Origin of the sequence: Companilactobacillus hulinensis (genome assembly GCF_003946555.1) — a bacterium.
GTDB classification, from domain to species: Bacteria; Bacillota; Bacilli; order Lactobacillales; family Lactobacillaceae; genus Companilactobacillus; species Companilactobacillus hulinensis.
Genome location: NZ_RHOO01000017.1, coordinates 1 through 55,548 on the forward strand (window position 1 = coordinate 1; position 55,548 = coordinate 55,548).

Below are 55,548 nucleotides of genomic sequence, written 5' to 3' on the forward strand. Positions count from 1 at the left end.
GTTTTAGGCTGGAATACTGCCATTGATTCATTTCGTGGATATTTAACAAAGTGTTCGGATTAAACTTGCAATCTCTCCAATTCTTTCTCGTTCATTTTGTTTAATGATTGTTTCCAATCGTTTGTTGTTTTGCTTCAAGCGATACATTTTACGATAACTATTTCCAAGTGATCTTGCGGCAAATGGTGAACCAATTGCAAATAATGCAGTAATGATAATTCCGTAAACACCATATGACTTGAAATTTACCATTATATTTCCTGCGATACAAAGAATACTGAAGATTAAATAAATAATCGTATACTTGTAAAATTGTTTATTCTTAAACGGTAGCGAGCCAATTTCCCAAGCAGTAAAAATAAATAATGTTCCTAAGCTATATTTATATACTAAATAAGTGGTGATAATTAATTGACCAACTATCTGTATCGGTAATAGACGATTGATCTCATATCCGTCTCGATATAATTTGAGAAAAATTATTAATAGTAAAAACAAAATCCAGTCGACACCATTACTTCCAAATAATGGTTGACTGGATAGAGCAATTAAGGCGAATGTCCAAAAGTACGGCATGATACCAAATCTTTTGGGGAAAAGAATATGATTCTCTAAGAATTTCATTCTATGTTGAGCTCCTTGTATTTTTGATACGTAGTTATGAGTATGGCTGCTATTCCAATTGTTGCTAGCCAAAGAATGATTCCTATAACGTATTGATTATTTATGATTTTACCATGAAGAATTGATTGATCTATGTTGGAAAGCTCAAAAGTTGGCATTAATTTACCAATTGATTGCAGCCATTTTGGCATCATAGTTATTGGCCACCATAATCCACTGATCATTGCTAGTGGGAAAACAATAAGATTGTTTAACATATTAACGGTGGCAGGATTATTGGCAAGTGAAATCAATATTCCGATAAATATTAGCGGAACAGTACCGACAATGGTTGTTAATATTATTAGAGACCAAGTTGCAATTGACAATGTTAAGTTATTTACGAGAATCCCGACTAAACAGATACCGATTGATGAAATTAAATTTAATAATAAGAAAATCAGAATTCGTGACAAATAGTATTGCCATCTTGGTAGGGGAGTTAATTGTGATAAAATATCAAAATGACTAGTTTTGTCTTCGAGTAATGTATTAGCTACGGTGATGATTGAGCCTAATAAGCAACTATAAATTATCATGCTGATCAAATAGTTCATTTGCCAAGTTTTCAGATCTGCTTGAGGGATGCCGGTAACTAATATTTTTGAGTAAAGTAGATAAAATACAATGGGTAACATCATATCGAATAGGAAGAAGCGCTTGTTTCGGAGAATAATCCTTTTGAAATTAATATTGATCTGATAAATAAAACTATTCATAGTTGGCATCTCCTTTACTGAAATTAACAAATAATGAATCTAATGAGTTTTGTTGAACTTTTAAGTTACTGATAGCATTGAGATATGGAGTCATTTGTCTCACTAATGATTCGGCATTTTTTGTTGTAAATTGGTAGTGATTACCAACGTTTTTGAAGTCAGTGATATCAGGAATGGATTTGAATAGGTCTGGCAAGAGTGCACTGTCAAATTCAACCAGACTCTCTCCCTCTAGGGTACGAAGTTCAGCAATTGACCCATCAAATTCAATCGATTTATTTTGAAGAATCATGATTCTGTCTGCGATTGCTTCTAGTTCTTCTAGGTAGTGGCTTGTAACGAAAATGGTTTTGTGCTGAGATTTCAAGGTAGAAATAGTTTGCCAAAACTTTGTGCGGCTTTGACTGTCCATACCAGAAGTAGGTTCGTCTAGAAAAAGTAAGTCAGGATTACCAGCAATTGATAGCGCAAATGAAAGGTGCCTTTTTTGCCCACCGGATAATTCATTCATTTTTGAACTTTCCAAATCTTTTAAATGTGCTAATTCAATTAAATCTTCATATGGAAGTGGATTCTTATAATAGCTTTGAGTTAACCTCAATATTTCTTTGACGGTAATACGCGTGATGGAAATATTTGATTGCATCATTACGCCAATGTGTTCTTTAAAGTGCTTTGTATTATCTAGAATATTAATGGTTCCTGAATTGGATGAAATTAAATTCAACATAATATTTATTAGTGTTGTTTTTCCGGCACCATTTTCTCCAATCAAGGCAATTATTTGATTATGATCGACCTCGAAATTTAAATCTTTCAAGATTTCTTTTTTTCTATAACTTTTATTAAGGTGTTCAACTTTGATGATTGTATTCATGATTGATTGTCTCCTTTACTTGATAATTAAAGTTTAACTTCTTAGAATGTCAGTAAATAGTAAGCAATGTCATGAATAACTATGACATTTGTCATGTTAATACGACAAAAAGAGGGTCCAATCAAGTGATTGGACCCTCGAACAATATTTAATTATGCTTCTGGTTTGTAATCTTTATCAATAATCAAAATTGGTTTGATAGTCTTACCACTGACAGAGTCAGCATCGGCTTCATTGATTTGATCAAAGTCATAGAACTTTTCAGTAAGGTCAAATGGAAATACACCCATCTTATAGAATTCAATTAGGCGAGGGATGTCAACTTGAGGAATTGAATCACCCATGTTTACACCAACGACTTTTTTATCGTCGACACATAGATCATTCCATGTACTAATGTCGATATTGTGTGGTGTAACAGCGATTGTAGCAGTTGTACCACCTTGTGTTAAAGCAGCAATTGAATCTGTCATAACTTTGGCAACACCAGTTGTATCAACGGCCCAGTCGACACCTAGACCATTTGTGATTTTCTTGATTGCTTCAACAGCATCTTCATCAGCACTGTTTACGATATCAGTAGCGCCCAACTTCTTAGCGAGTTCAAGACGTGATGGAACGATATCAACAGCGATAACGTGTGTGCATCCAGAAATCTTACCAGCCATCATAGCAGCAAGACCAACGGCACCTGTACCAAAGACGGCGATTGTGTCACCAGGTCTTGGTTTCAAGGTATTGAAGACTGTACCACTACCAGTTACATATCCGCAGCCTAGAGGTCCAAGTTTTCTCAAATCTAAGTCTTTAGAAACCTTAACGGCATTTCTCTTATTAATTACAGTATGTGTTGTGAATGATGATTGGTTGAACATATCACTAATATGTTTGCCATTTTCTGTGAAGTGATCACTACCATCAGGGCGTGTACCACTCAAGTTTGAAGCAGCATATTTACGACATTGTGTTGGAATACCTTTGAGACAATTATCACATTCTCCACATGAGTAGAATGACATGATGATATGATCACCAACTTCAAAGTTGTGAACGTTCTTACCAACTTTTTCAACGATACCTGATCCCTCATGTCCCAAAATAGCAGGTAGGTCGAAGCCAGCATCACCCTTACGTAGTGCTTCATCAGAGTGACAAATACCTGATGCTACAACTTTTACTTGTAGTCCATCGTCTTGCATGTCAGCAAGTTCAATGTCATCTTTGATTACAAATGGATCGTTTACTTTATCAACAACAGCAGCTTTAATCTTCATAAATTAAAATCTTCTTTCTGTATTTAATATAATTTGGAAACGCTTTCCACAAAGAAAATTATTTCACAATCGAAATTGAAATTCAATCTTGAATTTGAAAAAAGTTGTGACTTTTTCAATAAAAGTATATACATTCATTAATTGTGTGTAAGCGTAAGTCATGCTATATAAGGGCTGGGGCAACTTATGACCGCTAGAAAAATATATATAAAAACTTTTGATAAACATGTTACAATATTTCGACAAGAATAATTATGTAACTCTGACTATAACTGTTAAAATAGTAATAGTAAAAAATGAGTATATTAAGAAGAGTATGGTGAAATTATGGAATTGAAAGATTTGTATGGTCAAGTTGTAGCCGGAACGGTTACGGATTTGAATAAAGACGAAGCCTTCGTACAAATTGAAGGTTATACATTTGCATTGGATTTGAGTGAATTGGGGGATGTACCTGAACTTGGTGACGAGCTGACAGGATTCGTATATGAGAACCAAGCTCATAAGAACAGAATGACTGTTAACTTGCCAACTGTTTCTCAAGGTGTTTGGGGCTATGCAGAAGTAACTGACTCAAGATCTGATTTAGGTGTGTTTATTGACGTTGGATTGAAGGATAAGGATATTGTTGTTTCACTAGATGACCTGCCTTTGGAGCATTCAGAATGGCCTAAGAAGGGTGACCGTGTTATGGTCAAGCTAGATGTTGATCATAAAGGTCGTCTTTGGGGCAAACTTGCTGATTTGAATTTGTATATGCAATTGGTACGTAGTGCTAATGATTCAATGAAGAACAAAGATGAAGAATCAACTGTTATTGCTATCAGAGAAACCGGAACATTTGTTATCACTGAAGATTACTATCTAGGATTCATTCATGTTAATGAACAATCAGGACCAATGCACATTGGCCAACATGTTAAGGCTCGTGCTATTGGATCAAGTCACAGACGTTTGAACTTGTCCATGAAACCACGTGCTTATGAGGAAATAACTCCAGATGCACAGATGATCATTGCGGTTTTGGAGCATTCACAGGATGGCAAAATGCCATATACAGACAAAAGTGATCCTGATGATATTAAAGAATACTTTGGTATCAGCAAGGGTAGTTTTAAACGTGCATTAGGTAACTTAATGAAACAGAGAAAAATTGAGCAAAAAGATGGTTTTACATATCTTAAGTAGAGGTGGAACTATTTGAATGAAAAGCTGACAGTTCATAATCAGGCTATGAATGATACGATTTCTGATTATGGTCGTTATTTGAGGCTTGATAGAGGACTCTCGAAAAATACAATTACTTCGTATCAACAGGATTTACTGGAATTCAGTTATTATTTAGAAAATAACCAAAAGGATACATATCCTGAGGATCACTTTGTGATTACGAATTTCTTTGCGGATCAAGATAAGCAAGGGAAGTCTAAAACCACTCAAATGCGGATGTTCTCTTCTTTGAGACGCTTCTATCAATGGCTGGAGTTGATCAACAAGATTAACGTTAATCCAATGAATGAACTTGATGCACCTAAGAAGGGACAACATTTGCCTGTAGTTTTGTCGATGCAAGAGGTGGATTCGTTGATAGAATCACCTGATATTTCAACACCACTTGGTATTAGAGACAGAGCTATTTTTGAGACAATGTACGCTACCGGACTACGTGTCAGTGAATTGGTTAATCTGTCGATGAATGACCTTCATTTGGATCTGGGGTTGATCAAGACCTTAGGTAAAGGTGATAAGGAGCGGTTATTACCGATTGGAGATACTGCTATTAAGTGGATTCAGAAGTACTTTGCTGAAACCAGAAATCAATTAGTTGAGAGATATGGCGAACAAAAGGAAGTCTTTTTGAATTTTAGAGGCAATAAATTAACTCGCCAGTCAATTTGGCGAATGATCAAGAAGTATATTGCTCAAGTTGGTATAAAAAAAGACGTTACACCACATACATTGAGGCATTCGTTTGCCACCAATTTGTTGGAAAACGGTGCTGATTTGCGTGTTGTACAGGAACTTTTGGGTCATTCAGATATTTCAACAACTCAGATTTATACTCATATTAATAAAACAAGGATGAAACAAGTGTATGAAAACTCGCATCCTCGTGCATAGGAGATAAATATAAAAGTATGCTCAATAAATATAGTGATGAAAACAAAAAGATTGCGATGGGATTCTTGTCATATATCCCTGATTTGAAAGATATGTCTAATTTGGATCAAGAACTCAACTTGTACAAGGAAGATGAAAATCGACAATTGTATCTGTGGAAGAGCAATATTGAAGATTATTCTGGAATTGTTGCACTCTCCTTTTCTGAACATACAGTGTTTATTGAATATATCTCCTTAAGTCCTTCCTATCGCTCACAAAGCAATATTTTTAAGATTTTTGATGATATTCAAAGAAAGTTTTCTGACTATACAGTTTTAGGAAACTTCAATCTGGGAGAATTACTTAAGGCGTGGCGTGAAAGTAGGGCGAAGGAAGAACGTGAGTCGTCTGCAAAAGCGGATAATGACACATCAAAAGAATAAATAATGGAAAAATTAAATTTAGTTTTAACAGATTTTGAAGGTCCAATTGATTTATTATTGCATCTTATTAAAGAATCTAAGATCGATATTTATGATATTCCGATTGCACAAATCACACAGCAATATATTGACTATCTTAATAGTATGAAAGTCTTGGAATTGGATATTGCTGGAGATTATTTGGTAATGGCATCCACATTGATGTCTATTAAAAGCAAAATGTTGTTGCCTCAAGCTCCTGATGAGATAGATGATGATTTTGAGGCTGAAGATCCACGTGATGAATTGGTTTCACAATTATTGACGTATCAAACTTTTAAGCATGTATCTGAATATTTTGGTGAAAAAGAACAGATTCGTAAACTTTCGTTCGATAAAGATATGAGTGTTCCAGCGGTTCAATTGGAACAGTTTTTGAAACCAGATTCAATTGCACTGGACGATTTAGCAACGACATATACCGAAATATTACGTCAACAAAGAAATAGACAGCCTCAAACTGAAATAATTCAAAATGAGGCTCTGTCTATTGAAGATGCTACCGAGAATATCTTGAATAAACTATCTAGTATCAAACGAACGACGTTTAAGTCACTTTTGAAGTTACAAAACGATATTGAAGAGGTTGTTACTGATTTCATGGCTATTCTAGAAATGGTCAGTAAGCAACAGATAACCGCCACTCAAGATGGTTTTAACGGTGAATTAATAATTGAATTGAGGAATTAATAGTGTATCAAGCAAAAATTATGGCGTTGCTCTTTGTAGCTGGAGATCAAGGTATTAAAGAACATGATTTAGCCGAGTTATTAGAAATAGATACTGCAGCATTAAGACAAAATATTGAACAACTTGAGATTAAATTGGCTAGTGATGCTGATTCAGGAATTAGATTAGCCAATTTTAATTCAAGATATAAGTTGATAACCAAATCAGAATATAGTGATTTGTTAACGAAGTACTTCAAATCAGGACTTGGCACTAAGCTTAGTCAGGCAGCTTTGGAAGTTTTATCGATTGTTGCATACAGACAACCAATTACTAGAATTGAAATAGATGAAATTCGTGGTGTGCAGAGTTCTGGTAGTATCAACACACTTCTTGCTAGAAGCTTGATCAAAGAAAATGGGAAGAAAAATGTCCCTGGACATCCTAATCTGTATGTTGTCACAGATGATTTCTTTGATTATTTTGGGATCAAGAGCTTGAAAGAATTGCCTGCGATAGAGAATTTTGAGAATGATGAAAATGAAAATTTAGGAGATTTTGATGGAGAAAGTTAGATTACAAAAATTTATGGCTGATGCCGGTGTTGCTTCACGTAGAAAGTCAGAACAACTGATTGCTGAAGGACACGTTGTTGTTAATGGCAAGACGGTAAGAGAGATGGGTATTAAAGTAGACCATCACGATAAGATTGAAGTTGACGGAATGCCACTTCATAGTGAAAAGAAACGTTATATTTTGTTGTATAAGCCGCGTGGCGTTATTTCAGCGGTTAAAGATGACAAGGGTAGAAAAGTGGTCACAGATCTGTTGGAAGACGATGTTGAGGAACGTGTCTACCCAATTGGAAGATTGGATTATGATACTTCCGGCCTATTATTGTTGACTAATGATGGGGAATTCGCTAACCAATTGATGCATCCAAGATATCATGTCGATAAGACCTATGTTGCCAAGGTTCAAGGATTTCTTAGTATTGAAGAAATCCAGAAGCTTGAACATGGAATGAAGTTAAAGGATTATAAAACTTCACCTGCAAAGGTTCACATAATGTCAAAGGATACTAAGAAGAATACTTCGTTAGTTAAAATTGTTATTCATGAAGGACATAACCATCAAGTTAAGAATATGTTCGCTGCAGTTGGACATCCAGTTGAAAAACTAGCTCGTGAGAAGTATGGCTTCTTGACATTGGACGGTTTAGTTTCTGGTAAATATAGAAATTTGACAAGACTTGAAGTAGCACAGTTGAAAGAAAGACGTTAGTCTGATATATTTAAAGTGAAAAATTTAATAAGTTGGTTTTCAGGGCAGGGTGAAATTCCCGACCGGCGGTATAGTCCGCGACCCAGCGTTGCTGGTTGACTTGGTTAGATTCCAAGACCGGAATCTTGACCTTAAACCTGCTTTATACTCAAATAAATACAAAAACACCCGAATGCTTTTAATTAAGCATTAAAGTGCTTCATAATTGTTAGACAAGAAATCTGCGATAATCCCTTTATGGTTGTCAAATGAAATAATATAATTTCATTTGACTTTCATGGAGGGATTTTTCTATGCCCAGATCTAAATTCAATCTTCTAGAAAAGCTCAATATAATTGAGAGATTTAATAGTTCAAGTAATTCAGGTAGATCATTTGCCAAGAAAAATGGTATATCTCCAAGGACTTTAAGACGGTGGCTCATGCTCTTTGAGCGCGACGGAGTCGACGGTCTAAAGGAAAAGCGTAAAAATAATATTTATCCTAAAGAACTAAAACTAAGAGTCATCCATGATTTTCTAGATGGAAAAGATACAATAGATGGTTTAACACGAAAATACAATCTTAGAAGTAATAGTCAAGTTCATGATTGGATATTCAAGTATAATAATGGAAAAACATTGACTGAACATAACTCGTCAGGAAAGCGTAATTCCACTATGACAAGAAAGACAACTTTTGAGGAACGTATTGAAATCGTTGAATATATAGTTAAATATAACCATTCTTATGCGAAAGCCGCCAAAATTTTTTCTGTATCGTATCAACAGGCACGTTCATGGGTTCTGAAATCTAAAAACGGTGGGTATGAGGCTTTGCTTGATGGCCGAGGCTATCGCAAAGCCAAAGAAAGTTTAACTGAATTAGATAAAGCTAATTTGCGAATCAAACAATTAGAATCAGAACTTAAGGACCAAAAAATAATCGAGGAATTCTCAAAAAAACTATGGGAAATTCAGCACAGGGGGTGAAACAACAACGTAGACTGGCTTACCGGGCAATAAAGGAAGTTAGTCAAAATAATCACGGTGCTATAACACTTCTACTAGGCATTGTCGGCGTTAGCCGACAGGCCTATAACAAGTATTGGAAACGTGAAGAAACTCCTAAGGAAACTAAGGATAAGTTACTGAAGAAACGCATAATGTATTGGTATGAATTGAATACTAAAACTATTGGTGCTGGAGTCATACTGACTAATTTAAATATGGATACGAAGATTACATTATCGAGAATTTTATGTAAAGAATCCTAATCAAGTATGGTTATCAGATTCCACAGAACTTTCTTATGGAATAAACGGTGAACATAAGGTACGTCTAAGAGGTGTATTGGACCTTTATGGACGATGCCTACTCTCTAGTCATTTAAGTCCAACTGGAACTACCGAGGCAGAGAAAACTGTATTTGAAAAGGCTTTTGAAATAGCTGGAGATGTCCATCCACTGGTCCATACGGACCGTGGATCAGCATACACATCTAAATCATTTAATAATTTTCTAAATGGCCATAAAGTAACCAGAAGTATGTCAAGACCGGGAACACCATACGACAACGCTCCAATGGAGCGTTGGTGGAGTGAATTTAAACTTCGTTGGATGAATCGTCATCCTGTACCTAAAACATACGAAGAACTTGTTAGACTAGTTGAAAGCGGAATTAATTATTTTAATTACACTAGCAGGTCAGATACGAGAAATGGCCATACCCCGGCGGAATTCCGGAATATGGCCATCTAAAAGATTATTCAATTTTATATTATTTCAAATGATAACTTGACAGGTACTAGCGCACGTGATTACAGTCGTGAAAAGGTTGTTACTGGTCTTGGTTCGGATTACAATAATATTAAATTAACGGATAGCCAGAAATATACTAATTTGAAGATTAAAAGTGGTGACTGGGGAACGAAGATAAATGAGGATAAACAATTGCCTCATATGGAATCTTCTCATGCCCCAGGTAAAAGAGCTACTTATTTGATAGTGAAGATCCACAAAAGTTATTAGATGACTATTCTGGTAAAGGTAAACTTGAGTTTACTAAGCATAGCGAATATAGTAATAAAGAAATGGTCGAGACTGATCATATTATTGGAATAGACTATAGCAGTGGTGAGGAAACTAACTGGATAAAGATTCATCATTCTAAGTCGAGAACACATATAGTCCCATTAAGACATGAATAGGAGGGAAATTATGAGTATAATTGACTATTTTGGTAAGGATGTAGTAGTAAAAACTGATGATGGTCAGGTTTTTATTGGACATGTTACTTCAATAGAGACTATTGCAGATTCGGATGATGGTGTTGCAAGTATTGATGTTGATGGTACAAAACAATTTCCTAATGATTCTGTTAATTTAAGAGATGATGAAATTATAGATATTAAAGAGCAAACGTCTAATTAAATTGATTAGGCGTTTTTATTTGTCCTGAGCATGACAAAAAAAGGCTTATTTTTTATGCAATCAATTAAGCAATGTCGTTACATCGTTAAAAAACGTAAAGGAGATTTAGCATGAAAAGAGATTTCTTAAAAGACTTAGGTTTAGCAGATGATTCAATCGATAAGATCATGTCAGAGTATGGCAGGGATATTCAGGGGGTTAACTCCAAGCTCGCAAGTGCAGAAGAGCAGCGAGACAGTTTTAAGTCTCAAATAGATGACCGTGATAGTCAAATCAAAGAGTTAGGCAGCAAAGTTGGTAATAGTGATGGGATGAAGGAACAAATTGAAAGTCTCAAATCTACTATCAGCGATAACGATAAAAAGGCTGCTAGTGATTTGCTTCAGGTCAGACAAGATAATGCGGTTCAAAACTATCTTAAGGATGCCGGTGTTAGGGATGCTAAGGCAGTTATGCCATTCATCGATACTGATACAGTTAAATTTGACGCTGATAAATCTGAATTGACTGGATTACAGGAACAAGTTGATAACATCAAGGCTGATCATGATTACTTATTTCAACCCGATGATAAGAGTCAAAATAAACCAGCCATCAATGCAATCTCTGGCGGTAATCCTTCAGGAGCACCTGCACCTGATGATGAATTTGCTAAAGCACTGGGTCTACACAATATTAAGGAGGACTAAATAAATGGCTACATTTAACTACGCCGAGCAATACGGCGACCAACTAGATCAAAAGATTACTGAAGGACTTGTTACAGCTACCCTAGGCGTACCACAAGTAAATTGGTAACATTCAAGTTACGCAATATCAGCATTTCGGGATTGAAGAATCACACACGTACTAAAGGATATAATGAAGGTTCTGTTACAGATGATAAAGACACATACACAATGGGTCAAGATCGTGATATTGAATTCTTCATCGATAGACAAGATGTGGATGAAACACATCAAGAATTAGCAATGGCTAATATTTCCACCTCATTCATTACTGAACACGTTCAACCAGAATTGGATTCTTACAGATTTTCAAAGATGGTTAAAAATACCGCATTAATGGAACGCTTTCAACAGATACTTTTGAGATCACAATACTTGATTAGGAACACGTCATATTTTGCTAATACATATTTTTGAAATATGAACGGTCCAACCAATACGTCATCACTAAGTCTGGTTAAGCATAATTTTTATAAAAATACGTCATCAAATATGTTACTTCTAAGAAATAGCGATACAAAAGAAGTTACCCTTTCTCCTGATGCCATTGATGTTATATCCGGGGCTACATATACTGTTCAGTTTGATGGTTTCAACAATTCTAATTTAGTGGATGCAGATTTATGGTTCATAGGACATGATTACGGGAATAAAACAAATACTAATTTTCTTATTGCTGAAAAATTTAAGTTAAGTAGTTTAAAATGTGATCATGTATCATATACATTTAAGATTCCGAATAATGTCGATGCTGGTAATTTAAGATTTGATAATAATGGATCTATTACTCAAGGGTTTGACGCCGATTTATATTTAACAAATATAAAGATGGCTCAAGAAAATAAGCCCGGTCCATATTCAAAATCACTATTAGACTTTACATTGGGTACAGATACTTCTAAATGGCAGAAGCAAGAAATCTTTAAGAGTGGTTCTTGGTCCTATGCAACTTGTCCTAATGGAACAGACTTCGGAAACTTTTTGAAATCAGATACTGTTCCAGTAGGCTTTTCTATAATTAGAGATGAGAATTCGGGGCATATAGCTGACTGGAACATAATTAAAGAATCTAGTCAGTTTATTTATGGAATGACTAGCAAATCAATTGCATCAGGGGTTGATTATGTTCAAGTGTACAATGGGACATTTTCAGGCTATCAATCGACTGGCAATGATATAAAAGTAACTGGTGCAGTAGTAAATGGAACAGATTCTCCAATCGTGAATAAGAAGCTTCAAATCAAGTTACCATCACCAGAGTCACTATCAAGAATGGTCCATCAACAGGAATCGCAGGATGGAACAATAAAGGTCATATAATTGCAGGTTCCAATTCAGTACTTGTAAATGGCAGTTCGTGGAAGTCATTGACCGTTAAGAATATTAATGGGTTAGCCATGTATAGAATTACTACCGATGAGTACATTCCCAAGAGGTACACTGATTAAGCAAATATCGTTACAATTAATGGTGCTGGTGGAATCAGCTCGGTTAATCATGCCGGTGAAAAGGATATCGGTACTGAAACAAAATTTAAGGATTTATCTCGATGGAAGACAAGTGACAGGTTATATCACATTGCTGGGCGTGATTATTTCAAGGTCGCAACCGATGAGTATATAGATGCTTTCTATACAATTGGCGGTGGAAACAAGTAACTTAATAGGAAGGTATTTTTAAAACTGCACATTTTTTGCACACTTTCTATAAATCATCATTATTTATGATTGAATTATGAAGCTATTTTGCTGAACTGGTATACCATATGTTTTTGTTCTGACGGGTCCATGATATTAAGTTGCCATTCGAAATGCGTCAAATATTAAACAATATTGAGCTAGCAAAAAGCAAATTAAGTATTTTAGTATTTCATATTCTGATGGCTGTAAAGATTGATAAATAGGTATTTACAAATACTCTTGGTAAGAATATGCCTTTTGTAAACAATAGTATGTTGTTTTTTAACGATATATGATATATTTAAAGTGAAAAATTTAATAAGTTGGTTTTCAGGGCAGGGTGAAATTCCCGACCGGCGGTATAGTCCGCGACCCAGCGTTGCTGGTTGACTTGGTTAGATTCCAAGACCGATAGTAAAGTCTAGATGAAAGAAAACAGAGAGGTCTGTTTGCGTATGCCCTATTTAGGTGTATTCAAATGGACCTCTTTTCTTTTGGAGATCAGCGGGAAGGTTGATTTTATGGGAAGAAGTACGTACAAATTTCACGCAATGATAGGAGTAGCTATTTTTTCAGCGTTAGCTGCTATCATTATGTTTTTCGAGTTTCCAGTTTTGTTTTGGTTACCATTTTTGAAGGTGGATCTTAGTGATGTGGTAACTATAATTGGGACTTTTGCTTACGGTCCAATTGGAGGCAGTTTGATTGCTGTAATCAAAGCAGTTTGTCATTGGTTGATTACCGGATCAGGTGTCGCTGGAGTAATTGGCAATGGGGCAAATATTGTTGGGGGTATCTCATTGTTGCTACCATTCAATTATTTTTGGCAAAAAGGCAATAAGCCTATGGCAGTAATCGCTGGAACTTTATCAATGACAGTTGTCATGTCTGTCTTGAATTACTTTGTTGTCATGCCACTTTACATGAATGTAGTGGGGATGCAACTTAATATGAGCTTGGCAAAATATGTTGTTACAGCAGTTATTCCTTTTAATATTATTAAGGCTTTGATAATTTCTGCAGGTGTATTTGTAGTTTATCCAAGACTTAAGGGTCACTTTTTTATAAAATAATCGACAAACTGACATATTTAAGGTCATTTTATAAATCTTTAAAGAAAAATTTTAAACTTTTATGATATGCTTTAAGGGATAGAAATTAGGAGGTTGGTTTTTAATGGCCGAGAATAACGAAAACAATACTTCTGGTGGTGTTCGCATCCCTCAAACGACTGACGGTATGCAAGGTTCCGTTAGTCCTGAAGATTTAAAAAAATATAATTTAGTTCCATCTGATGGTCAAGATATTCCTGTCAATAATAGTACAAATAACGTAGAGGAAACTCCTGGTGAAAATGGCTATTCTGAACCGCAACCAGTAGAACAACCTACTAGTACTCAAGATGACATTCAGGATACTCCTGAACCAGCTGATGACATTGATCAAAGTTATGATCATTTGCAAGCTAGCAAGAATGATGGAGATCATTTAAGTCAATCTGAGTCTACTGAATCAAGTGATAATTCTAGTTCAGTTCCTCCAATCGCACCTGGTATCGTGAATAATAGTCAAAATGATTATTCACATCCAGCTGATGATACAACAAGTGAACAATCACAAGTTGAACCAGATACTGAACCTCAAGAATCTCACAAACGGGTCGAAGATGATACTGAAGAAGAAAAGCCTTGGGAAAAGAGCTTTGATTCTGATGAAGATGAAGATGGACATGTTTCACGTGCAGTAAGTAAGGGTAAGCAACGTGGTAATCATACATTGGTTGCTACATTGGTTATTGCATTAATAGTAATAATGTTTATGCCTGTTATTATTCAAGCTGTTCGTGGAAGCGGCAGTGGTAGTGATTTGGATAGTGCTCAAACTGAGAAGTCTTCGGAGAGCAAAGATAAAGCCGCCGCTAAGAAGAAAGCTGCTGAAAAGAAGAGAAAAGCCGAAGCTGCAAAGAAAAAAGCCGCTGAGAAGAAAAAGGCTGATGAAGCTGCAGCTGCTGCTAAGAAGAAGGACGAAGCTGCTAAAAAGGCCGCTGCTGAAAAAGAAGCAAGTGAAGCAAAGGCAAATGCTGAAGCTAAGGAATCTTCTTCAAACAGTTCAACAACTAATGATTCTACTAATAGTAGTTCTGATAATGCTAATAGTTCACAATCACAAACAACAGATTCAAATGAAAATAACAGTTCTACAGGATCTTCAACAACTGGCACAACTAATAATAGTAATTCTTCATCAACTACTGGTACTGACAACAGTAGTACAGCTTCATCGTATTATACTGTTAAAGCAGGAGATAACTGGTTCAGAATTGCCTATAATCACAATATGACTACAGCGCAATTACAGAACCTCAATGGTGGAGTTTCAACATTAACACCAGGTACACAACTAAGAGTTAAATAATATAATTTAAAGAAGGGTCTTAGACGATTATGTCCTAGACCCTTTTGTTAAGCAGAGAGTGAAGAAGGAGCGTTAAGACCTTGAGCATTACCTAGGCTAGTGATTGTACCAATGAAATTGGTACAATCACTAGGCGTAGTGAGCACAGAGGTCTGCTCCTTTGTAACTCGTTTAAGGCAGAGAGTGGAAAAGGTTTGCTCTTTTATAGTTTATTTAAGAAGAGTAAAAAGCAAGGATTCAAAGGGAGAAGAAACAATTATGCAAATAGCTATTGATGGACCAGCATCAGCGGGAAAAAGTACAATTGCCAAATTAATTGCAAAAAACTTGAATTTTGTCTATTGTGATACAGGTGCAATGTATCGTTCAGTTACATTGCTTGCAAAAAAGCACAATGTAGATTATGGTGATAGTTCCAGTATTTTAAAATTAATGAGTGAACATAAAATTTATTTTATCAATAAAGATGACGGACAACACGTCATGCTTGATGATGAAGACATTTCTGATGCAATCAGAACTGAAGAGATTACTAATAATGTTTCTCAAGTTTCAGCCATTAAAGAAGTACGTGAAGAGTTAGTAGAAATGCAACGTAAAATGGCTGGGGACATCGATATTGTGATGGATGGTAGAGATATCGGAACAACTGTCCTTCCTGATGCTGATGTCAAAATATTCCTTATAGCTAGTGTTGCTGTTCGTGCAGAGCGTAGATATAAAGAAAATATTGGGCGTGGAATCAACACACCATTAGATGAACTAAAAGATGAGATTGCTGCGCGCGACTACAAGGATTCACATCGCAAGATTTCACCATTGATGAAGGCTGATGATGCGATTGAAGTTGATTCCTCAAATATGAATATTGAACAAGTTGTTGATCGAATTACAGAAATTATAAATGAAAATAAATAGAGATGTAGGGAGGTAGATTTATGGCAGTTCCAGTAGTAGCTTTGGTTGGGCGTCCTAATGTAGGAAAATCAACTATTTTTAATAGAATTATCAATGAACGATTAAGTATTGTTGAAGATACACCCGGTGTAACACGTGATCGTATTTATTCACGTGCTAGTTGGTTAGGTAAGGAATTCCGTTTGATCGATACCGGTGGTATTGATATGAGTGGAGAACCCATGACCGTTCAAATCAAGAATCAAGCCGAAATTGCGATTGATGAAGCTGATGTTATTGTCTTCATCGTTAATGGTCAAAACAGTGTTACAAAAGAAGATGAGGATGTTGCTAAAATTCTTTATCGTACTAAAAAACCTGTTATTTTGGCTGTAAATAAGGCTGATAATCCAGAACAAAGAGAGAATATCTATGATTTCTATACTTTAGGTTTTGGAGATCCAAATCCAATTTCTGGTGCTCAAGGTACTGGTATTGGTGATTTGCTTGATGAAATCGTTAAGGCATTCCCAGTTGAAGATACACATGAAGAGGATGAATCAATTAAGTTTAGCTTCATTGGTCGTCCCAATGTTGGTAAGTCATCATTAGTTAATGCAATTCTTGGGGATGAGCGTGTTATTGTTTCCAATATGGAAGGTACAACTCGTGATGCCATTGATACGAAATACCATGATGATAAGCTAGACAAAGACTTTACTATGATCGATACCGCCGGTATTAGAAAACGTGGTAAAGTATACGAAAATACTGAGAAGTATTCTGTTTTGCGTGCCTTAAGTGCAATTGATAAATCAGATGTTGTTTGTTGTGTTTTGAATGCTGAGGAAGGTATTCGTGAACAAGACAAGCGTGTAGCTGGTTATGCTCATAATGCTGGTAAGGGTGTCATTATTGTTGTCAATAAATGGGATACCTTGAAAAAAGATACTCATACAATGACGGACTTTGAAAACCAAATCAGAACGGAATTTCAATATCTTGCATATGCTCCAATTCTGTTCACATCAGCTGTTAAAGGACAAAGACTTGATAAGATTCCAGAACTAGTTTCTCGAGTATATGATAACCGTGAACGTCGTATCCAATCAGCCGTTCTAAATGATCTATTGTTGCGTGCAACTTCTATTGCACCAACACCAGTTGTTAATGGTAAACGACTAAGAATTTACTACATGACACAAGTTGCGGTTCAACCGCCAACATTTGTTGTGTTTGTAAACGATAATGAACTACTTCATTTCTCATATGAACGTTTCTTGAAGAACCAATTGAGAGAGACTTTTGACTTTGAAGGTACGCCAATCAAAATTTTACCAAGAAAGCGCAAGTAGCCCTAAACGGCGGTAAAATGACCGCTTTTATAATTATAATTATAAAAAATCAAGAGATTTACACTTTTATCTGATTTTAAAGCGTAAAAGCTTGTCACAGCCCTATTGCTATGGTATTTTGATTATTGGAATGATGAACACAGTCGTCGTTCATGTGTTCTAAAACTATATAAATCTCCGGAGGTATTACGTATGGCAAATAAAGCAGAACTTATTGATAGTGTTGCAAGTAAAACAGGTTTGACAAAGAAAGATGCAACTTCAGCAGTTGATGCTGTTTTTGAATCAATCCAAGAGAACCTTTCAGAAGGAAACAAAGTACAACTAATTGGCTTTGGTAACTTCGAAGTTCGTCAACGTGCAGCTCGTAAAGGCCGTAACCCACAAACTGGTGAAGAAATTAAGATTCCAGCAAGCAAGGTTCCAGCATTCAAGCCAGGTAAGGCATTGAAGGACTCAGTTAAATAGTTTTAATTTCGGGGGACGGTCGGATGACCGTCTTTTTTTATGCAGAGAGTGAAGAAAGCCGGTAAATTTTGAGTACTGTCTAAGATAATTGATAGGCATAAAGTGACTTATCAATTATCTGTAGCAGGCACAGAAATTTGGCTTTCGTAACTCGTTTATGCAGAGAGTGCAATAATAAATACAAAACAATGAATCAAATAAACGGAGGAATTAACTTTGACTAAAGCAGACGAAGTAATGGACACAATTGATGATGGAGATTTTTCAAACGTAGATAATTTGATCAATCAATCATTACAACAAGACGACGACCAAACACAATTTTCTTTGGCTGAAACACTGATGAGCCGTGGACTCTCAGTACAAGCCAAAACAATTTATGAACACTTATTACAATTTTATCCAGATGAAGGACAAATTCTTTCTAGACTTGCGGAAATAGCAGTTTCAGATGGTGATTCTGATCAGGCACTAGATTATATTTCTCAAATTGGACCTGACTCACCAGCTTATGCGGAGAACTTACTGGTATCAGCCGATATTTATCAATCACAGGGATTGTACGAAGTTAGTGAGCAAAAGTTATTGACTGGTATTAGAAGTTTCCCAGATGAAGATGTCTTCAAATTTGCAATTGCAGAGTTGTATTTTGATGAGAATCTCTTCAGCAAGGCCCTAACGTACTATGACATGCTTTTAGATGCAGGTATTGACAATTACTCTGGAATCTCAATTGTGCTTCGTAAGGCCAGTTCTTTGGCTGGTGATGGTCAATATGAGGAAGCAATTACTGAATTTGAGAAGCTTAATGCAATTGAATTAAATGAAGATGCACAATATCAATTAGGATTTTTGTATAATCAAGTAAAGGATTATAATAAATCTATCCAAACATTGGAAAAACTGCTTGAGTTGAATCATGATTATCCAACCGCCTATGCTATTCTGGCTGATGATTATTTGAATATTAAGAAGAATGACGATGCCTTCAAGTATGCCCAATTAGGGCTTAATCTTAATGAGCTTGATGAGAGACTTTATCAAATTGCGTTTGATGCTGGGGTATCAGAGCAACCTGATGAGGCTTTGAGCATTATTCAAAAGGGTATTAAGACTGTTGAAACACCACTTCCATTGATTATTCGTTTAAGCGATTTCTATGTTACTCAAGGTCAATATAAAAATAACTTGGACTTATTAAGTGGTGTTGATATTAACGGAAATCCAAAATTAACTTGGAACTTGGCCAAGTCATACTTTGAAACGGATGATTTAGCTAAAGCACAAGAGAATATTTTGCTGGTGCTTGATGAATACAAGGATAACTTGGACTATTTAACAGATGTTATTGAAATATTGCGTAGTAGTGGTGATCGTGACGCACTTAAAGCAGCTTTAACATTGTATTTGAAACAAGACCCTGATAATTCTGAAATGCAGGATTTAATGGATCAAATCTAATTTTGTGAGGTAATTACATGCGTATTGAACAACTTCCTTCCGACTTTAAAAAGGCATTGCCGGTTTTAGAAGAAATAGAAAAAGCAGGGTTTGAGGCCTACTTCGTTGGGGGAAGTGTGCGCGATCACATTTTAGGCTTGTCGATCCATGATGTAGATATTGCTACAAGTGCGTATCCAGAAGAAATAAAAACCATTTTTAAACGTACGGTCGATACAGGAATTCAACATGGAACTGTGACGGTATTATTTAATGAAGATTCCTATGAGATCACAACTTTTAGAACTGAATCAGGATATCAAGATTTTAGACGTCCTGACTCAGTTACTTTTGTGCGTTCATTAGAAGATGATTTGAAACGTCGTGATTTTACGATTAATGCGTTGGCTGTCGATCGTAACGGTGATGTTATTGATAAGTTTGATGGATTAACTGATCTTAATAAACGGGTCATTAGAGCAGTAGGTAAAGCGGAAGAAAGATTTCATGAAGATGCGCTGCGTATGATGAGAGCTGTTAGATTTCAGTCACAATTGGATTTTACGGTTGAAGAACAAACCGCTAAAGCAATCAAAGACAATGCTCATTTACTTGAAAAAATTGCCGTGGAGCGTATTCGTGAAGAATTCATCAAATTAATGCTCGGCAGAGCCTGGCAAATTGGATTTGCCGACTTCTTAAAATTAGACTTGTCGGAGTATTGTCCATCTTTTAAAGGACAACGGAATAATTTGGAGAAGCTACTAGACTTAGATAATGAATTATTTGTTGACGAGGAAGCCGCATGGACAGCTATTGGCTATGTGATGAACTTGGAGCCTAATCAGTTCAATAAGATGCTTCGTAATTGGAAGGTATCCAATAAATCACGTGAGACCAGTGTCGCTACTGATAAAATGATTAGACACTTTAAGGATGGTAATTTTGATGTCTGGGATATTTATCGTTTAGGCGTAGATAATTTTGACCGTGTTAAGAGTTTGTGTCGCTTATTTGATATTGAATTTGATGATGCCAATTTAACTCAAAAAGTAGTAAATATTCCAATAAAATCTAGCCGTGATTTGGCAATTACGGGTAACGATATTATCAAGATATTGGGTATCAAACCAGGTCCAAAAATTGGAAATTACATGTCTGATATAGAGCATAAGGTCGTGGAAGGAACCGTTTACAACAATTTTGATAAATTGAAGGAATATTTGTTAAGCAAATGAGGTTGCTGTGTTATCATTGCATTATAAGTAATTTAGTATTCGAAAGGGTGGTAATATGACAAAACATGTTTTCAAAGAATTAAAATTCTACTTTAGAAATGATGATACTTGGACAGTTAACCACGGTGAAATGAGTGATGTATGGATTGCTCGTGTAACAACAAGTTATGGACGTATCGAGGGTGGACGTATGCAAGAAATTCACCCATGCAAACGTTTCAGAATTGAGATTTTACCTGAAGCCGATTACATCAAAGACACTGACGTTTCAACAGCTGCTATGGCTGATGGAATGTTCAACCGTGTAATTAAGTATCAAGATATTGAAAAATGTGATCTTGTCTTTGAAGATGATGAAGATAAGGAACCAATGCAAATCTTCTTCCCATTCAAACAAAAAGATGCTGAAGGATTAGATAATGTTTATCAAACTTCAGCCATCTCAAGTAAGACTGGTAATTTGTACATTGCTATCGACAGTGATCATACTGTTTTTGATATCTATAACAAGGATTTATAGAATTATAAAAAACCGCTATCTTTTCTGGATAGCGGTTTTTTGCTGTCATTTGATATAATATAGAACTATATGTGACAAATCTGAAATACGTGGTGAAATTATTTGAAAACATTAAATATCACAAATGCATACAAATCTTTTGGTGAAAGAACTCTTTTTAAAGATGTAACTTTTACTATTGGTGAAGGAGATCGAATTGGATTACTTGGACTTAACGGTGCAGGTAAGACAACCTTATTGGATGGAATCGTTAATCCGGAAGATTTAAACTCGATAGGAATTGAAAAACCTAAGAATTACAAAATTACTTATTTGACACAGCAACCAGAGCTGGATGAAAAATTGTCAGTTATTGATGCTGTTTTTGCCGGAAGCGGTGAAAAATTTCAATTAATCAGAAAATATGAACGAGCATTGACTAAATTCAATGCCAATTCTACTGATACACAAATTCAAAATGAATTCTTTAAATTGCAAGAACAAATGAATGCCGCTGAAGCTTGGCAAATGGAATCAGATGTTAAGTCGATTTTGAATAAACTTGGAATTACTGAGTTGGATAAGAAAATTGAACAATTATCTGGTGGCCAGCAGAGACGTGTTGCATTAGCACAAACTTTGATTTCAGACTCTGATTTATTGATACTTGATGAACCTACCAACCATTTGGATTACGAAGCAATTGACTGGTTAGAGGGTTATTTGAACAAATATAAGGGATCGGTATTATTTGTTACCCATGATCGTTATTTCTTGAATACTGTTGCAACTAGAATTTTTGAGTTGGAAAACCGTAATGTGACTGAATATGATGGTAATTATGAAAAGTATTTGTCACAAAAAGCGGCTAAAGAAGAAATCTATGCTTCTGAGCAGCATCATAAAACTCAGATGTATAAGAAAGAATTAGATTGGATGCGTGCTGGTGTTAAAGCACGTGGTACGAAGCAACAAGCACGTATTGATCGATTTAAGGGTTTGAAAGCCGATCTTCAAGATAAGCCAGACGTTCAACAGGATATGTCAATTGACATTGCTCAACAAAGATTGGGAAATGATGTCTTTGATATTAAGGATGCTAATCTACAGTTTGATAATAAAAAAATCATCGATAACTTTAGTTATCTAATAACTAAGGGAGATAGAATTGGTGTTACTGGTTCTAATGGATCAGGTAAAACAACTTTTTTGAATACTATAACAGGTAAGATTCCTTTGGACTCTGGGAATATTAAAACTGGGCAGACAGTTAAGATTGGATATTATACTCAGTATACTGAAGATATGGATCCTGATAAGCGTGTAATAATCTATTTGGAAGGTATTGGTCAAAATGTCAGAAACACTGACGGAGAGCGTATGTCTGCTTCTCAGTTGTTGGATACTTTCAAGTTTGATCATCAAATGCAGAGTGCCTTTATTCGTGAGTTATCTGGTGGTGAAAAGCGTCGATTGTACTTACTATCGATTTTGATGAATCAACCTAATGTTCTACTACTTGACGAACCGACAAATAACTTGGATATTGAGACTTTGACGATTCTTGAAAATTACCTAGAAAGCTTTAAAGGAACAGTTTTGGCTGTATCCCATGATAGATATTTCTTAGACAAAATTGCTGATAAGCTTTTGATTTTTGAAGGCAATGGTCAAATAAAAGAAAGCTACGATTCATACTCTGGATATCTTCAAAAGATGAATGAGCAAGAACAAGCTAAGCACCATGAAGAAAAAGAAAAGAAACAAGAAGCTGCTGTTGTTGAGAAAAAGTCTGAAGAGAAGACTAAGTTAACATATGCTGAAAAGATGGAACTAGATAAATTAGAGCCAAAGATTGAGAAGTTAGACGATGAGATTTCACAGTTAAATGATCAGTTAGCTGATGAATCTAACGGTTATCAGGATTTAATGGATTTTCAACGTGAATTAGACGAAAAGAATGCTGAAGCTGATAAGATGATGGAACGCTGGGAATATCTCAGTTCTTTTGAAGAGTAATTTTTAATTAAATCAATTTAGGAGAAAAACATGGCAAATACTAATGAACAACAATATTTGGATTTATTAAATTATGTTTTAACTGAAGGCCACAAGAAAGACGATCGTACTGGTACTGGTACTATCAGTACCTTTGGCTATCAGATGAGATTTGATTTATCGAAGTCTTTCCCACTATTAACTACTAAGAAGGTTCCATTCGGATTAATTAAGAGTGAATTGCTTTGGTTCTTACATGGTGATACTAATATTCGTTATTTGTTGGAGCATAAAAATCATATTTGGGACGAATGGGCCTTCAAGAAGTTCATTGAGAGTGAAGATTACAATGGTCCAGATATGACCGATTTTGGTAGACGTAGTTTGGTAGATGAGGACTTTGCTAAAGAATACAAAGTTCAAAAATCAGCTTTTGATACAAAGATTCTTGAAGATGACGATTTTGCTAACAAATATGGTGATCTCGGATTAGTATACGGCTCACAATGGCGTCACTGGCAAAAACGTGACGGTGGATTCATCGATCAAATTGCTAATGTGATCGAACAAATTAAGACGACACCAGATTCTAGACGTATGATCGTTAGTGCATGGAATCCTGAAGATGTGCCAACCATGGCTTTACCTCCTTGCCATACAATGTTCCAATTCTATGTTAATGATGGTAAGTTATCATGCCAGTTATATCAAAGAAGTGGTGACCTGTTCTTAGGTGTTCCGTTTAACATTGCCAGTTATGCATTATTGACACACTTAGTTGCCAGAGAGACTGGATTAGAGGTTGGAGACTTTGTCCATACTCTAGGGGATGCTCATATTTATTTGAATCATATTGAACAAGTTAAGACACAATTAGCAAGGGAACCACATGCTGGTCCAACTTTGGAGATAAATTCAGACAAGAGTATGTTTGATCTTGATACAACAGATATCAAAGTTACTGGATATGATCCAGAACCAGCAATTAAGGCTCCTGTAGCCGTTTAGACTTGAGAGGTTATTTTAAATGATAATAAGTTTTGTTTGGGCAGAAGACAGTAAGCATGTCATAGGTAAGGATGGCAAATTGCCATGGAAACTACCAAATGATATGAAAAGGTTTAAAGACGTAACTACTGGTCATCCCATTGTCATGGGACGCAAGACCTATGAGAGTTTTCCTAATGGACCATTGCCAAATCGTTTGAATATTGTTTTATCTCGAAATAGGGACTATCAAGTACCAGATGGCGTTGTTCTGTTGGCGGATAAGTCACAGTTATGTGATTACGTTAATCCTGATGATGAGGTCATGGTAATTGGTGGCAGCACGATCTTTGAAATGTTCAAGGATGATGTTGATAAGCTTTATTTGACGAAAATTGACTATGATTTTGGTGGCGATACGTTTATGACCGCTATTGATTATAGCAAGTTTGATTTAATTGAAAAAAAAGAAGGTGTTATGGATGATAAGAATATCTATCCATACACCTTCGAGACACTTCAAAGACATAATTAATTGACGTAGAAATATACTGCAAAATACATTAGTGCGGTACCGATCATTACAAAAATATGGAAAATAACGTGAACGTATTTCAGATTCTTCAATAGGTAGATACAAGCTCCAATAGTGAAGGCAAGACCTCCAGCAACTAATAGCCAAATACCAGTACTACCAATTGCTTCATACAATGGTTTCATGGCAACGATTATTGCCCAACCCATTAGGATATATAATAGGGTCTCGAAGAACTTGAATTTACCGACATTGAATATTTTCCAAAGTATTCCGAATATTGCTAGTATCCAAATGATTGCGAGTATTACAATACCAAATGCAGACCCTCTAAGGGCAATCAGGCAAAATGGAGTGTAAGTACCAGCAATCATCAAAAAAATGGAGCTGTGGTCAAATATTTGGAAGACATGTTTTGCTTTTGTGAAATAAAGACTATGGAACAGTGTTGAACTCAGATAAAGGAAAAACAGGGTGAAGGCATATATGAAATATGCTGTAATTTCTAGTGGGTCACCATTGTTGAATCCTTTTATAAGTAAGAATACTGCACCGATGACTGCTAATATGATTCCAATTCCGTGCGTTATTGCGCTAAAAATTTCATTTTTGATAATATATCTACGTGTAAATGTTCTGACCTTTTTACTCAACTTTAAGACCAACTTTCTATTGTAACTGATTACATTTTAACGTATAAGTTGGAACTAAACTAACATTAAATGATTCTTTGATTATTAAAAATATTGAATAACCAATGAACTTCTAAGAATTCGCTTAGGAGTTCATTTTTATTTTCAATATTTGTGATAAGTATAATATAATAGAAAAAGATGTTAAAAAATATGAATTAGTTTTTGAAACTTTGGAAATTAATTCGAACGTTATTTTTTGAAAAGGTTTTAAACGTTGATACATCAATAAGATTTAATATAGCAGTGTAAATCTGTTATAATTTAGTCAACAATAATGAAAACCCTATGAAAGAGGGATAAAATGAGTAAAGTTAAGATCCTTACCGACTCGTCGGTACAAATAACTCCAGAAGAAATCAAGGAATACGGCATTGGAGTAGTTCCACTTACAATTAATATCGATGGCAAGACATACACGGATGGCGTTGATATCACGCGTGAAGAATTTGTTAGAGAAATGGATTCTTCAAATGAATTACCAAAAACTTCACAACCCTCTATTGGTACATTTATGAGTATAATTGATGACGTTCCTGCGGACTATACGGATATCTTGTCATTAAATATGACTGAAGCTATTAGTGGTACCGTGAATGCTGCACGTCAGGTTGCAGAGATGACTGACCGTCATATGGAAGTGGTCGATACAGAGTTCACTGATCGTGCATTGGCATTCCAAGTCATTCACGCCGCTAAACTTGCTCAAGAGGGTAAGTCTATTGATGAAATTAAAGAGGCAATTCAAAAAGTTCGTGATCATACGTACTTGTACATGGGTGTAACAAGTATTGAAAATATCTTGCGTGGTGGTCGTCTAAGCAGATTTGCCGGTACACTTTCGACTTTGTTGAATATTCATCTTGTTTTAACATTGAAGAACAATAGTTTGGACATTGCCAAACGTGGTCGTGGACATAAGACAATTGAAAAGTATATGAATAATGTCATGGAAGAAGTTAAGAGTCTTGAAAATATCAAGGCAATTGGTATTTCATATGTTGATAAAATGGATTATGTAAATGAATTGAAGGATAAATTGAAAGAGATAGTGCCTGATGTTCCTCTATTGATCAGAGTAACAAGCCCAGTTATTGCTACACATGCTGGATCAGGAGCTTTTGCAATCGAATTCTATACAGAGTAAACTTAGTAAAAGCTGATGAAAAAACATCAGCTTTTTTTGAAAGATGGATTAGTATATGAAGAAAAAAAATATTTGGATTACTATAATTATTGTTATTTTAGTAGCAATTGGCGGTGGATTGGGTTATTATTTTACTCAATCTAAAACTAATGAACAGACTAAGACTGGTAATAAGGTTGAACAGGTTTCAGTTAAGAAGAAAAAGAAAAAAGTTGTTCAGAAAAAAAGTGAAATTAACATTGTTGCAGTTGGTGATTCATTGACACAAGGAGTTGGTGATTCATTGACACAAGGAGTTGGTGATTCTAAGTCTGTTGGTGGCGGATATGTGACTCGTCTAAAACAAGATGTTGCAAAGAAATACAAAGTAAAGACTAATGCGTATAACTATGGTGTTTCTGGTGATACAAGTAATCAAATAATGACTAGGATCCAAAATGATGACAAGATGCACAAGGATTTGCCAAAGGCTGATATTATTACTGTTACAGTTGGTGGAAATGACTTTATGCATTTGCTTAAGCGTAAAGGATTAGATTTGACTGAGTCAGATATTACCACTGAACAAGGTCAATTTGATGAAAGATTGAAACAATTATTATCAGATATCAGAAGTTACAATAAGGATGCTCCTATTTATTTAATAGGTATATATAACCCATTTAGTATTTACTTATCCAATGTTAAGTACGCCAAAACGGCGTTTATCAATTGGAATAAGGCATCAGCTCAAGTTGCAGAGGGCTATAACGATACTTACTTTATCAATATTAATGATTTGTATCAGCCAAGTGACAAAGTGTTGAAAGAAAAGGGAACTAATCCATACCTTTATACCGGGGACCACTTCCATCCAAATGGCAAGGGGTACGATATGATGACTGAACAAGTCTTTGACGAGGTAAGCAAAACAACGAAGGAATGGCTGATTAAATAGTTATGAAGAAAAGAAATTATTGGAAATATGCATTTTTAGCTCTAGTAGCAGTTTTGGTGGTTGGTGTTGGAATCTTAGGAACAAAGATTTTTAGCTCTTCTAGTGAAACTTATCAAGTGTCATCAAAAATTGAGTCACAGAACGATAAGGTTTTTACAGTTGATATGAACAAGAGCGAAGCTAATAAAATGGCTCAGTATTATTTGAAGAATACATTGAATGATGGCAAAACTGAATATCAATTAAAACTTAAAAAAGATGCTGAACTTACTGGTGCAATTGCGTTCCTAGGTTCTAAGATCCATTTCACATTGGTTATGTCTCCATATGCCAAAACTAATGGGGATGTTCTTTTGAAAGCAAAGGATATTAGAATTGGCGAATTGTCATTGCCAATCAAATTCGTTATGAATTATATTAACAATAGCTTCAAGATTCCTGATTGGGTCAGTGTTAATAGCAAGGATGAAACTATTCTTTTGAAGTTTACTAAGTTCACGACAAAAGAAGGTTATGGTATTCGTGCTAAGAAGATTGATCTGAAGAATGATAAATTGTCGTTTGATATTATGAATAATAAAATAACAAGTAAACAGTAATTAGGAGGAGCAATGAGGCGAAGTTTTTATGAATTTTTGATGACATTAAGAAATGTCAACAGTAGTGAGCCGGAAGCTGAATTCGCAAATAATGCTCATCGGGATCAATCATTTCCTAAGCAAGAAACAGATTATGAGAAGATCTCAAATTATTTGGAATTAAATGCCGGTTATTTACCAAGCATGACCATCTTTGATGAAGCGTACCAAAAGTATCAAGACACAGACAGAAAATAGGTGATAAATATGGCGTTACAATGGTATCCGGGACATATGAATAAGGCAAAGAATCAAGTGCAGGATCGACTTAAGTTGGTTGATATTGTACTAGAAATTGTGGATGCACGACTTCCTTTTAGTTCAAGGAACCCAGTTTTGGAACAGATTATTGATCAAAAAAAGCACATTATTATTTTGAACAAATCTGACTTGGCTGATCCTAAACTAACAAGTGACTGGAAACTGAGTTTTGAGCAAGAAGGCATACGTTCAGTTGAATTGGATGCAAAACACAATAAAGGATTGGGTAAGATCAATGATCTGATACATTCTGAATTGGCCGATAAAATTGAAAAGTACGAGAATAATGGTGTAAAAAATTACCGTATCAAGGCAATGTGCATTGGAATTCCCAACGTTGGTAAGTCAACTATCCTGAATAGAATCGTTGGAAAAAACGTTGCTGTTACTGGTAATAAACCAGGTGTTACTAAGAATCAAAATTGGTTAAAGACTAAGTATGATATTGATCTATTGGACACACCAGGAATCCTTTGGCCAAAAATTGATGATCCTAAAGTTGGAATGAAGCTTGCATTATCTGGAGCTATCAAGGATAAAATCTATGCTCCTGACGATGTTGCTATTTATGCTTTGAACTTTCTAGAGGCACATTATTTAGAGAGATTACAAGAGACATATGGTTTAGACAAGAGTGATCTGTTCGATCATACAACACCAGAATTGTTGATGCATTTGACCGAAAAACTTGGATATAAAGAAGACTATGAACGTGCTTCAAGACGTATTATTGAGGATGTTCGTAAACTGAAACTTGGTCGTGTGACATTTGATGTACCAGGTGAGTTCTATGAAGAATAAAATGACGATCAAGGATGTCAAGAGTCTACTGAGCCAAGAACTTGGTTCAGTAGATGACGATACCCTTGTTTTGTTGCGCTCTGATGAACGTAGTGGTGTACAAAAATTATTAACGCAATATTATAAAAAAATCGAGCAACAAAAAGAACTTATTGATAAGTTCCATAATAAAGAGTTCTTAGAACGTGACTATTGGAATCACGGTCTATACGTTGCTGGTGTGGATGAAGTTGGACGTGGCCCTCTTGCTGGTCCAGTAGTTACAGCGGCTGTTATTTTACCACCAGATAATACTCTGTACGAAGTTGATGATTCTAAGAAGTTGACGGCAAAAAAACGTGACGTACTTTATCGACAAATTTGTGAGCAAGCAATTGATATTTCTATTGGTGTTGGAAGTCCACAATTGATCGATCAAGAGAATATTTATCATGCTACCGAGTTAGTCATGAAAGATGCAATCGACAGATTGTACTTAAAACCCAATCATATCCTGGTAGATGCAATGACGATACCAGTTAACATTGGCCAAACTAAATTGATCAAGGGTGATTCTAAGTCATTGAGTATTGGTGCGGCCAGTATTGTTGCTAAAGTATCAAGAGATAGATTAATGGCTGCTTATGACAAGTTGTATCCTGAATTTGGATTTTTGAAGAATGATGGATATGGTACCAAAGAACATTTGCAAGCATTGGACAAATATGGTCGTACGCCAATTCATCGGATGAGTTTTTCACCAGTCCGTAATACAAATAAGTTATATCAAACACCATTTTCGTAATTTAATTATGAAAGTGGTGTTTTTATATGATGAATGAATTAACAAGAGTTTTAATAAAATGTCGATTAACGATGATGATTTCGAATCAGGAAATGTTAAAAATTGTTAAATTGTCACTGAATAGTGATAATCTGGAACAAGATGCTTTTTTGATGCTTAAAGGATTCTGGAAGCTGGAAAAATATAACCAGTTTCTACTATTATTTAGGCAGCAAAATGTGTCAGGTATTCAAGCAATAAATTATTTGGAAGATGCATATCCTGAGAGATTAAGAGAGATATATAACCCTCCTGCCTTGCTATTTTATCGTGGAAATATTAGTCTGTTACAAACTGATTGTGTGGCAATAGTTGGTGCTAGAGAAGCTACTGAGTACAGCTATCGTTGTATTAATGGACTTGTACCAAGGATTGTAGACCGTTATACTATTGTAAGCGGTTTGGCTAAGGGAGTTGACGGCTGGGCTCATCAGGCAACCTTGAAAAGTCATGGCAAAACTATTGCTGTGATCGGTAATAGCCTTGAGGATTTCTATCCGTCAGTTAATAAACAACTTCAAATGAAAATTTTTGAATTTGGGGTGGTTATTAGTGAATATCCACCGGGATGTCACATTCAAAGGTGGCATTTCCCACAGCGAAACCGTATAATCGCAGGTATTAGTCAACGGACGGTCGTAACCGAGGCGAAAGAACGCAGCGGATCGTTGATTACTGCTGAATTAGCAATGCAAGAGGGCAGAGATGTTTATGCAATACCTGGTAAGATTGACGAAAGTTCGTCAAAAGGGTGCAATAAACTGATTGAAGAAGGTGCAATTCCACTGATTAATTTTAGTGATTTTTAGATAACGCTTTCCCAAATCAGTAATTAAATGTATCATTTGAATTGACAAATTTATAAATTATAAATATTATATTGAACAGTTTCCTAATTGATTCATTTCAGAAAGGAGCACTTTGCGTGCCAGCGAAACAAAAGAATTTGGTGATCGTTGAATCACCTTCAAAAGCAAAAACAATTGAAAAATATTTGGGACGTAATTATCACGTTGTAGCTAGTTTGGGACATGTTAGAGATTTACCTAAGAGTCAAATGGGTGTTGATATCGAACATGACTACGAACCTAAGTACATCTCTATTCGTGGTAAAGGTCCTGTTATTAAAGATTTAAAGAAAGAGGCTAAAAAAGCCAAACGAGTTTATCTGGCAGCCGATCCGGATCGTGAAGGAGAAGCTATTGCTTGGCATGTTTCCCATTTATTGGGACTTGATGTCAACGGAGATAATCGTGTTGTATTTAATGAAATTACAAAGGATACAGTTAAGCAAGCATTTAAGACACCTCGTAGCATTGATATGAACCTAGTTGATGCACAACAGGCTCGTCGTGTGCTTGATAGATTGGTTGGTTATTCTATTTCACCAATTCTTTGGGCAAAAGTTAAAAAAGGTTTGAGTGCTGGACGTGTTCAGTCAATCGCCTTGAAACTTGTCATTGAACGTGAAAAAGAAATTAAGAAGTTCGTTCCTGAAGAATATTGGACTATTGAATCAACCTTTAAGTATAATAAGGATAAGTTCAAAGCTAATTTCTATGGTGTTGATCACAAGAAGGCTGAACTAAAGAACAATGATCAAGTTCAAGAAATCCTTGGCAAAATCAATAAAGAAGACGACTTTGATATTGAAAAAGTAACCAAAAAAGAACGTAAGAGATTCCCTGCAGCTCCATTTACGACTAGTTCACTTCAACAGGAAGCTAACCGTAAGCTCAATTACAAAACTAGAAAAACGATGATGATTGCTCAGCAATTATATGAAGGAATCAATCTTGGTAGAAAAGAAGGTACGGTAGGTTTAATTACTTATATGCGTACCGATTCCAAGCGTATTTCAAAAGTTGCTCAAGCAGAAGCATCAGAATTCATTCATAAAGAATATGGTGAACCATTCGCAGCTGTTAAGATGCGTAAGGATAAGAACCAAGAAGGTGCACAAGATGCCCATGAAGCTATTCGTCCATCTTCTGTACTTCGTACTCCTAAATCATTAAAAGATATTTTGACACGTGATCAATTCCGTCTATATGAATTGATTTGGTCAAGATTTGTTGCCAGTCAGATGACACCAGCTGTTTATGACACAATGACAGTTGATTTGACACAAAATGGTGTAATGTTCAGAGCCAATGGTTCAAAGATCAAGTTTGAAGGTTACCGCAAGGTTTACCAAAGTACTTCAGAATCAAACAAGAAGGACAATATCCTTCCTGAATTGGCTGAGGGCGACAAGGCAAAACTTCAAGCAAACGATCCGGCTCAACATTTCACACAGCCACCTGCAAGATTCACTGAAGCTTCACTTGTTAAGGCGTTGGAAGAAAACGGCGTTGGTCGTCCATCAACTTATGCTCCAACAATTGATACCATTCAAAGACGTTATTATGTTAAATTGAACGGTAAGAGCTTTGAACCTACGGAGCTAGGTGAAATCGTTGATAATCTAATTCAAGATTACTTCCCTGATGTTGTTAATATTGATTTTACAGCTCATCTAGAAGATGAACTTGATGAAATTGAAGAAGGTAAAGAGAATTGGGTAGAGGTCGTTGACCACTACTACAAACCATTTGCCAAAGAACTTGAGTCAGCAGAGAGTAAAATTGAAAAGGTTCAAATCAAGGATGAACCAGCTGGTATGGATTGTGATATCTGTGGCGCACCTATGGTTATCAAAATGGGTCGTTATGGTAAGTTCTATGCATGTTCAAGATTCCCAGATTGTCGTAATACTAAGCCAATCGTTAAGGAGATCGGTGTAATTTGTCCTAAGTGTAAGAAGGGACAAGTTATCGAAAGAAAATCAAAGAAGAACCGTATTTTCTACGGTTGTTCAAGATATCCTGATTGTGACTTCGTTTCATGGGACAAACCAATTGGACGTGATTGTCCTAAGGATGGCCATTACTTGGTTGAAAAGAAGGTCAAGGGTGGTCGCCAAATTCTATGTCCAAATGGCGATTATGAAGAACAGGTTCAAAAATAGATGATCGAACAAGATTTGATAGACAAATTTATTGATTATTTGATGATCAATCATCATTATTCAAAAGATACTAAGAATTCATATTTAGAAGATATTAATAATTTTGTTAAATTTCTTGATAGTAATGGTGGATTCAAAGGATTTACGACGGTCAATCGTGTCGATGTCGAAACTTATCTGACTTATCTAGATGAGAAGGATTATGCTGATGAAACAGTAGCAAGAAGAATTTCAGCTTTGAGATCGTTTTATAACTTCTTGTTGCGTAATAAATTCATGAAAACAAATCCATTTGATCTGGTTCAACTTCGTCATAAAGGCCGTAAACTTCCCCGTTTCTTTTATGAAAAGGAAATGAATCAACTATTTGAAGCTGTCAAAGGTGACGATGCGCTTTCTGAAAGAAATTCGGCGTTATTAGAGTTACTATATGCTACTGGGATGCGTGTTAGTGAATGTGCCAATCTCACATTGGAACAGCTTGATTTTACTAACGGAATTGTTTTAGTACATGGTAAAGGTGACAAAGATCGCTATGTTCCCTTTGGGAGCTATGCACAAACTGCGTTAAATCGTTATATTGATGACGGCAGAAAAAAATTGATGGCCGCTACCGTGCAGGACCATCAATTTGTCTTCGTTAATAATCGTGGCAAAGGTATAACTAGTCGAGGAATTGAATACATTCTTGATCAAGTTATCAAGAAGACCAGTTTAACGGCTGACATTCACCCCCATATGATTCGTCATACTTTTGCCACCCACATGCTTGATCATGGGGCCGATTTAAGAACAGTCCAAGAATTGCTTGGACATTCTAGTTTATCGACCACACAGATTTATACGCACGTGACGATGGAGCATCTACAAAAAGACTATAAGAAATATTTTCCAAGGTAAGGAAGGTAAATAAATGACAACAATTGTTGCAGTTAAACATGATGGCCACACAGCTATTGCTGGTGATGGACAAGTTACATTGAGTGAAAAATTTATTATGAAAGGCTCAGCTCACAAGGTTAGACGTATCTTTGATGATCAAGTTATCATCGGATTCGCCGGTGGTGTTGCTGACGCTATCACATTACAAGACTGGTTAGAAAAGAAACTGAAAGCATATTCAGGTAATCTGAAACGAGCTGCAGTTGAGTTAGCTCAAGACTGGAGAAAGGACCCAACGCTTCAAAAGCTTGAGGCCATGCTTATCGCTATGGATAAAGATAGTTTGTTACTTATCTCTGGTAGTGGTGAAGTTATTGAGCCTGATGAGGATGTAGTTGCTATCGGTTCTGGTGGTAATTTTGCTCAAGCCGCTGCTATTGCAATGCAACGTCATGCTAAAGACATGGATGCTGAGCAAATGGCAGTTGAATCGATCAAGATTGCTTCGGGTATCGATATTTACACTAACGATAATATTATTTCAGACAAATTTTAAATTGGAGAGTAATAAATGGACAACATTTTAACACCTAAAGAAATAGTCGCTCAATTAGATAATTATATTATTGGACAAACTGATGCTAAAAAGGCTGTTGCGATTGCTCTATACAATCGTTATCGCCGTATGCAAGTGCCAGAAAAATTGCAACAAGAAATCACACCTAAGAACTTGTTAATGATCGGACCTACTGGTGTTGGTAAAACGGAAATAGCTAGACGTCTAGCTAAAATTGTCAAAGCACCATTTGTCAAAGTCGAGGCAACAAAATTCACTGAAGTTGGATATGTTGGTCGAGATGTAGAATCAATGGTTCGTGATTTGGTCGATGTTGCTGTTGCAATGGAAGAAAAAGAAAAAGTTGACGAAATCAGACCAGAAGTACGACGTGACGTTGACAAGAAATTGGTCAAATTACTAGTACCTGGTATTAAAAAAGAACGTAAAGAAAACAATAATAATATGGATTTCATGTCTATGTTGAACAATCTTCAAAATTCAACAAACTTACAAGATGCTTTGAACCCACAAAATGGGGATGAAGATCCTGATAGTAATGCTGATGTTACTGATGCAGTTCGTGATCAACGTCTATCCGTTAAAGAACAACTTGATAAGGGATTACTTGAAGATCATGAAGTAACCGTTAAGGTTGAAGAATCACGTAAAGTGAACCCTATGAATGATCAAATGGCTCAAATGGGTATGGACATGAGCAGTGTAATGGATTCATTGGTTCCTAAGAAGATGATCACTAGAACTTTGCCAGTCAAAGATGCTCGTGAACTCTTGATTCAACAAGAGTCAGACAAACGTGTTGACCATGACGAAATTTATCAATCAGCAATTGAACGTACTCAAAATAACGGAATTATCTTTATTGATGAGTTTGATAAGATTGCTGCTGGCAATAAGAAGACATCTGGCGAGGTATCTCGTGAAGGTGTTCAACGTGATATTCTACCTATCGTTGAAGGATCACAAATCAATACCAAATATGGTGCAGTTAATACTGACCACATTCTGTTTATTGCTTCAGGTGCTTTTGCTGAGAACAAGCCAAGTGATTTGATTGCTGAATTACAAGGACGTTTCCCAATTCGAGTTGAATTGAATGATTTGACACAAGAGGACTTCATTCAAATCCTAACAAGACCTGATAACGCTTTAACAAAACAATACGTTGCACTAACAAGAGTAGATGGCATTCATTTAACTTTTACTAAAGAATCAGTCGAAGAGATTGCAAAAATCGCTTACAACCTTAATAATACTAATCAGAACATCGGTGCCAGAAGATTGGCTACCGTTCTAGAAAAGATATTGGCAGACATTCTTTATGAAGGTCCAGATATGCAAATGGGTGATATTACAATTACTCGTGAGTATGTAAAGGAACAAGTTGGCAAAATTGCCGATGATCAGGATCTTTCGCGTTATATTCTTTAGGGGGAAAAATAATGACAATGTACGAACTTAAGAACGATTATTTAACCGTTCAAGTTAATTCCAAAGGTGCTGAATTAAGTAGCATCAAAAATGGTGAAGATATCGAATTCATCTGGCAAGCAGACTCAAATTTTTGGGGTAGACATGCACCAATCCTCTTCCCAATCGTTGGACGTTTAAAAGATGACCATTACTTTGTTGATGGTAAAGAATACAAGATGACACAACATGGTTTTGCTAGAGATCAAGAATTTACTCTTGAATCACAAGCAGATTCAAAGCTTGTTTTGACATTGACTACAAGTGATGCCAGTCTTGCTAAGTATCCATATCATTTCAAGTTAAGTGTTATTTATCAATTAGTTAAAGATACTGTTCAAATTAGCTATTTGGTTGATAATCTTGAAGACACAGAAGATATGTACTTCAATATCGGTGCTCACCCTGGCTTCTCTGTACCATTTGAAGATAATCTTAAGTTTGAGGACTTCGGTGTAAAGGTTGATCCTTCAGAAACAAGAACAACTATTCCTATAGTTGAACACCAAATCGACCTTGACGGTGAACACAAAGTTGAGAATCAAAACTTCCCAATGAATCGTGAAGAGTTCAAAGATGATGCAGTTGTATATCGTCTAAATGATCCAGCCGTTGTAACTATCGAAAGTGCTAAGTCAAACCACAAGTTAACTCTTGATACTGGTAATGCTAAGTACTTTGGTATGTGGTCAACATATCCTGACGAAGGTAAGTTCATGTGCATCGAACCATGGTGGGGACTTGCTGATAAGAAGGATAGCGACAATAACTTCAAGACCAAATATGGTGTTAATAAACTTGATCCTAGTGAACAGTTTGAGGCATATTTCAGTATTTCAATTAAATAATTAAGATAACAAAAAAACGACCAAACTAATGGTCGTTTTTTTGTTGGCGTTTATAGGCTAATCCGATTGGAACTAAATTTTCTTTACCTTTGAGCAAACGCTTGATATTGGGGATATGACGTACATATACGATAATAGTTACCACTGCCGCTGCACCAGTTAAAATCCAGTCGTGCATGAATAATGTGGCAATCGTGAACACTAGAACAGTTGTAAGACTCGCAACACTGACCATACTAGTCAAATAGACAATAAGTGCTAAACAAATGAAACAGATGGTGAATAGCAAAGGATTGTATGCTAGTAAGATACCAGCACTAGTTGCTACAGCCTTGCCACCACGGAACTTTAAGAAAATCGAGAAGACATGTCCTACGACTGCAAATATTCCGATGAAAAGGATCCAGTGACGATCTAGTCCAAAGAAGACTGGCATCAAAGCTCCTAAAGTTCCCTTTAAAATATCAAATATCAAAACTACAGTACCCGCAAAGGGTCCAAACACTCGATAAGCATTAGTAGTTCCCACGTTTCCGCTACCGTATTCGAAGATATTTTTATGGAAAAATACCTTACCAACGATATAAGCTGTCGGAAATGAGCCTATTAAATATGCTAAAATTGCACAAACGAGAAGTTTCATTATAAAAATCACTCTCTCAGTTATATTTTTTGGTATATTGTAACTCTATGGTATTTTTATATCGAATAAAAAATACCAACTCAGACATTATCTAATAAAAACACTAAAAAGTAAAAGTAATAAAAAACGAACATATGTTCCAATTGTTGCTGAAGTATGAGAACATAGTGATATAATAGTAAAATGTCGAGATTGTAATTAATAAAAAAGGAATGATATAAATGCCAAAATCATCTTATGATGATTCGTCAATCCAGATTTTGGAAGGCTTAGAGGCCGTTCGAAAGAGACCAGGTATGTACATTGGATCAACTGATTCACGTGGACTGCATCACTTGGTTTATGAGATTGTCGATAACTCAGTTGACGAAGCTCTGTCAGGATATGGAAAAGAAATAAATGTATCGATCAACCATGATAATAGTATTACGGTTGTCGATCATGGACGTGGAATGCCTACAGGGATGCACGCTAGCGGTAAACCAACAATTGAAGTTATTTTAACTGTTCTTCATGCTGGTGGTAAGTTCTCAGAAAATAGTTACAAAACGTCTGGTGGACTTCACGGTGTTGGTTCTTCTGTTGTTAATGCTTTGTCTGAATGGATGACCGTACGTGTTGTTCGTGACCACAAAGTGTATGAAGAACGTTTTGAAAATGGTGGTCATCCAGTTGGAACCTTGAAGAAGACAGGAACTACCAAAGAAGGCAATGGTACAACAATTAGTTTCAAACCAGATGCTTCTATTTTTCAAACAACCAAGTTTAACTATGATACTTTAGCTGAAAGACTACGTGAATCAGCCTTCTTACTTAAAGGGGTTAAATTCACTATTACCGATAAACGTGGTGAAGAAGAACATGGAGATGTCTTCCACTACGAAGATGGTATTCAATCTTTTGTTAAGTATTTGAATGAAGATCGAGATACCATTGGTGGCATCTTCTATATTGAAGGTGAGAATTCTGGAATTGAAATAGAGTTCTCTGGTCAATATAATGATGGTTATTCTGAGAATATTATTTCATTTGTAAATAACGTTCGTACTGCTGATGGTGGGACTCATGAATCTGGTATGAAATCTGGATTAACCAAAGCCTTTAATGACTATGCTAGAAAAGTTGGACTTTTAAAGGAAAACAGCAAGAACCTTGAAGGTAGTGATGTTCGTGAAGGACTATCAGCTATCATCTCAGTTCGTATTCCCGAAGAAATTCTTCAATTCGAAGGTCAGACAAAGGGTAAGTTAGGGACTGCTCAAGCTAGATCAGCCGTTGATCAGCTAGTTTATGAGCAGATGAGCTTTTATTTGATGGAGAATGGGGAACAGGCCCAAACTCTTGTAAAGAAGGCTCTGAAGGCGCGTGAGGCACGTGAAGCAGCCAGAAAAGCTCGTGAAACCACTCGAAATGGTAAGAAAAACAAAAAGACTGACGGTTTGTTGTCAGGTAAATTGACACCAGCACAGTCTAAAAACGCTAAAAAGAATGAACTATTCCTAGTCGAGGGTGATTCTGCCGGTGGTTCTGCTAAACAAGGTAGAGATCGTAAGTTCCAAGCAATATTACCTTTGCGTGGTAAAGTTCTGAATACTCAAAAAGCAAAACTAGAAGAAATTTACAAGAATGAAGAAATAAATACAATGATCTATACGATTGGTGCCGGTGTTGGTGCTGATTTCAAATTGGAAGATAGAAATTACGATAAGATCATCATTATGACCGATGCCGATGATGATGGTTCTCATATTCAAATATTACTTTTGACATTTTTCTATCGTTACATGAGACCACTTGTTGATGCTGGACATGTCTATATTGCATTGCCACCTTTGTATAAGCTTCAAAAAGGTAAGGGTGCGAAAACTCAAATGCAATATTGTTGGACACCTGATGAACTTCAGGCTGCCATTAAAAAGATGGGTAAAGGTTATGAATTACAGCGATTCAAGGGTCTTGGTGAAATGAACGCTGATCAGTTGTGGAATACAACTATGGATCCAGAATCAAGAATTTTAATTCGTGTAAATATTGATGATGCTGCTCTTGCTGAACGACGCGTAACCACTCTGATGGGCGATAAAGTTAAGCCTAGACGTGAATGGATCGAAAAGAACGTTCGTTTCAACGGTACAGAAGAGGGCGACAATATTTTGGAAAAAGTCGATGATACAGATCCAGTAGATAATAAAATCGTTGATGATTTATTGAATAAGGAATAGGTGATAAATTTTGGCTAACAATTCTCCTAAAATTCAAGATTTGCCATTAGAGAAAATAATGGGAGATCGTTTTGAGAGATATTCAAAATCAATTATTCAAGAGAGAGCACTCCCAGATATACGTGATGGACTAAAACCAGTACAACGAAGAATTTTGTATTCAATGTTCGTTGATGGTAATACCTTTGATAAAGGTTTTAGAAAGTCTGCCAAGGGTGTTGGTAATGTCATGGGTAATTTTCACCCCCATGGTGATTCCTCGATTTATGAAGCAATGGTTCGTTTATCTCAAGATTGGAAACTTAGAGATCCACTAATTGAAATGCACGGTAATAACGGTTCAATGGATGGTGATCCACCTGCTGCCATGCGTTATACCGAAGCAAGATTGAGTAAGATCTCAACAGAAATGCTCCGTGATATCAACAAAGAAACTGTTGATATGGAATGGAACTTTGATGATACAGAAAAAGAACCAAAAGTTTTACCTGCACGTTTTCCTAACTTATTGGTCAATGGTGCAACAGGTATTTCAGCTGGTTATGCAACAGAGATTCCACCACATAACTTAGGTGAGGTTATTGATGCGACAATCGAGTTGATCAATAATCCAGATGCGACACTTGATGATTTAATGAAGATTGTTAAAGGACCTGACTTTCCAACTGGCGGTATTCTTCAAGGTGCTGAAGGAATTCGTGAAGCATACGAGACAGGACGTGGTAAGGTTTATTTACGTTCTAAGACTTCTATTCAGGAAATTCGTGGCCACAAGTCACAAATTGTAATTACTGAGATTCCTTATGAAGTTAACAAGGCTCAATTGGTCAAGAAAATGGATGAAATGCGGGTTCTTAAAAAGGTCGATGGTATCGCCGAAGTTCGTGACGAGAGTGACCGTCAAGGCTTGTCCATCGTTGTTGAATTAAAGCGTGATGTTGATGCACAGGGAATCTTGAATTATCTATTTAAGAATACTGATCTACAAATTTCATATAACTTTAATATGGTTGCTATTGCCGACATGCGTCCACAGCAAGTTGGATTGGTACAAATACTAAAAGAATATGTTAAACATCAAGAAGACGTTGTTCTACGTCGTAGTAAGTTTGATGTTGAAAAGGCTAAAGCACGTTTGCACATTGTTGAAGGTCTTATCAAGGCTCTGTCAATATTGGACAAGGTTATTAAAACGATTCGTGGCAGTAAAAATAAATCTGATGCTAAGAATAACTTAGTTAAGGAATATAAGTTTACCGAACCACAAGCAGAAGCAATTGTTTCGTTGCAACTGTATCGTTTGACTAATACTGATGTGACAGAACTTCAAAAAGAAGATAAGCAATTGACTACTCAAATTGCGTCTTTGAATCGCATTATTAGTAATCACAATACATTGATGAATGTCATCAAAGGGGAACTTGAACATGTCCGTGATACATACGCTGATGCACGTCGTACTAAGATCGAAGCAAAAGTTGCTGAAATTGAAGTTGATACAAGTGTCTTGGTTGCAAGTGAAGATGTTCGTCTGCTAGTCAGTCATGATGGTTATGTAAAACGTAGTAGTCTTCGTTCATATCAAGCTTCTGATAATGGAGATAACGGTCTTAAGGATGAAGATTATCCAATTCTAGATCAAGAAGTTAATACGCTAGATCATTTGTTTATCTTTACTGATAAGGGAAATATGATTTATCGTCAAATCTTTGAAGTTGATGATAATCGCTGGAAAGATACAGGATCGCATTTGTCACAAGAAATCGGTTTGGCAAATGATGAGTCAATACTTAAGGCATTCGTATTCAAATCACTTGAAGAAAAGGGTAACTTCTTGATTGGAACAAGTGAGAATTATATCAAGCAGGTTGCCTTCAGTGATTTACTTCCAGGTAGAACCTATAAGTCACGTGCCAGTCGATATAGTAAGCTGAAGACTGATGATGCTAAGGTAATGAATGTTTACTTCGTTCCAGATGGAATCATGGGACAAGTTTATGTATTTACCGAACATTCATATGCATCAGCTTTTCCACTTGATGAGGTTCCGGTTGTTGGTAGTAAGGCAGTTGGTGTTAAGTTCGTTAGTCTAAAAGATGATGATAAGATCGCTGGATATTTCTTGACAACTGATGAAAATGACAAGATTGCCCTATTGACACAACGTGGATCATATAAACAAATGAAGTTATCAGAGATTCCATCAACTAGTCGTGCTAGACGTGGTGTATTGACACTACGCGAATTAAAACGTGCTCCACATCGTGTTTCATTAGTAACTAATATTACTGGCGATGAGAAGTTATCAGTAGTAACAGATACAAACAAGGTTATCGATTTGGACGAAGGTTCGCATCAAAACGCCGATAGATATTCAAATGGTTCGTTTGTAATGGATCCAGAAACAGATGGTAATCCGATCAGATTTGTGAAAGATGTAATTGAAAAGTAATTTAAAATATCAACATATTTTCATATTTGTATAGTATTATTAATGCATAGTATTAGTAATATCTTTTCACAATGATTAGGAGGACGTCTTATTGTTAGACGAAAAATCAAGACGCGTATTTAGTTCAAAAGCACTGAACTATTTTGACGAATTAACGAAGAATATGAGCTACACAAAAACTGCTCAATCTTTAGGAATTACCCAGCCTGCTTTGACTCAGCAAATTAAAAAGATTGAACGAGTAGTAGGTGTTCCATTATTTTATAGCATGGGTAAGAAAATCTATCTGACTGATGCTGGTACTTCATTGTTGAAGGCAACACACGAAATTTTTGATGTCATTAATTCAGTAACAGATCAGATTCAACAAGAATCTTCTGATAAATCCGGTACGATTAGTATTGGTTTGTTGTCGACCGCCGAATCAATGGTTATTGAAGATTTTATCGTTGAATATAATCGAATTAATCCCAATGTCGAAATTGATCTTAATCTTTTAACACGTAAAGAAATCTGGGATCACATCGAGAATAATCGAATTGATCTCGCAATTATGTATTTACCAGATAAAAACATTAAAAATTGGAAGATTTACAAGTCAAAGAAGATTATTAATGACAATATTGTCTTGGTACATAATAACGAGAAGATTTATAAAAAGGGTATCGCCAATTATAGGGATGCAATCGAGAAACCATGGGCTGCTTATGTTAAAGATTATTATCTATCTGACCTATTACAGGAAAGATTTAGAAATGCTTTAGTTGATCAGCCACAGGTTATTGCTCGTTTTTCATCTCCATATCAATTATTGAAGTTTGCTCAAGGATCAGATGATGTTTATACGGTTTTACCGTTAAGTTTTTGTATAGCACATGCATCAATGTTTAAACTTTATCAAACTCCACTTGAACCTGCGGTATCAAGTGAATTATCATTTGTATATCGAGAAGATAAAGAAAAGATTCCTCGAATAAAGGAATTTCTCTGCGAGTGGGATAATTTCTTGAATGATAAGAATTATATCGATCGTTTAAAATCTTCTAGATAAAATAAAAAAGGGGAAATTAAGAATGACTAAGGAAAAAGAATTAGTTTTTGGACACAAAAATCCTGATACAGATGCTGTTGTTGCAGCTATCTCATATTCACACCTACAAAATGAATTAGGTTTTAATACTGAAGCTGTTGCTTTGGGTGAACCTAACGAAGAGACAAAGTATGTCTTCGATAAGTTTGATTACAAGTATCCACGTGTTGTCACAGCTGCTAATGGTGAAGTTAAGAAAGTTATGCTTGTTGACCACAATGAAAGCCAACAAAGCTTGGATGACATTGCTGATCTAACAGTTACTCATGTTGTTGACCACCACAGAATTGCTAACTTTGAAACTGCTAATCCTTTATATTACCGTGCTCAACCAGTTGGTTGTACAAGTACTATCCTTTGGGAAATGTATAATGAAGAGGATGTTGAAGTACCTGGCAATTTGGCCGGATTGATGGCCTCAGCTATCATCTCAGATACACTTCTATTAAAGTCACCAACAACTACTGACGAAGATAAGGCTGCTCTTAAGAGCCTTGCTAAGACAGCTGGAATTGACTATGAATCATATGGCTTGGATATGCTTAAAGCAGGTACAAACCTTGATAGTAAGTCAACTAAAGAATTGATCGACATGGATGCTAAGAGCTTTGAAATGAACGGTAAGAACGTTCGTATCGCTCAAGTAAACACTGTTGATATCGCTGATACTTTGAAGAGAGAAGCAGAATTCACTGCTGATATCAAAGCTGAAAACGAATCAGAAGGTTACAACCTATTCGTACTTCTAATCACAAACATTTTAACAAGCGATACTACCGGACTAGTATTGGGTGATGAAAATGCTGTCTCTGTTTTCGAAAGTGCCTTGAATACTAAGGTTGAAGATAACAAAGCATCATTGCCTGGCGTGGTTTCACGTAAGAAGCAAGTTGTTCCACCACTAAATGAAAAGTTTTAATAATTAATTTATGAAAGCGGATAACTTGTGAAATTACAAAAATAATTTGTGAAAAACGAATTTGTTTTGTTGAAAACGTTACCGTCAACATGTATAATATTTTACATCATCAAAACTGCTGGATTTTTATGATCTAGCAGTTTTTATGTTGTTGTTTTTATTTTACAAAAGGGAGTTTTTCGATGAGTGCATTAAATATATTAATTGGTCTTATGCCAATGATAGGTTGGGGACTTTTCCCAATCTTAACAGGTAAATTTGGCGGCAAGCCAGTTAATCAAATTCTTGGAGCTACATATGGTACTTTGATTGCCGCGGTTGTTGTAGCTTTAGCTCGTCAAACACCTATGATCGGCGGTAAAGAATTTCTATTTACGTTCCTATCTGGTGCATGTTGGTCATTAGGACAGATTCTTGTATTCTACGCTTTCTCTGAAATGGGTGTTTCAAGAACTATGCCAATTTCAACTGGATTCCAGTTAATTGGGGCATCATTATGGGGCGTTCTAGTATTGGGAGAATGGTCTTCAAGTAGTGCAAAGATGATTGGTTTCTTCTCAATCGTCTTGATTATCTTCGGTGTTTGGTTAACAACATACAGTGAGAAAAAGACACCTAAGTCAGAAGGCGGTGCCAATGCCGTTAAGGGTATCTTACTTGTATTGTTCGCTGAAGTTGGTTACTTAGGTTATTCCGCATTTCCACAAGCTATTACCGTTGACGGTTTCCAAGCATTCCTACCACAAGCTTTGGGTATGGCCGTAGTTGCAACAATCTTTGCTATTGCTACTAAGAGCAATAGAGATACAAAACCATTTGCTACAAAGAGTTCTTATACAAATATTATCAGTGGATTCTTCTTTGCATTTGCTGCTCTGACATATTTGATCTCAGCTCGTCCAGATGTTAATGGTTTGGCAACAGGTTTCACACTTTCACAAATGAATGTTATCATTGCCACACTAGGTGGAGTTTATATTTTACATGAGCATAAAACACATAAAGAAATGATTTCAGTATCAGCTGGACTATTATTAGTTGTTGTTGCTGGTATTATTACAGCCTTTATTAAGTAATAAAATTGAATATTTATACAAAAACATGTCGGATAGTTTTCTGACATGTTTTTTACTATCATCAGAAGACTTCAAAGTTTAAAAGTTGACTAAACAAAAACACGTCAGATAAATATCTGGCGTGTTTTTCATATCAGGGAATTGATGGAATTTTTTAGTTGATCTATTATCGTATATTTAATTTTAAAAATTGGGAGGGGTATCATATTAATATTCATTAGTGGGAAACCACAATTAATTAAAATGATAATCTAAGGAAATATCTATCAGATAGTTTCTTTCCTATCTGATACCGTAAATATAGTACCTTTTTCAAAATTGTAAAAGATAAAAGGCTTGGAAAATCCATTTAAATTTTCATATTATTTTTAATCATTTTTATATGTGGAGTGTGGTTGAATAGGAAGGCATTGCCAATACTTTGGAAACCAAACTTCTTATAAAAGCTTTCAACGTAAGTTTGTGCTTCAATGACTATTTCTTGTTGCGGATAGATCTGTTCGATGATCTTTAGGACTTCATCAATTAGTTCTGCACCAAGTCCAGTACCACGATGATTCTTATCTGCTACTACACGCCCAAAGGTAATATGCCCGTTTTCTTTGAATATACGTGCGTATGCGACAATTTTATCTCCATCATATTTGAAAACGTGGATGGCATCGAGATCATTATCGTCAACTTCTTGATATACTCGTTCTTGCTCAACTACGAAAGTTTCAACTCTAAGGTACATCAAATCGAATAGTTCTTTAATCGTTAATTCTGAAAACCTTTTTACATTCCACATATTAATCACCATTGTTTTCAAATAAAATATTGTTAATTTTGTTAAATGCTGCATACAGTTCTTCTTGTTGAACTTGATTCAAATTTCCAATCAGATTTTGAATTTGAACATCTGAATCTTTGTCTATAAGGACCAGAAGCTTTTTGCCTTTATCAGTCAATGAAATGTTCTTAGAGCGGGCATCAGTGATTGAGGCTGTCTTTTTTATATAATCTAATTTAGTTAGCTTCTTTAAAACACGGCTCGTATAGCTGGCGTCTAGATTAAGAGTATTGGCCACGTTCATGGGGGTAGTCTCATAGCGTATAGCCATAAGTATACGTGCCTCAGGAAAGCTGAGGTCGGTGTTGAATACTTGTTTATTCATTAACCCCAGTGTATTTGTGTATTGTCGGTTAAATTTACGAATCAAACTTATTTGATTATTGTTTAACATATTTGAATTCCTTCTAACATTTAGTGGATAAAAGCCATTATATTCTTGATAATGGACTAAGTCCAGTAAAATTACAAAAAAGTGTTTGTGTTGTGACCATATAAGTTACTGGACTTGTGGCATAAACGCACAGCAAAACATAACTTTTTTTGCTTAAAACAAATAGCGTCTGTGATCCAAAATCGGATTACAGACGCTATTTTACTTAATATTCGAAAGAAGGAAATCGTTGTCACATTCTATCAAACTTATTTATAATGACGTAGCTCTGGTGGTGTGTAGCTATCGATAAAATTCTTAATTTCTGGTAACGAATCCGAGAAAAGGACTTTTTTCCGACCGCTAGGTTCTAAAAAGCCGTTTTCGACCATATTATCGAAAAACTCCATTAAAGAATCATAATAGTGATCAATATTATAAAAGATGCATGGATTGTCGTTGTCACCAATTTTTGCCCATGAGAATGCCTCAGAAATCTCTTCTAAGGTACCAGGGCCACCCGGCAGTGCAATACTAGCAATTGAGTTATTTAACATCTCACGCTTCCTAATATCCATAGTTTCGACTATATCTAATTTGGATAAGTTGGGGTGTGCTAGCTTGCGGTCATTTAATTGCTTAGTAATGATTCCATGAACGTAACCATTTTGTTCTAGGACAGAATCCGCAATGACGCCCATTAATCCATAGACACCACCGCCGTACGTTAAACCGTAGTTATTATCAACTATCCATTGGCCAAGCTTTATAGCACTATCTTTAAAAATAGGCTTGTTTCCAGCGGCAGCACCGCAGTATACAGCAATATTTTTCATCTAGTCACTTCCATCATTCATAAAATTAACTTCTCGTTTTAAACGACGATAATACAATAGTGAGGCAGTTTCAAGTGCATCTAAGGCACGTTCTTGATCTTCAGATAGATTTTTGGTACTCAGAGCCAGTAGGATGAAGGTAGTATAAAGTTTCTTAGGCGATAGATCCAATTTTGTAGCTTCACTATCTCGTTTGAGATCTCGGTGTAATGCAGGGACAGATAACAGTGGGGAATTAGCTCCTTTATTACGGCTTAAGAAGAGATTTTGATTGTTCCAGTGACTGCGAAGGGGAGTGATAAAGGCTTGGTATGATTCCAGAAACTTCTTTTCCAGTGTTGTGAAGTGTAATTGATTAAATCTAATGTAGAAGTCTGGTTCAAGTGCTTCCTTATAAGTAAAACCCTTGGATATGATCAAAATGAGTAAACGTGTATAAATACTTAAATCGGAATTCAGATATTTAGGGATGTTTTGAAACACTTCTACAGGGAAATCGTCTTGTTTTGGCACCTCAACGCTATTAATATTCAAAGTTGGTATTTCTGGCGTTCTTTTAAGACTGAAGAGATATTTGAAGTATACGTTTAGATTGCTAATGACTTTGTTGATAGTACTTGGGCTAAGCTTCAAATTTTCTAACATAAAATTCTTAAAATGCCTGACATCCATTTCATGAACATCTTTAATGTCCTCAGAAATCTTATAATCATTATTGTGCTGAATTGTATAACTGAAAAAATCATTTAGAGAATTCATATATTCAGTATGGGCACGTGCAGAAATATGACGTGTTTTCAGGTATGCATTGAAACCTGTAAGATATGGTATTTTTGACATATGAAACCTCCTTATTTACTACTTATAATTATACCGTAAACGTTGATACAAACGTATTTATAGGCACAAAAAAATCACTCATTAATTATTTGATGAGTGATTTTATAGATTAACATTGATAACTTTTTGTCCACTTGTTATATGAGCTTCGTCAAACGTACTCATTTGCAAGACATCTGTCATGTTAGTGATTATCAGCATGACCACGGGATCCTTTTTTGCTTTAGCGATAGCTTCGAGATCCATAGTTACTAAAGGCTGAGAAGTAGTTATTTTGTTACCTTCGTGAACCATAAGTTCGAAAGGCATGCCGCTTAATTCTACAGTATCAATACCTAGGTGAAGCATTATCTCTAGACCACTTTTACTTTTAAGCGAAATTGCGTGTTTGGTTGGAAAGACCATACTGACAACTCCATCTACTGGTGAAACAATATTTCCGTCGTCTGGTTCAATTGCAAAACCGTCACCCATCATTTTTTTGGCAAAGACTGGATCGTTGACTTTTTCAAGCTTTATCAAGTTGCCGGTCACGGGTGCGGCGATACTAATTTCTTTTTTTTTGGTAAATAATCCCATGTTATAACCTCACTTTTTTCTGGGAAAGAGTAGATATTAAGATAGATATGTATTAATTTATCGAGGAATGATCTTAAAGGCAGTTCCTGCATCGATATAGGACAATAGTTTCAGATCACTGGTGATAATTTCACCTAAGACATTCACACGTTGACTAGCTGGCAGGTGTCGACAGACTATTTGAACTTCTCCTGTGTATGGACCGTAATTAATATTATCCATTGTTACTGAGCCAAAGACTCGTTCAATATTGTTGGTTGGATCAAAATGGTGGCACTTCATTTTATGACTTTCAGCAAGACGTATTACATCTCTTGAGGGATCTTTTCGATTATGGAAGGTCATTTTAAATAGACAGTCGGGTACGCCTATCTTCATATTAGTCATATGTAAAGGGATGACACCATCTACAAAGAAGCTCTTAAAAGACTTACGTAGTTCAGGCCCCGAGTAAGAGTCACCAATTATTATATTATCAGTCTCAAGTTTTGATAATTCCACGGCCGCAATAAAGGGGCTCAGACTACGATGACGTTCTAGTGTTGGTAAACCTTCGTTCAGTGGATCAGAAAATGGTTTGCTTCCAGTGACGAAACCAGATGTTTTCATATGGTGTTTATGTAACCAATGATTCTTCTGAGCAAGCCAAGTTAAGTCTAGCCCTGTATTGGGATGTGGGTAGTAGTTATACCATGCATTTAATCCAAACAAATCAACATTTTGCATTTTTAAGTCATGCAAGTCTTCACTAGTGATCGTACTGGCGTTTATTGCCAGGTTTGAATTATTGATGTGAGAAATTAAACCATTAGTAAGAGCTTCATCATCTATCAACAATGTGGCATCGTTTAGAATGTCATTATCGATCAATGCATATGAATGGCAATCTACCTTCATTGTCATATGTAGTTCGAATTCTTTTGACAAATCATAGATATAATTGAGATCAGTTAAATGATCTGCTAATTTGGGGATGCAAGTAGTAGTATAAATCTCTGAAAATCCAGAGTCCTTCATGTCCTTAACATATTCTCGAAAATTATCGCTGGTTGATTGATCCAGATATACAGAGAATCCTAACATGTGTGCCTCCTTTAATGAAAACGCTTAACACATACACTATATAATATTATTTTTTTGATAATAATTCCATAAAATTTGATAATATATAGGAAATTAAACATTTTCTAGACGAAACTCGTCCGGTGTTTGATTATTTCTTTGCTTAAAGACGGTAATAAAATATGTATCACTAGAGAATCCTACTCTTAGTGCGATGCTTTTAACAGAAAGGCCGCTATTTTTTAATAGTTCCTTAGCTTTTGCCAACCGAATAGTAGTTAAGTATTGTGCTGGAGTATATCCATTCTCACGTTTGAAAACCTTTTGTAGATGGAAAGGACTACCATGACATTCCTCCGCAATCCTATCTAAGGTAAGCTTACGCTGATAGTTTGTATCTATAAAGTGTGTTATTTCATCGACCCATTCAGTATTTGGGACGTTACCTGTGGGTTGACACCTTTTACATGGGCGAAAATTTGCTGCCTGCGCTTCTTTTGCAGTTTTGAAGATCAGTACATTTTCCCTAGCGGGTTTTCTTGAATGACATGATGGTTTGCAAAATATCATAGTGGTTTTAACGCCGTAGAAGAACTTATTGTCAGCGGTGGTATCATTATTGATAATAGAATGCCATCGAGTATCTGTTAGAGGATATTTTCTCATAAGAAATACACTTTCTAGAATTTAATGACAAGATTTTTAAGTGAATTGTAGCATATACTAGGGATGTAAAAAAGTAGGTGTTGAAAATGACTAAAACAATTTATTATGAAATAAAGCAAATACATAATCACAAGTACGTGATTGCAGCAACTGCAAAAGGTTTGGCATTCGTTGGTTCACCAGATAAAGAAATATCGGAAATTTACTCTTTTTATCAACATTCCAAATTAATTGAGGATGATAAAGTGATTGCTCCTTATTATAGGCAGCTTAAAGAGTTTATGGATCATAAAAGAACTTCTTTTGAATTAAGTACAGATGTCTCCGGGACAGATTTTCAAGAACAAGTTTGGCACGCTGTTCAAGATGTACCGTATGGAAGCACATCTAATTATAGTGAAATTGCGTCTACAATTGGTCGCCCTAAGGCTGTCAGAGCAGTCGGTACAGCGATTGGTCGTAATCCAATATTGATGGTAATACCATGTCATCGAATTCTGACTAAGGATAATAAGTTGGGTGGGTTCCGTGCAGGATTAGAAATGAAGAAGGAATTGTTGGAATTGGAATCAAGTAATAAATAGAATTGAGGGAGTTAGATGAATCAATATAAAATAGCATTCTTTGATATCGATGGGACTCTAGCCGGTCATAAGACATCCGCTAATACAACTATTCTCAGTAGAATACCTGAGAGTGCTAAGCGTGCTATTAGTGAGTTGAGAGGTTCAGGTATAGAACCAGTTATTGCTACTGGAAGAAATTATGGAATGATCAAAGATATTTTAAAGGATTTAGGTGTTGACAGTTTCATTGCTAATAACGGTCGCTATGTTGTTTTTGAACACCAAACTATTGCACACGATGTTTTTGATAAGCAGCATTTGAAAGCGGTAGTTGATTACTTTTTAGAGCATAATATTGGTTTTTGTTTTGAGACGGTCGAGAAACTTTACATATATGAGAGTTCTAACTTTAAGGGTGACGGATCAATGGGATTTGAGAGAATACCTGATGGTGTGATACCAAATGATATTATCCAATTAATAGTCATGAATGATGAAGATGTTTCAGAGACTGTGCCTGTACCTGATATCAAAATGCTTAAAGTTGCAGCAAATGTTTATGATGTGACGATGAATGATTCAAGTAAGGCTATTGGTATTCAAAGAATCTTATCAAGTATGAAGATTGATCCTAGAAATACGATAGCTTTTGGAGATGAGGTCAATGATCTTCCTATGTTCAATGAGGTTGGTTTCTCCGTTGCTATGGGGGATGGTAATCCCGATGTATTAAAGGTAGCGGATTATGTTACTAATGGTGTTTACGAAGATGGTATTTGGAATGCATGCAAGAAATTAGAATTAATTTAACTTCAACGTATTGAGTTGGAGTTTTTATTTACAATTTAATTTCCGTGAAGTAAAATTTGTTTAAATAGTTAGTGAATGGTCACTCACGTTATTAAAGAAGTTAAATAGAAAGGTTCAGTTAAAATGGCAGAGGACATAGTTTTTAAAGACTTAAATGATTGGATAGAGAATAGCAAGATGCCTAATGGCAAACGCAAAGTATTATTGGCAGCGATAAAGCTTTTCTCTAAACAAGGCTATGATGGTACTTCGACGGCTGAGATTGCTACTGAATCAGGGATGAGTCAAGCTACGATTTTTAAATATTTCAAAACTAAAGACATATTATTGAAGTCTATTATTACGCCAGTTATTAAAAATCTATTGCCAGAATATGGAAGCAAATTCATTAAGGAAATATCAGAACATAGCAGTACTTTGGAACAAATGGTTCACTTTATTGTGAGAGACAGATTCGACTTCTTGGTTAGTAATAAGAATGTTGTTATGATTATAATCTCTGAATTAATGGTCAATTCAGATGTTAAGGAGTTGGGATTAAAATTCATTACTGAAAAAAAGAATGATTTTGTTAATGTTGTTTGGTCAGCTATGAAGAATACCGGTGAGTTGAGGGATGATATTGATCTGCTGTTCGTATTACGTACGATTGCTAGTCAGTTGGTGTTCTATTTTATTCAAACTCAAAAGCTACTAACTGATACTTCGTCGGACCAAATTGACTCTGAGCTTTCAAAAATTGAACAAGCAATTATTCGTGCAATTTCAAAATAATATTTCTTAGAATGCTGGTCCGTGATATGCTAGTAAATGTACTTTTTAAAATGAGGAGCATTCAAATTGGATCCGCAGTCAGTTTTGAAAGATGTCTTCGGTTACGATAATTTTCGACCGGGGCAACGAAAAATAATTAATCATGTGTTAAATGGTGATCGCACCTTAGGTATTATGCCAACTGGTGGTGGGAAGTCTGTATGTTATCAATTACCAGCAATTATGTTTGATGGATTAACATTAGTTGTTTCTCCATTGATCTCGTTGATGAAGGATCAAGTTGATAGCTTAAATGAAATGAACATTCCTGCGACCTTTATTAATAGTACCCTCGATTATCGTGATCAAGAAGAACGTATGCGCTATATTGAATCTGGTGCAGTCAAGTTACTATATGCTGCTCCAGAACGCATTGAGAACCCTGAATTTTACAGCTGGCTCACTCAACTACCAATTGACTTGGTAGCAATCGATGAAGCTCACGTTTTATCAGCTTGGGGACATGATTTTAGACCTAGTTATTTGAATATTATTAAACCACTGAATGAACTACCTAGTCAGCCGGCTTGGTTAGCGTTAACAGCAACGGCAACTAGCCGGGTACAAGATGACTTGGTTGATATCCTGAATATTCCTACAGATAATATCGTTAAAACAGGATTTGCTAGAGATAATATTGCGTTAAAAATCGAACGTGGTGTTAGTAAGTTATCCTATGTGCTGAACTATGTAAAATCACACGTTAATGAATCAGGAATTATTTATGCTGGTCGTCGTAAAGATGTTGATACCATATATGAGTATTTGAATGCACACGGAATTAAAGCCGGACGGTATCATGCCGGCCTAGATGATGATGAACGCCACCAGCAACAAGAAGATTTCTTATTTGATGAAGTTAATGTCATTGTTGCTACCAATGCGTTCGGTATGGGTATTAATAAGACCAACGTACGTTATGTGATCCACTTTACTATTCCAGGTACAATTGAAAGTTATTACCAAGAAGTGGGTAGGGCAGGGCGAGATGGTTTACCAGCAGAAGCTATTTTGTTGTATACTCCTGCAGATCTGGGATTACATAGGTTCTTTATTGACCAATCGGAAGCTGACGATGATTATAAGCAGAGTCTGGGCGAGAAATTACGTGAAATGAATCAATATGCGATGACTGAAGTATGTCTAATGCGCTATATATTGCGATATTTTGGTGAAGTAACTGATAAGAATTGTGGTCATTGTTCCAACTGCCTAGACAATAGGGAGACAACTGATGTAACCGATGATTCTCAGAAGGTCCTTAGTTGTGTAGTTAGAATGGATCAGAAGTACGGCAAGAAGGTAGTAGGTCGTGTGTTAGCAGGTAAGTCCGATGTCGCCAACGATTGGCGAAACTTTGGCAAGCTATCTACATTTGGTCTTATGCATGATTGGACGTTGAAGTCTATCAATGAGTTTATAGAATATCTGACTGCAAATGGCTATTTGATGACTACCGGTGGTCAGTATCCGTTGTTGCGACTAACCAGGAAGGGTGCTCAGGTTCTCAAGGGAGAAGCCAAAGTTGCTCGTAGGTTAGTTGTTGTTCCAACCGGACCAGTTAAAGAAATTGCTAATGATGGAACATACGATACAAACTTATTCGAAAAGCTGCGTAAGCTACGTCTCGATATTGCTCATGCTCAAGATGTACCACCATTTGTTATCTTTTCTGATAAATCACTTCGTGATATGTCTCAGAAAATGCCTGAGAATTCCAATGAATTCTTGGCAGTCAATGGTGTTGGTAACGCAAAACTTGAACGTTATGGGCAAAGATTCATCGAATCAATCAAATCTTATAAAAATGAGCAAAATACAGAAAAAGAAGAAATTAAAAATTAAATTTAAAGATTGGATATTTGAATCCAATCTTTTTTTATACGATATTGTTATTATTATTTGTAAAATTAAATGTTTTACGAAAACATAAAAAACAAAAAACAGCAAAATTTGACCAAACGTCCGACGCCCACTATACTTTAACAGACGAAACGAGATGGAAAAATGACAAGAATTGCACTATTATCAGATGTTCATGGGGATATTACAGCTCTTCAAGCTGTAATCAATGATGTTAAAAAGCAGAAAATACAAGAATCATGGTACCTCGGTGACTTATTAATGCCCGGACCAGGTACAAATGATCTGTTTGACATGTTGGATTCAGTAAATACAACCATACTTTTGCGTGGAAATTGGGATAATTTCCTATTTGAGGACGTAAGCAAGCTTACACAACGGGATTTGGACGATCCTGTGACACCTTATATATTAATGCTGATGAAATATACTCTAAACAATACTAGTTCAGCAAACCTAAAACGACTAAAGGATTCACCTATATCAACTAGTGTTGATATTAACGGATCTAGAGTTCTATTGACACATAACTTGATTCATAAGAATTACGGGCATGAGCTGCTGCCATATCAGTCACAGGCGCATTTTGACGACCTGTTCGACCATCAAGACTATGATGTGGCTGTATATGGCCATACACATCACCAAATAATGCGTACCAGCAGCAAAGACCAATTAGTTATCAATCCAGGATCAATTGGTCAACCATACACGGAAAGATTGAAATTCAGACCTGACAGACGTGCTCAGTACGCAATTATAGACATTGATCAATATGGTTACTCAAATATTGAGTTTAAAAAGGTATCATACGATATCGACTACGAGCTTGATTTAGCAAAACAAATGAATTTGCCGTATTTCGAGCTTTATAAGAAATTGTTCACTGAAGGAATTGCATATACTCACGATCAACCTGTGCTGAAGAAGTACATGGATAAGCATGGCTATAAAAGCTTAGCCATGAAGTTCTATAATGAGTTAATGAATAATAAGTAGCGTGTTTGCTGCTTTAAATTACCACTCCAACATATCAAAATAAAAAGCAACAAAGTAGTTAATTTAAGAACTATATACTAATTATTTGTATAGGAGAATA

At 35.8% G+C, this 55,548-nt stretch carries 59 protein-coding genes, 2 pseudogenes and 1 riboswitch; of the genes and pseudogenes, 48 read left to right on the forward strand and 13 right to left on the reverse strand.

Annotated elements, in window-relative coordinates; all coding sequences use genetic code 11:
- Positions 1–42: 42 nt before the first annotated feature.
- From EKM66_RS08850 to EKM66_RS08865, 4 genes are all read right to left on the reverse strand, one after another.
- Positions 43–624, reverse strand: coding sequence for a hypothetical protein (locus EKM66_RS08850; protein WP_125763739.1), 582 nt, complete (start codon positions 622–624; stop codon positions 43–45).
- Positions 621–1,382, reverse strand: coding sequence for an ABC transporter permease (locus EKM66_RS08855; protein ID WP_164505101.1), 762 nt, complete (start codon positions 1,380–1,382; stop codon positions 621–623). The genes EKM66_RS08850 and EKM66_RS08855 overlap by 4 nt, the downstream gene beginning before the upstream one ends.
- Positions 1,375–2,259, reverse strand: coding sequence for an ABC transporter ATP-binding protein (locus EKM66_RS08860; protein WP_125763744.1), 885 nt, complete (start codon positions 2,257–2,259; stop codon positions 1,375–1,377). Before EKM66_RS08860 ends, EKM66_RS08855 begins: the two co-directional genes overlap by 8 nt.
- 152 nt (positions 2,260–2,411) lie before the next feature.
- A complete protein-coding gene (locus tag EKM66_RS08865; RefSeq protein WP_125763746.1) occupies positions 2,412–3,533 on the reverse strand; it encodes an NAD(P)-dependent alcohol dehydrogenase in 1,122 nt (373 codons plus the stop codon).
- 327 nt (positions 3,534–3,860) lie between these two features.
- Between EKM66_RS08865 and EKM66_RS08870 the strand changes: the two genes are divergently transcribed.
- From EKM66_RS08870 to EKM66_RS08985, 26 genes and pseudogenes are all read left to right on the forward strand, one after another.
- Entirely contained in the window at positions 3,861–4,721 is an 861-nt protein-coding gene (locus tag EKM66_RS08870) for a CvfB family protein (protein WP_125763748.1), read from the forward strand.
- Between the two features lie 45 nt (positions 4,722–4,766).
- Positions 4,767–5,654, forward strand: a complete 888-nt coding sequence (gene xerD, locus EKM66_RS08875; RefSeq protein WP_125763838.1) for a site-specific tyrosine recombinase XerD — start codon at positions 4,767–4,769, stop codon at positions 5,652–5,654.
- A gap of 17 nt (positions 5,655–5,671) precedes the next feature.
- The gene (locus EKM66_RS08880) at positions 5,672–6,079 is read left to right on the forward strand and encodes a RibT protein (protein WP_125763750.1); all 408 of its coding nucleotides are present in this window, start codon (positions 5,672–5,674) and stop codon (positions 6,077–6,079) included.
- A gap of 3 nt (positions 6,080–6,082) precedes the next feature.
- Entirely contained in the window at positions 6,083–6,808 is a 726-nt protein-coding gene (locus tag EKM66_RS08885; RefSeq protein WP_125763752.1) for a segregation and condensation protein A, read from the forward strand.
- 20 nt (positions 6,809–6,828) lie between these two features.
- Entirely contained in the window at positions 6,829–7,362 is a 534-nt protein-coding gene (gene scpB / locus EKM66_RS08890) for an SMC-Scp complex subunit ScpB (RefSeq protein WP_125763840.1), read from the forward strand.
- A complete protein-coding gene (locus EKM66_RS08895) occupies positions 7,349–8,071 on the forward strand; it encodes a pseudouridine synthase (RefSeq protein WP_125763754.1) in 723 nt (240 codons plus the stop codon). The genes scpB and EKM66_RS08895 overlap by 14 nt, the downstream gene beginning before the upstream one ends.
- A 293-nt stretch (positions 8,072–8,364) precedes the next feature.
- On the forward strand, positions 8,365–9,042 hold the full coding sequence (locus EKM66_RS08900) for a helix-turn-helix domain-containing protein (protein ID WP_125763756.1): 678 nt from the start codon (positions 8,365–8,367) through the stop codon (positions 9,040–9,042).
- On the forward strand, positions 9,039–9,326 hold the full coding sequence (locus EKM66_RS12745) for a hypothetical protein (protein ID WP_225426582.1): 288 nt from the start codon (positions 9,039–9,041) through the stop codon (positions 9,324–9,326). Before EKM66_RS08900 ends, EKM66_RS12745 begins: the two co-directional genes overlap by 4 nt.
- A gap of 40 nt (positions 9,327–9,366) precedes the next feature.
- The gene (locus tag EKM66_RS08905; protein ID WP_263854133.1) at positions 9,367–9,810 is read left to right on the forward strand and encodes a DDE-type integrase/transposase/recombinase; all 444 of its coding nucleotides are present in this window, start codon (positions 9,367–9,369) and stop codon (positions 9,808–9,810) included.
- A gap of 36 nt (positions 9,811–9,846) precedes the next feature.
- Complete coding sequence (locus EKM66_RS12750; protein ID WP_225426583.1) at positions 9,847–10,080, forward strand: hypothetical protein; 234 nt, start codon at positions 9,847–9,849, stop codon at positions 10,078–10,080.
- 17 nt (positions 10,081–10,097) lie between these two features.
- Positions 10,098–10,259, forward strand: a pseudogene (locus EKM66_RS08910) (polymorphic toxin type 50 domain-containing protein); the annotation flags it as partial.
- Positions 10,260–10,269: 10 nt separating this feature from the next.
- Entirely contained in the window at positions 10,270–10,482 is a 213-nt protein-coding gene (locus EKM66_RS08915) for a hypothetical protein (protein WP_125763758.1), read from the forward strand.
- 110 nt (positions 10,483–10,592) lie between these two features.
- Positions 10,593–11,171 (forward strand): phage scaffolding protein, encoded by a 579-nt coding sequence (locus tag EKM66_RS08920; protein WP_125763760.1) that lies wholly within the window; start codon positions 10,593–10,595, stop codon positions 11,169–11,171.
- 4 nt (positions 11,172–11,175) lie between these two features.
- Positions 11,176–11,528 (forward strand): annotated as a pseudogene (locus EKM66_RS08925) (hypothetical protein); the annotation flags it as partial.
- A gap of 174 nt (positions 11,529–11,702) precedes the next feature.
- Positions 11,703–12,530, forward strand: a complete 828-nt coding sequence (locus tag EKM66_RS08930) for a hypothetical protein (protein WP_125763764.1) — start codon at positions 11,703–11,705, stop codon at positions 12,528–12,530.
- A 681-nt stretch (positions 12,531–13,211) separates the two neighbouring features.
- A riboswitch (FMN riboswitch) is annotated at positions 13,212–13,330 on the forward strand.
- 80 nt (positions 13,331–13,410) lie between these two features.
- On the forward strand, positions 13,411–13,962 hold the full coding sequence (locus EKM66_RS08935; RefSeq protein WP_125763766.1) for an ECF transporter S component: 552 nt from the start codon (positions 13,411–13,413) through the stop codon (positions 13,960–13,962).
- A 103-nt stretch (positions 13,963–14,065) separates the two neighbouring features.
- Positions 14,066–15,304 carry a LysM peptidoglycan-binding domain-containing protein gene (locus EKM66_RS08940; protein WP_125763768.1) on the forward strand — a complete coding sequence of 413 codons (1,239 nt, stop codon included), beginning with the start codon at positions 14,066–14,068 and terminating at the stop codon, positions 15,302–15,304.
- Between the two features lie 258 nt (positions 15,305–15,562).
- The gene (cmk, locus tag EKM66_RS08945; RefSeq protein ID WP_125763770.1) at positions 15,563–16,222 is read left to right on the forward strand and encodes a (d)CMP kinase; all 660 of its coding nucleotides are present in this window, start codon (positions 15,563–15,565) and stop codon (positions 16,220–16,222) included.
- Between the two features lie 20 nt (positions 16,223–16,242).
- Positions 16,243–17,556, forward strand: coding sequence for a ribosome biogenesis GTPase Der (gene der / locus EKM66_RS08950; protein WP_125763772.1), 1,314 nt, complete (start codon positions 16,243–16,245; stop codon positions 17,554–17,556).
- 192 nt (positions 17,557–17,748) lie between these two features.
- Positions 17,749–18,024: an HU family DNA-binding protein gene (locus tag EKM66_RS08955; RefSeq protein ID WP_010623460.1), complete on the forward strand. Its 276-nt coding sequence runs from the start codon at positions 17,749–17,751 to the stop codon at positions 18,022–18,024.
- A 216-nt stretch (positions 18,025–18,240) separates the two neighbouring features.
- Entirely contained in the window at positions 18,241–19,485 is a 1,245-nt protein-coding gene (locus EKM66_RS08960; protein WP_125763774.1) for a tetratricopeptide repeat protein, read from the forward strand.
- A 17-nt stretch (positions 19,486–19,502) separates the two neighbouring features.
- The gene (locus EKM66_RS08965) at positions 19,503–20,702 is read left to right on the forward strand and encodes a CCA tRNA nucleotidyltransferase (RefSeq protein WP_125763776.1); all 1,200 of its coding nucleotides are present in this window, start codon (positions 19,503–19,505) and stop codon (positions 20,700–20,702) included.
- A 55-nt stretch (positions 20,703–20,757) separates the two neighbouring features.
- On the forward strand, positions 20,758–21,222 hold the full coding sequence (locus EKM66_RS08970) for a hypothetical protein (RefSeq protein ID WP_125763778.1): 465 nt from the start codon (positions 20,758–20,760) through the stop codon (positions 21,220–21,222).
- Positions 21,223–21,324: 102 nt separating this feature from the next.
- Positions 21,325–23,220, forward strand: a complete 1,896-nt coding sequence (locus EKM66_RS08975) for an ABC-F family ATP-binding cassette domain-containing protein (protein WP_125763780.1) — start codon at positions 21,325–21,327, stop codon at positions 23,218–23,220.
- 30 nt (positions 23,221–23,250) lie between these two features.
- Entirely contained in the window at positions 23,251–24,207 is a 957-nt protein-coding gene (locus EKM66_RS08980; protein WP_125763782.1) for a thymidylate synthase, read from the forward strand.
- 19 nt (positions 24,208–24,226) lie between these two features.
- Positions 24,227–24,721 carry a dihydrofolate reductase gene (locus tag EKM66_RS08985; RefSeq protein WP_225426584.1) on the forward strand — a complete coding sequence of 165 codons (495 nt, stop codon included), beginning with the start codon at positions 24,227–24,229 and terminating at the stop codon, positions 24,719–24,721.
- Here EKM66_RS08985 and trhA read toward each other — a convergent pair.
- On the reverse strand, positions 24,718–25,374 hold the full coding sequence (gene trhA / locus EKM66_RS08990; protein ID WP_125763844.1) for a PAQR family membrane homeostasis protein TrhA: 657 nt from the start codon (positions 25,372–25,374) through the stop codon (positions 24,718–24,720). The genes EKM66_RS08985 and trhA overlap by 4 nt on opposite strands.
- A gap of 343 nt (positions 25,375–25,717) precedes the next feature.
- Between trhA and EKM66_RS08995 the strand changes: the two genes are divergently transcribed.
- The 12 genes from EKM66_RS08995 (at position 25,718) to EKM66_RS09050 (ending at position 36,807) form a co-directional block, all read left to right on the forward strand.
- A complete protein-coding gene (locus EKM66_RS08995) occupies positions 25,718–26,560 on the forward strand; it encodes a DegV family protein (RefSeq protein ID WP_125763784.1) in 843 nt (280 codons plus the stop codon).
- A gap of 55 nt (positions 26,561–26,615) precedes the next feature.
- On the forward strand, positions 26,616–27,497 hold the full coding sequence (locus EKM66_RS09000) for a GDSL-type esterase/lipase family protein (protein WP_125763786.1): 882 nt from the start codon (positions 26,616–26,618) through the stop codon (positions 27,495–27,497).
- A 2-nt stretch (positions 27,498–27,499) separates the two neighbouring features.
- Positions 27,500–28,096 (forward strand): YpmS family protein, encoded by a 597-nt coding sequence (locus EKM66_RS09005; protein ID WP_125763788.1) that lies wholly within the window; start codon positions 27,500–27,502, stop codon positions 28,094–28,096.
- 12 nt (positions 28,097–28,108) lie between these two features.
- Entirely contained in the window at positions 28,109–28,333 is a 225-nt protein-coding gene (locus tag EKM66_RS09010; RefSeq protein WP_125763789.1) for a YozE family protein, read from the forward strand.
- Positions 28,334–28,342: 9 nt separating this feature from the next.
- Positions 28,343–29,197 (forward strand): ribosome biogenesis GTPase YlqF, encoded by an 855-nt coding sequence (ylqF, locus tag EKM66_RS09015; RefSeq protein WP_125763791.1) that lies wholly within the window; start codon positions 28,343–28,345, stop codon positions 29,195–29,197.
- Position 29,198: 1 nt separating this feature from the next.
- Positions 29,199–29,981 (forward strand): ribonuclease HII, encoded by a 783-nt coding sequence (locus EKM66_RS09020; protein WP_164505104.1) that lies wholly within the window; start codon positions 29,199–29,201, stop codon positions 29,979–29,981.
- Between the two features lie 26 nt (positions 29,982–30,007).
- Complete coding sequence (gene dprA / locus EKM66_RS09025) at positions 30,008–30,829, forward strand: DNA-processing protein DprA (RefSeq protein WP_225426585.1); 822 nt, start codon at positions 30,008–30,010, stop codon at positions 30,827–30,829.
- Between the two features lie 116 nt (positions 30,830–30,945).
- Complete coding sequence (gene topA / locus EKM66_RS09030; RefSeq protein ID WP_125763794.1) at positions 30,946–33,030, forward strand: type I DNA topoisomerase; 2,085 nt, start codon at positions 30,946–30,948, stop codon at positions 33,028–33,030.
- Positions 33,031–33,930, forward strand: coding sequence for a tyrosine recombinase XerC (gene xerC, locus EKM66_RS09035; RefSeq protein WP_125763796.1), 900 nt, complete (start codon positions 33,031–33,033; stop codon positions 33,928–33,930).
- Between the two features lie 13 nt (positions 33,931–33,943).
- Entirely contained in the window at positions 33,944–34,468 is a 525-nt protein-coding gene (gene hslV / locus EKM66_RS09040) for an HslVU peptidase proteolytic subunit (protein ID WP_125763798.1), read from the forward strand.
- Positions 34,469–34,483: 15 nt separating this feature from the next.
- Positions 34,484–35,920 carry an ATP-dependent protease ATPase subunit HslU gene (gene hslU, locus EKM66_RS09045; RefSeq protein ID WP_125763800.1) on the forward strand — a complete coding sequence of 479 codons (1,437 nt, stop codon included), beginning with the start codon at positions 34,484–34,486 and terminating at the stop codon, positions 35,918–35,920.
- An 11-nt stretch (positions 35,921–35,931) separates the two neighbouring features.
- A complete protein-coding gene (locus EKM66_RS09050) occupies positions 35,932–36,807 on the forward strand; it encodes an aldose 1-epimerase family protein (protein ID WP_125763802.1) in 876 nt (291 codons plus the stop codon).
- A 25-nt stretch (positions 36,808–36,832) separates the two neighbouring features.
- Here EKM66_RS09050 and plsY read toward each other — a convergent pair whose 3' ends face one another.
- Positions 36,833–37,450: a glycerol-3-phosphate 1-O-acyltransferase PlsY gene (gene plsY / locus EKM66_RS09055; RefSeq protein ID WP_125763804.1), complete on the reverse strand. Its 618-nt coding sequence runs from the start codon at positions 37,448–37,450 to the stop codon at positions 36,833–36,835.
- A 221-nt stretch (positions 37,451–37,671) separates the two neighbouring features.
- Here plsY and parE point away from each other — a divergent pair, with 221 nt between their 5' ends.
- From parE to rbsU, 5 genes are all read left to right on the forward strand, one after another.
- Positions 37,672–39,672, forward strand: a complete 2,001-nt coding sequence (gene parE / locus EKM66_RS09060; protein ID WP_125763806.1) for a DNA topoisomerase IV subunit B — start codon at positions 37,672–37,674, stop codon at positions 39,670–39,672.
- Between the two features lie 58 nt (positions 39,673–39,730).
- Positions 39,731–42,124, forward strand: a complete 2,394-nt coding sequence (gene parC, locus EKM66_RS09065; RefSeq protein ID WP_404811467.1) for a DNA topoisomerase IV subunit A — start codon at positions 39,731–39,733, stop codon at positions 42,122–42,124.
- A 91-nt stretch (positions 42,125–42,215) separates the two neighbouring features.
- Positions 42,216–43,175, forward strand: coding sequence for a LysR family transcriptional regulator (locus EKM66_RS09070; RefSeq protein WP_125763810.1), 960 nt, complete (start codon positions 42,216–42,218; stop codon positions 43,173–43,175).
- A 22-nt stretch (positions 43,176–43,197) separates the two neighbouring features.
- The gene (locus tag EKM66_RS09075) at positions 43,198–44,133 is read left to right on the forward strand and encodes a manganese-dependent inorganic pyrophosphatase (protein WP_125763812.1); all 936 of its coding nucleotides are present in this window, start codon (positions 43,198–43,200) and stop codon (positions 44,131–44,133) included.
- Between the two features lie 182 nt (positions 44,134–44,315).
- The gene (gene rbsU / locus EKM66_RS09080; protein ID WP_125763814.1) at positions 44,316–45,209 is read left to right on the forward strand and encodes a ribose/proton symporter RbsU; all 894 of its coding nucleotides are present in this window, start codon (positions 44,316–44,318) and stop codon (positions 45,207–45,209) included.
- 349 nt (positions 45,210–45,558) lie between these two features.
- Here rbsU and EKM66_RS09085 read toward each other — a convergent pair whose 3' ends face one another.
- The 7 genes from EKM66_RS09085 to EKM66_RS09115 form a co-directional block, all read right to left on the reverse strand.
- Entirely contained in the window at positions 45,559–45,999 is a 441-nt protein-coding gene (locus tag EKM66_RS09085) for a GNAT family N-acetyltransferase (protein ID WP_125763816.1), read from the reverse strand.
- A 1-nt stretch (position 46,000) separates the two neighbouring features.
- On the reverse strand, positions 46,001–46,435 hold the full coding sequence (locus EKM66_RS09090) for a MarR family winged helix-turn-helix transcriptional regulator (protein ID WP_125763818.1): 435 nt from the start codon (positions 46,433–46,435) through the stop codon (positions 46,001–46,003).
- Between the two features lie 248 nt (positions 46,436–46,683).
- A complete protein-coding gene (locus EKM66_RS09095; RefSeq protein ID WP_125763820.1) occupies positions 46,684–47,250 on the reverse strand; it encodes an LOG family protein in 567 nt (188 codons plus the stop codon).
- On the reverse strand, positions 47,251–48,090 hold the full coding sequence (locus tag EKM66_RS09100; protein WP_125763822.1) for a phage integrase N-terminal SAM-like domain-containing protein: 840 nt from the start codon (positions 48,088–48,090) through the stop codon (positions 47,251–47,253). It abuts the gene before it with no gap.
- 102 nt (positions 48,091–48,192) lie between these two features.
- Positions 48,193–48,669: a PTS sugar transporter subunit IIA gene (locus tag EKM66_RS09105; protein ID WP_125763824.1), complete on the reverse strand. Its 477-nt coding sequence runs from the start codon at positions 48,667–48,669 to the stop codon at positions 48,193–48,195.
- 57 nt (positions 48,670–48,726) lie between these two features.
- Complete coding sequence (locus tag EKM66_RS09110) at positions 48,727–49,752, reverse strand: MupG family TIM beta-alpha barrel fold protein (protein ID WP_125763825.1); 1,026 nt, start codon at positions 49,750–49,752, stop codon at positions 48,727–48,729.
- A 93-nt stretch (positions 49,753–49,845) separates the two neighbouring features.
- Positions 49,846–50,397 (reverse strand): bifunctional transcriptional activator/DNA repair enzyme AdaA, encoded by a 552-nt coding sequence (locus EKM66_RS09115; protein ID WP_125763827.1) that lies wholly within the window; start codon positions 50,395–50,397, stop codon positions 49,846–49,848.
- 86 nt (positions 50,398–50,483) lie between these two features.
- Here EKM66_RS09115 and EKM66_RS09120 point away from each other — a divergent pair, with 86 nt between their 5' ends.
- The 5 genes from EKM66_RS09120 to EKM66_RS09140 all read left to right on the forward strand — a co-directional run bounded on the left by EKM66_RS09120 (position 50,484) and on the right by EKM66_RS09140 (position 55,448).
- Positions 50,484–50,981 (forward strand): methylated-DNA--[protein]-cysteine S-methyltransferase, encoded by a 498-nt coding sequence (locus EKM66_RS09120; protein ID WP_125763829.1) that lies wholly within the window; start codon positions 50,484–50,486, stop codon positions 50,979–50,981.
- A 15-nt stretch (positions 50,982–50,996) separates the two neighbouring features.
- A complete protein-coding gene (locus EKM66_RS09125) occupies positions 50,997–51,773 on the forward strand; it encodes a Cof-type HAD-IIB family hydrolase (protein WP_125763831.1) in 777 nt (258 codons plus the stop codon).
- Positions 51,774–51,896: 123 nt separating this feature from the next.
- Positions 51,897–52,547 (forward strand): TetR/AcrR family transcriptional regulator, encoded by a 651-nt coding sequence (locus EKM66_RS09130; RefSeq protein ID WP_125763832.1) that lies wholly within the window; start codon positions 51,897–51,899, stop codon positions 52,545–52,547.
- Positions 52,548–52,613: 66 nt separating this feature from the next.
- The gene (recQ, locus tag EKM66_RS09135) at positions 52,614–54,431 is read left to right on the forward strand and encodes a DNA helicase RecQ (protein ID WP_125763834.1); all 1,818 of its coding nucleotides are present in this window, start codon (positions 52,614–52,616) and stop codon (positions 54,429–54,431) included.
- 162 nt (positions 54,432–54,593) lie between these two features.
- Positions 54,594–55,448, forward strand: coding sequence for a metallophosphoesterase family protein (locus EKM66_RS09140; RefSeq protein WP_125763836.1), 855 nt, complete (start codon positions 54,594–54,596; stop codon positions 55,446–55,448).
- The last annotated feature ends 100 nt before the right edge of the window (positions 55,449–55,548 follow it).

Excerpts from the sequence above, each read along its gene's own strand:
- EKM66_RS08940 (WP_125763768.1), top strand. The coding sequence starts at position 14,066 with ATGGCCGAGAATAACGAAAACAATACTTCTGGTGGTGTTCGCATCCCT.
- hslU (WP_125763800.1), top strand. The coding sequence starts at position 34,484 with ATGGACAACATTTTAACACCTAAAGAAATAGTCGCTCAATTAGATAAT.
- ylqF (WP_125763791.1), top strand. The coding sequence starts at position 28,343 with ATGGCGTTACAATGGTATCCGGGACATATGAATAAGGCAAAGAATCAA.
- parC (WP_404811467.1), top strand. The coding sequence starts at position 39,731 with ATGGGAGATCGTTTTGAGAGATATTCAAAATCAATTATTCAAGAGAGA.
- EKM66_RS08870 (WP_125763748.1), top strand. The coding sequence starts at position 3,861 with ATGGAATTGAAAGATTTGTATGGTCAAGTTGTAGCCGGAACGGTTACG.
- EKM66_RS09110 (WP_125763825.1), bottom strand. The coding sequence starts at position 49,752 with ATGTTAGGATTCTCTGTATATCTGGATCAATCAACCAGCGATAATTTT.
- EKM66_RS09075 (WP_125763812.1), top strand. The coding sequence starts at position 43,198 with ATGACTAAGGAAAAAGAATTAGTTTTTGGACACAAAAATCCTGATACA.
- rbsU (WP_125763814.1), top strand. The coding sequence starts at position 44,316 with ATGAGTGCATTAAATATATTAATTGGTCTTATGCCAATGATAGGTTGG.
- EKM66_RS09095 (WP_125763820.1), bottom strand. The coding sequence starts at position 47,250 with ATGAAAAATATTGCTGTATACTGCGGTGCTGCCGCTGGAAACAAGCCT.
- plsY (WP_125763804.1), bottom strand. The coding sequence starts at position 37,450 with ATGAAACTTCTCGTTTGTGCAATTTTAGCATATTTAATAGGCTCATTT.
- EKM66_RS08860 (WP_125763744.1), bottom strand. The coding sequence starts at position 2,259 with ATGAATACAATCATCAAAGTTGAACACCTTAATAAAAGTTATAGAAAA.
- EKM66_RS09020 (WP_164505104.1), top strand. The coding sequence starts at position 29,199 with ATGACGATCAAGGATGTCAAGAGTCTACTGAGCCAAGAACTTGGTTCA.
- xerD (WP_125763838.1), top strand. The coding sequence starts at position 4,767 with ATGAATGATACGATTTCTGATTATGGTCGTTATTTGAGGCTTGATAGA.
- EKM66_RS09120 (WP_125763829.1), top strand. The coding sequence starts at position 50,484 with ATGACTAAAACAATTTATTATGAAATAAAGCAAATACATAATCACAAG.
- EKM66_RS08995 (WP_125763784.1), top strand. The coding sequence starts at position 25,718 with ATGAGTAAAGTTAAGATCCTTACCGACTCGTCGGTACAAATAACTCCA.
- cmk (WP_125763770.1), top strand. The coding sequence starts at position 15,563 with ATGCAAATAGCTATTGATGGACCAGCATCAGCGGGAAAAAGTACAATT.
- EKM66_RS09010 (WP_125763789.1), top strand. The coding sequence starts at position 28,109 with ATGAGGCGAAGTTTTTATGAATTTTTGATGACATTAAGAAATGTCAAC.
- EKM66_RS08915 (WP_125763758.1), top strand. The coding sequence starts at position 10,270 with ATGAGTATAATTGACTATTTTGGTAAGGATGTAGTAGTAAAAACTGAT.
- dprA (WP_225426585.1), top strand. The coding sequence starts at position 30,008 with ATGATGAATGAATTAACAAGAGTTTTAATAAAATGTCGATTAACGATG.
- EKM66_RS08970 (WP_125763778.1), top strand. The coding sequence starts at position 20,758 with ATGACAAAACATGTTTTCAAAGAATTAAAATTCTACTTTAGAAATGAT.
- EKM66_RS09140 (WP_125763836.1), top strand. The coding sequence starts at position 54,594 with ATGACAAGAATTGCACTATTATCAGATGTTCATGGGGATATTACAGCT.
- EKM66_RS08920 (WP_125763760.1), top strand. The coding sequence starts at position 10,593 with ATGAAAAGAGATTTCTTAAAAGACTTAGGTTTAGCAGATGATTCAATC.
- scpB (WP_125763840.1), top strand. The coding sequence starts at position 6,829 with ATGGCGTTGCTCTTTGTAGCTGGAGATCAAGGTATTAAAGAACATGAT.
- EKM66_RS09050 (WP_125763802.1), top strand. The coding sequence starts at position 35,932 with ATGACAATGTACGAACTTAAGAACGATTATTTAACCGTTCAAGTTAAT.
- EKM66_RS09085 (WP_125763816.1), bottom strand. The coding sequence starts at position 45,999 with ATGTGGAATGTAAAAAGGTTTTCAGAATTAACGATTAAAGAACTATTC.
- EKM66_RS08900 (WP_125763756.1), top strand. The coding sequence starts at position 8,365 with ATGCCCAGATCTAAATTCAATCTTCTAGAAAAGCTCAATATAATTGAG.
- EKM66_RS08855 (WP_164505101.1), bottom strand. The coding sequence starts at position 1,382 with ATGAATAGTTTTATTTATCAGATCAATATTAATTTCAAAAGGATTATT.
- EKM66_RS08955 (WP_010623460.1), top strand. The coding sequence starts at position 17,749 with ATGGCAAATAAAGCAGAACTTATTGATAGTGTTGCAAGTAAAACAGGT.
- EKM66_RS08930 (WP_125763764.1), top strand. The coding sequence starts at position 11,703 with ATGTTACTTCTAAGAAATAGCGATACAAAAGAAGTTACCCTTTCTCCT.
- EKM66_RS08880 (WP_125763750.1), top strand. The coding sequence starts at position 5,672 with ATGCTCAATAAATATAGTGATGAAAACAAAAAGATTGCGATGGGATTC.
- hslV (WP_125763798.1), top strand. The coding sequence starts at position 33,944 with ATGACAACAATTGTTGCAGTTAAACATGATGGCCACACAGCTATTGCT.
- EKM66_RS08895 (WP_125763754.1), top strand. The coding sequence starts at position 7,349 with ATGGAGAAAGTTAGATTACAAAAATTTATGGCTGATGCCGGTGTTGCT.
- EKM66_RS08935 (WP_125763766.1), top strand. The coding sequence starts at position 13,411 with ATGGGAAGAAGTACGTACAAATTTCACGCAATGATAGGAGTAGCTATT.
- der (WP_125763772.1), top strand. The coding sequence starts at position 16,243 with ATGGCAGTTCCAGTAGTAGCTTTGGTTGGGCGTCCTAATGTAGGAAAA.
- EKM66_RS08965 (WP_125763776.1), top strand. The coding sequence starts at position 19,503 with ATGCGTATTGAACAACTTCCTTCCGACTTTAAAAAGGCATTGCCGGTT.
- EKM66_RS09125 (WP_125763831.1), top strand. The coding sequence starts at position 50,997 with ATGAATCAATATAAAATAGCATTCTTTGATATCGATGGGACTCTAGCC.
- EKM66_RS08985 (WP_225426584.1), top strand. The coding sequence starts at position 24,227 with ATGATAATAAGTTTTGTTTGGGCAGAAGACAGTAAGCATGTCATAGGT.
- EKM66_RS09000 (WP_125763786.1), top strand. The coding sequence starts at position 26,616 with ATGAAGAAAAAAAATATTTGGATTACTATAATTATTGTTATTTTAGTA.
- EKM66_RS08865 (WP_125763746.1), bottom strand. The coding sequence starts at position 3,533 with ATGAAGATTAAAGCTGCTGTTGTTGATAAAGTAAACGATCCATTTGTA.
- xerC (WP_125763796.1), top strand. The coding sequence starts at position 33,031 with ATGATCGAACAAGATTTGATAGACAAATTTATTGATTATTTGATGATC.
- EKM66_RS08850 (WP_125763739.1), bottom strand. The coding sequence starts at position 624 with ATGAAATTCTTAGAGAATCATATTCTTTTCCCCAAAAGATTTGGTATC.
- EKM66_RS08980 (WP_125763782.1), top strand. The coding sequence starts at position 23,251 with ATGGCAAATACTAATGAACAACAATATTTGGATTTATTAAATTATGTT.
- EKM66_RS08885 (WP_125763752.1), top strand. The coding sequence starts at position 6,083 with ATGGAAAAATTAAATTTAGTTTTAACAGATTTTGAAGGTCCAATTGAT.
- EKM66_RS09105 (WP_125763824.1), bottom strand. The coding sequence starts at position 48,669 with ATGGGATTATTTACCAAAAAAAAAGAAATTAGTATCGCCGCACCCGTG.
- EKM66_RS09130 (WP_125763832.1), top strand. The coding sequence starts at position 51,897 with ATGGCAGAGGACATAGTTTTTAAAGACTTAAATGATTGGATAGAGAAT.
- EKM66_RS09090 (WP_125763818.1), bottom strand. The coding sequence starts at position 46,435 with ATGTTAAACAATAATCAAATAAGTTTGATTCGTAAATTTAACCGACAA.
- EKM66_RS09005 (WP_125763788.1), top strand. The coding sequence starts at position 27,500 with ATGAAGAAAAGAAATTATTGGAAATATGCATTTTTAGCTCTAGTAGCA.
- parE (WP_125763806.1), top strand. The coding sequence starts at position 37,672 with ATGCCAAAATCATCTTATGATGATTCGTCAATCCAGATTTTGGAAGGC.
- EKM66_RS09115 (WP_125763827.1), bottom strand. The coding sequence starts at position 50,397 with ATGAGAAAATATCCTCTAACAGATACTCGATGGCATTCTATTATCAAT.
- EKM66_RS09100 (WP_125763822.1), bottom strand. The coding sequence starts at position 48,090 with ATGTCAAAAATACCATATCTTACAGGTTTCAATGCATACCTGAAAACA.